Here is a 56,756-nt window from a genome sequence, read left to right on the forward strand (position 1 = left end):
GAACGCACGTGAGATGGCTCTGCTTCCATACGCTACGAACGGTCGCTAAAGAAAGAGGAATATCACATGGCTAAGAACACTAAGGTTATCCTCCGCGACTCCGTAAACGGCCTCGGCCAGTCTGGCGACGTCGTCGAAGTAGCAGCTGGTTACGCACGTAACTTCCTGCTCCCACAGGGCCTCGCTTTCGCATGGTCGAAGGGTGCAGAAGCACAGATCGAGCAGATGCAGCGCGCACGCCGTGCACTGGCTCTCGCTTCTCGTGAGGATGCAGTAGCTGCTAAGGCTACCATCGAGGGCTCCACCGTAGAGATCTCCGCGAAGGTCTCCGAGTCCGGTAAGCTCTTCGGTGCTATCGCAGCTCCAGAAGTAGCGAAGGCACTGTCCGCTCAGGGCACTGCAGTCGCTGCTAAGGCTGTGACCGTAGAGAACATCAAGACCACGGGTGAGTTCGCTGCTACCGTGCAGCTGCACCCAGAGATCTCCGCTCAGTTCACCGTGAAGGTCGTGGCTGAGTAAGACTAGTCTGGTCTTTTTATCTGGTGTAAGGCGCCGGATGGGATGTATCGTGTGATGCGATGCGTTCTGTCCGGCGCCTTGTGCGTGTGTGTGGGGGCTGGGTGTGGGGGGGGGTTGTGGGGTGTGGGGTGCTGGAGCTGATTTTGCGAGTTATTCCACTTTTGGGCTCTGGCTAGCCTCAAAAGTGGAATAACTCGCAAAATATCTGAAAAGTATAGCTGTGGACGGTGTACGCGATGCGTTAGATGCTACTTTTTGCTAATCGGCGCATTCTGACCCTCAGGAGATTCTTAAAATGCGCCGATTAGCAAAAAGTAGCTTTCTCACACCTTCCCACCCCCATCCTCGCCCCGCATGCGGAACTCCTGTGCAGATATCCCCCCACACCCACCCGCACCCCGCCCCCTTCTGCTTAAATGGACAGAATGAAGAATCTTATCGCACAAATAGCGAAGTTCGGCGTCGTGGGTGTGCTCGCAGCCGTCATGGACTTCGGCATCCTGAACATCCTCGTGGCGGCCTTCCACATGAATGCTACCGTGGCAGGAACCATATCCTTCGCCATCTCCCTCGTTTTTAACTACCTGGCCAGCATGAAGTATGTCTTCGTGCACCGTGAAGACATGGCGCGCTGGATGGAGATGCTTATCTTCATTCTTTCGGCGGTCATCGGCCTGCTCATAAACATTCTCATCCTGTGGCTCGCCACGGATGTGCTGCTTCCAGCGGGAACAGCGCTGGGTAGCTCGCTGTACGTCATTTACACGAATGGCGGAAAGATCGTGGCCACGGTGGTCGTGGCTGTCTGGAACTTCGTCATCCGCAAATGGCTGCTCGACGCGCCGAAGGATGGCCAGATCGATGAGAATTCCTTCTCACATAAGCTCGGTCAGTGGTCGCTGACCGTCGGACAGTAAACTCGGCACTAAAGGAGAATCCTATGCCAGTTATTCACACGCACGTTTCTGTAAAAACCACGAAGGAGCAGCGCGACGAGCTCAAGCAGGTGTACGGTCAGGCCATCACCGCGCTTCCGGGAAAGTCCGAGGGCTGGCTCATGTGCCCGTTCGAGGATGACATGCCTATTTACCGCTCGGGTACGGACGACACACCGGCTGCGTACATCGAGGTGAACGCGTACGGCACGTCTCCCGCTCCTCGCCGCGCGTGGGAGGAGATGACTGCACAGATTATGCCTGCCCTCGAACGCGTCCTCGGCATTCCTCAGGACCGCGTTTACATCCGCTACACCGCGACCCCGGACTGGGGCTGGAACGGTATGAATTTCTAAGGACACGCTCATGGCCGCACAGCATACGACCGTCCACCTCGTCCGCCACGGCGAGGTCTTTAACCCCGACCGCGTCCTCTACGAGCGCATCCCGGGCTTCCACCTGTCCGAACGCGGCTTCCGCATGGCGCACGCCACCGGGCAGTTTCTCGCGCGACACGCCGAGACTGCCCGCCCTGCTGCCGTCTTCTCCTCGCCGCTGGACCGCACGCTCGATACCGCCGGCGCCATCTGTGAGGAGATGGGCTGGGATGTCAATTCTCTCATTACCGACCCTCGTCTCATCGAAGCTCGAAATGAGTTTCGGGGAAAGCGCATCGGCCATGGTGAGGGCGCGCTCTGGAAGCATGGAAACTGGAAACTCGTGCTGAATCTGTGGCGTCCGAGCTGGGGAGAATCCTATAAAGAGATAGCTGCGCGTGTGCAGGACTTCGTCTACGAGAAGGTAGATGAGTATCCTGGCCAGCATGTTCTGGCAGTCTCGCATGAGTCTCCTATCTGGTCGTTCCGTCATCTGCTGGAGACAGGACATCCGGAACATAACATGCTGCTGAGGAAGACAGCACTGGCTTCTGTGACATCCTTCACGTTTGAGGTAGGAACGCATGACTTCGTGAGCATTCAGTACGCTGACCCCGCTGCAGATGTCTTATAATAGGGGATAACAGACGTATAACTCAGCGAGGAGATAATCATGAGTATTCTCGAGAATGTTCCAGAAGATGTGGTCGAGCGTGCGCGCTCTGCGGCCAGAGAGCTGGAAAGCCTTTATCCGCTGACCGATGCTCACCACCTCGATAATGACGTGCACTACGGAGATAACCTCCAGGTGCGCCAGACCTTCGAGATAGCGCGCCTCCTACTCGGCCTCGGCACCCCAGAAGAAAAGTCTATGACCATCGCCGATGCAGAGTACGTCTTCGAGGGGGCAGAGGACATTCCTGGACGTGATCAGGTTCTCGTGGATGCACTCCTCGCGGCGAATGATGCGTATGAGCAGGCGCATGAGCTCCAGGATGGCTTCGAAGCTATGACTCTCGTCCAGGTAGCAGCCTGCGTGGCTGGTGAGGGAGCAGTCTCAGCAGACCTGAATGTCCTGGATGCCCTTCTGGACTCGTATGAAGAGTCTGAGGATGACGCACAGAATGCAGCGAATGCATTCCTGCTCGGCTTCTCTGTGTCCCGAGCCGTAGCGGATGCATCGGAAGACCCAGTAAACGTCTCAGCGCTCGCCATTCTCGTAGTAAACGAATTCCTCGACTTCGTGGCTTCACCGCGAGTACTTATGAAAGCTGAGCAGCTCGACGTGGTGGCGAATAACGGAGTGGAGGCAGAATTGGCGGATATTCTGCAGACTGCAGCCGAGCAATGGACGTATCATCACGACGAAATTCTGTGGGATAAGGACGAGGCGAAGCGTAAGGCGAAGGAGGACGACGAGCGTAAAAGCCGCGAGGCGCTCGCGGCGAAGTTCGCGCACATTCAGGACGATCCGACGAAAGAAGAAGTCGAGCTTTAAACCAGGCGCACCTCGCGGTCGAAACGCACGCCGGCGTCCACGCTCTCCTGCGTCATGAAGATGACGAAAAGAATCCAGCAGATGACGCTGAACGTGGCGACGCACGCGGCTGCGAAGAGGACGACGATACTCAGCGGAGATAGAGCGTCGATGGCGGGTAGCGGGACAGGGCCGTTCGTGCGGCTCGCGAACATAATGTCCGAGATGAGCGACGGGCCCGCGCTCAGCAGGATGCCCACGACCGCCACGATGATGGCGAGGTAAAACGCCATCACGCTGCCGAGCAGGAGGATAAGCAGCCATTTGCCTGAGCGATTCGTGTCATGCATGCGGCGGCACGCGGCCGAAAGCCACGGAATAAACGTGGCGAGGCTGAGGATCGAGCTCAGGGCCAGCGGGATGGTGGCCGTGTCGAGCAGCCAGCCGATGAGGATAAGGGCGGCATTCAGCACTGCGATGACCACCTGCGGCCACCAGAACTCACTGCGCGATGCGCGGCCGCGGAACGTGGCATAATGCGCGAAGTAGCGGCGCGTGGCCTGCAGTGGGCCGGCGCCGTAGAAAGGCTGATTCAGAGGCGGTTCGCCGAAGTGTGGCGAGTAGGGTGTGGTAGCCATGAAAAGTCCTTTCTTTCGGGCGCGTGCGTGTGCGTGCGGGGGCAGCCGCGAGGCGCGTGCTTCTAGTCTATACTATCCTCAGCGGGATCGCCCAGAAGAAGACGTTCGATGATGACGATAACGGCCATAAGCGCTCCCGTCATGCAGACGATGGACAGCGTGGCAGACCAGACGAGAGGTGCCTGGAAGGTGTTATACGCAGACTGCAGGAAGATGCCGATGCCGCGACGGCTGCCCATGTATTCCGCGGTGGCAGCGGTGGCGCAGACATAGGTGCCGGCTATGCGGATGCCGCTGAAGATTTGGCGTGCAGCCACGCGAAGAAGCACGTGCCAGAGTGTCCACGTGGGGGTGGCTCCGCAGGTGAGGGCTACGTCGGCGAAGTAACGCGGTACTGCTGCGAGGCCTCGTGAAGTCTGAATGGCTATGGGGAAGAGGGAGAAGACTGTCACGAGCGCTATCTTTCCTGCTTCGTCGAAGCCGAAGAACCATAGGAAAAATGGTGCTATGGAGATGAGCGGGAGAGTCTGTGCCGCCGTGAGCAGGGGCATGAAGGTGGCGTTTGCGAGCTTCGAGATGTACAGCAGGACACCAAAGGTAATGCCGAGGATAATGGCCAGGGCGAAGCCCCAGAGCGCTTCATACGCGGTGACGGAGAGATTTCTCAGGAGCGCGTCTGCATTCAGGCGTGTGGCATTCCACACGAGGCTCGGCGATGCCCAGACGCGAGATACTTCTGAATTTGCGCGCGCGGCGAGCTCCCACGCTGCTACGGCGAGGATAAGGAGAATGGCTGGGGGGAGAATGCGAGCGATTCCTGTGTAAGCCCAGTTCTTCTCTCGGCGTGTCGCCTCGGGCGTGATATCGCGGTTCATACGTGCTTCTCGTGTTTCCTTCATACAGCCTCCTACCTATTATAGTGTATATGACACAAGACACTGGTATAGATACTAAAGAAGCAGGCGCCGAAAAGCCTGAGCTTCCTGAGAACGTTCGCGTGCGTTTCTGCCCATCTCCTACGGGTACTCCACACGTCGGCATGGTACGTACGGCCCTTTTTAACTGGGCTGAGGCACGTCACACGAAGGGCACCTTCGTCTTCCGTATCGAGGATACGGATGCGCAGCGTGACTCGCAGGAGTCCTATGAGCAGATTCTCGAGGCTCTGCGCTGGCTGGGGCTGAATTGGGATGAGGGCATCGACGTAGGCGGACCGCACGGTCCATACCGTCAGAGCGAGCGCACGGCCATCTATAAGGACGTCGCCGCGAAGCTTCTCGAGGCAGGATACGCGTACGAGTCCTTCTCCACTCCAGAAGAGATAGAAGCGCGGAACGTCGCTGCAGGACGTCCGAAGGCCTTCGGCTATGACGAGTATGACCGTACGCTGAGCGAGGAGCAGAAGGAAGCCTTCCGTGCGGAAGGACGCCAGCCTGCCATCCGCATTAAGATGCCGGATGAGAACATCAGCTTTAACGACCTCATTCGCGGGCAGATAGAATTTAAGGCCGGCAGCGTGCCAGATTACGTCATCGTGCGTCCGAACGGGGATCCGCTCTACACGCTGACGAATCCTGTGGATGATGCCATGATGGATATAAACGTGGTGCTGCGCGGTGAAGACCTTCTGAGCTCCACTCCACGTCAGATAGTCCTGTACCGTTACCTCATGGAGCTGGGCATCGCAAAGCAGGTTCCGCTCTTCGGTCACATGCCATACGTGATGGGCGAGGGGAAGAAGAAGCTCTCGAAGCGTGACCCAGAGTCGAACCTGTTCCTCCACCGCGAGAATGGCTTCATTCGTGAAGGTCTGCTGAACTACCTCGCAGGTCTGGGCTGGTCTATCTCTGCAGATCGCGATGTCTTCTCTATGGACGAGATGGTGGAGCACTTCGACGTGCGCGACGTGAAGGCGAACCCTGCACACTTCGACCTCGATAAGGCCATAGCCATTAACGCTGAACACATTCGCATGCTCGAGCCGTCTGACTTCCTCGAGCGTTCCGTGCCATACCTGTATAAGGATGGCGTGGTGAGTGCGTCGAGCTGGGATGAGCTGAGCGAGCGTGAGCGTCAGATTCTGAACGATTCTGTCGCTTTGGTTCAGCCTCGCGTGCGCCTGCTTGGTGAAGTATCCGGTATGGTGGGAAGCCTGCTGTCTGAGGAGGCGTACATCGAGCCAGAAGCAGATGCACGTAAGCAGCTGAAGGAGTCCGCTGGTCAGGTGCTGGATATGGCTGTAGCTGCTCTCGAGGGGATTCCTGCAGAAGAGTTCCAGGCTGAACATGTTCATGAAGTGCTCACGCAGGTGCTCGTAGAGGAGGGTGGCATTAAGCCACGTCTCGCCTTCGGGCCAGTGCGCTTAGCAGTGTCCGGGCGCCGCGTATCTCCGCCACTTTTCGAGTCGATGGAGATTCTCGGAAAAGAGCTCAGCGTGGCGCGACTCGCCGAGTTGCGTAAGCATCTGGACTAGTGTATGCTTAGTATTCGTTGCTCCGGTGAGCTAGTCTTCTAGATCTCCAGAGTAACGGATAACTAAAGCCCCCATCGTCTAGCGGTCTAGGACGTCGCCCTCTCACGGCGGTAACATGGGTTCAAATCCCATTGGGGGTACGAAGTGCCTTTCTCATCTGAGCTTCGTGCTCGAGAAGACACGCCATATTGGGATATGGTGTAATTGGCAACACAGCTGATTCTGGTTCAGCCGTTCTTGGTTCGAGTCCAGGTATCCCAGCGATTAGGCCTCTTGAGGATTTCCTCGAGAGGTTTTTTGTTATGTTCGCTTGCATCTCGCATAAGAATAGAAAGCGCCGGCCACACTGTGTGAAGTGTAGCCGGCGCTTAACTCACAGAAGAGAAAACGCGTTAGTTTGTCTCATCCGTGGTCGTATCCGTATTCCCATCTTCAGTAGTACTCGTGGCTGGATTCGAACGGTCCTGGCTACGAGATGTTTCTGCATTCGAAGAGTCTGAATTATCCGTAGAACGCGAGCTTGAAGCACGTCCAGAACCATTCATGAGAGTATTATCTGGCTGACCGTAGCTCGGATCATCCGGGATATTCGCCTGGGTGACGTAGGAGCTGAGGAAGTTACGAATCATAGGACCAGCGATGCTCTCACCATACCATGTACGGCGAGTAACTCCATTAATGGTCTTACCAGACAGGTCCACCTGAGTCTCCATATTACCCACAGTAGCGAAGGCAGAGACGCCATTCGTAAAGGCTGCAGTATCCAGGAAGAAGGACTCAGCAGTACCGGTCTTCGAGTAGACAGTACGATTCGGGAAGTTCGCAGACTTACCCTCACCAGACACAGCAGACTGATGGAGTACGTATGCTACAGTCTGAGCCACGTTTGACGGGATGGCCTGCGTGCAGTTCGCAGATGGAACATCATAGCTCTTACCATCCTTCTCCACCTTCGAGATGGCTATAGGGTCGCACTTCACGCCATTCGCAGCGATGGTGGCATACACATTCGCCATGGTCAGTGGAGCTACGTTCAGCGAACCGATGATCATAGGAGCGAACATAGTGTCATGGATGTCCGACTGATTTGTGATGGCATTATGATAGCCGAGCTGCGTAGCAGTATCTGCTATGGCGCACAGACCGATGCGCTGAGCCATAGACGCCTGCACAGTATTATGCGAACGAAGAATACCCTGGTACGGGCTTTCTGGGTTCACTGTACCGCCACCCGAGTTCTGAACGCGCCACACGCCAGTAGTGGTCGAGTTACATGGGAAGCTCGAGTTCGCATACTGAGTGGAGGTAGGCAGAGCCTCATTCGCATAGTGACCATTCTGGAGCCAGGAGACCAGATTTATAGGCTTAAACGTAGAACCAGGCAGGACGCCTTGTGCTCCACCATCAGCCTGATCGACAGCGTAATTGATAGACGTACTCGTGCCGCCGGCATCTGCAGACGCATCATAAGTACGGTTCTGTGCGAGTGCGAGAACCTCACCCGTGCCCGGACGGATAGCAGCGATAACGGACTCGACGCCGGACGGGTCATTCTCAGGAACAGCCTGACGAACCGCATCCGAAGCGGTATTCTGTGCGGTCACGTCCATGGTGGTCGTAATGTTCAGGCCGCCCTGGTACAGGAGGTTACGGCGGTCTGCACGCGTCTCACCGAACTGAGCAGAGGAAAGAATCTTATTCACGACATAATCGCAGAAGTATGCGGCATTACCAGCAGTCTGGCAGCCCACCGGCACTTCCTGAACGTTCAGCATGTCCTTCACGCTCACGGACTTCGCTTCCTGAACCTGCTCTGCAGTGGCATATCCCTGAGACTGCATAAGGTCGAGGACGATGTCGCGCTGCTCCTGGGACGCTTCCGGATGAAGAGTAGGGTCGAATGCCTGAGGATTCTTCGTAATAGCGGCGATGGTAGCAGCCTGGCCGAGATTCAGCTGGCTAGCGCTCACATTAAAGTAGCGGCGGGCGGCCGTCTCCACGCCATAAACGCCAGAGCCGAACTGGGCGATGTTCAGATACCCCTGAAGAATCTCCGCCTTCGAGTACGACTTTTCGAGCTGGACGGCCAGGAGCATCTCACGCAGCTTACGCGCGATGGTGTCTTCCTGCGCGTGGTAAGCGGCGATAGGGTCATTCGACGAATTCGCCTGATCGATAAGAATGTTCTTTACATACTGCTGAGTAAGGGTGGAACCACCCTGGGTATCCCCGCGGTGGACATACGTCTGCACGAATGCGCGCAGAACGCCCGTAGGGTCCACGCCAGCATGCTGGAAGAAGCGACGGTCCTCACGCGCCACTACAGCCTGCTGCATAACCTGAGATATATCCTTAAGCGGAACGATAATGCGGTTCTGCGTGTAGAAGGTAGCGATGAGGGTGGTGCCATCCGAGGCATACATGCGCGACTGCTGAGGCAGGTCCTGCAAGTCGAACTTTACATCATCCAGACCCGCGCTCATCTGAGGCTCGATGGCCTTCGTAATAGCGCTCGCGCCCACCACAGCAGGCATGACCACGCCCGAGGCGACTACGCCGCCCATAACGCAGAAAAGCAAATACGACAGAATAAGCGTGAAAATGCGCTTTCCTGTCAAGTGTTTTTTCTTCCCATTTTCTTCAGACATAGGGTCCATTCTACCCTGAGACCCCGTCTGTACAAGGGGCGTGAGCGGGGTTAGGGGAAACGGGCACAAAACCCCTACGAAATGAGAGTCGTGGGGGAGGATGCTGAAAGAAACGGAAGAATTGACCTCAGAAAAGCTTAATGCCGTGCGCGCAGAATCAAGTTCCCTGGCTGGTAGATGATGATGGTCCGTCCTTCACGCGTAATCCAGCCGCGATTCGTAAAGTCCATAAGTGCTTTATTTACGGTCTCTCGCGATGTCCCCACGAGCTGAGCGAGCTCTTCCTGTGTGAGGTCATGCGGAACCACGAGGCCTTGTACGCTTGGCTCACCGAAGCGCTTGGCGAGGTCGAGGAGAGTCTTCGCGAGGCGCGCTGGCACGTCCATAAAGACGAGCTCGCTGATGCGCTCATTATTTTTTCGCAGACGGTTCGCTAGGACCTGCAGCATATTTACAGCTACGCGCGGGTGCTCTCCGAGCCAGGAGAAAAGTACTTCAGAGGTGAGAGAGAGTGTAGTGGTGTTATGGACCATGCTGACTGCGGATGCAGTGCGAGGTCCGCCATGAGGATCGAAGACAGGAATCTCCCCTGCTATTTCGCCGGCTCCCCAGATGCTCAGGAGCTGAACACGCTGGTCGTACGACTCGCGAGTGAGCTTAATGCGTCCGTGCTCGATGATGTACATGTTCGTATCTTCATCGCCCTCATGGAAGATGTATTCTCCCTTCGCGAAGGTCTTACGCTGGAGATAAGGAAGAAGCTGGCGAGCATCCTCGGCGCTCACATGCTCGAAGAGCGCAGTGTGAAGCAGGATCTGCTCGAAGGATGTAGGGGCGGCTTCGCTGCTGCGTGCGGGGGTGGAGGTGGTGCTGCGAGGCGTGGAGCCGTGCGCTGAAACGCTGTGTGGTGCCGAGCTGTGCGCTACAGCGCCGTGAGACGACGAATGAGCGACCATGCTTCCTCGTTCCTTTCAGTGGGATACCTTTTCTCTATGCCCCTATCATAATGCGCGGGGTGGGCGCGTGGGGCGGCGCGCGTGTTAAGGAGAGCGTGGAGGCGAGCTGGGGGAGAAGTGTGAGCGGAGGTGTCTGGGCCGCGTGCGTGCACAGCATCTCATGACAGCTCGGCGGTTTTGGCGAGGGATGGCGTAAACGCGGGTGAGCCTTGCGGGGAGCGTTGTTTGCAGATTGTCTCATTTTCTCCACGAAACCATGGCCTTCACGGGCTGAGGGCGGTAAGAATGAGATAATCTGCAAACAACTGACTGCAGAGGACGCGTGGGAATGTGCTTTGCCTCCGCCCGCGCTTCCGCGTCCGCGCTTCCGCCTCCGCCCTCCCACGCCCCACGCCCGCGCGAACCGCACGTCCACCATGAGCTCTTCTGTTTGCTTTTCCTGCTATCCATGTACGATAATGTTCATATGATTTCTTCACAACGGCAGCAGCTCATCCTCGGGCGCCTGCGTACGCGCGGCGCTGTGCGCATCGCGGGGCTTGCGGATGAATTCGGTGTATCGGCCATGACCATACGCCGTGACATTTCGGAGCTGGCAGATAAAGGTTTAGTTAAGCGCGTGCATGGTGGCGCGGTGTCGAGTTCCACTCTTCTGGCCGAGCCGCTTTTTGCGGTGAAGTCGCAGATGGACGTGGGGCTGAAGGATTCCATAGCCATGAAGGCTGTGGAGCTCGTGCAGCCGGGAGACGTGATAGCCATCGGCGGTGGCTCTACCACGTACGTCTTCGCGCAGCATCTGCTGGAGAGTGAGAATTCCACGGGCATTACCATCCTCACGAATTCGCTTCCTGTGGCTGAGCTCGTGCAGACTGCGGAGAATAAGGATGTCGAGGTCATCGTCACGGGTGGCGTGACCACGCGGTCGAATTCGCTCGTGGGGCCGCTCGCGGACCGCGTCATTTCTTCGCTGCGTGTGAATCTGCTCTTCCTCGGTACGCATTCAGTGTCCGTGCCGCGCGGCTTCCTCACGCCGAATTCGCTTGAGTCGTCCACGGCTGCGGCGCTCATGTCCATCGCAAATCAGACCATCGTGCTCACCGATCATACGAAGTGGCAGCTCACCTCACTGTCTCTTTTCGCTGGTTTCGACGACGTGGATACCATTATCACGGACGCAGGCATTAGCCCGGAGGATGCGGCGGCCACGCGGGAAGTGGCGCGCTCGCTCATCATCGCGGATTAGACGAGTTTTCTGTGCATACGAACGTGCGTGGGCTTCGGTCTGCGCACGTTTTCTCAATTTTCCCACCTCCTCCGCGAGTTCTAGAACAAAAAGAAACAAAAGTGCACACATAAGGACATGATTTCTGCTATACTGAAACCATGACTACATACACAAAGTACGTGCCGGGCGAATATGCACAAAAAAATATTCGCATATCCCAGACGACGCTGTCTGACGGGCGAGATTTCTTCTACCTGGATGACGACGCCGCTTATGTATCTGGCGAGAAAACGCGTGAGCTAAAAGACCCACGTGTGCTCGCGAACCGCTACGAGCCAGGAATCGACGGCGAGGGGAACCCTATGCCAGTCCAGGCTCCTGAGATGCGCCAGGATCCGCTGACAGGAGACTGGATTCCTATGGCCACAGCGCGCATGAACCGCCCTATCACGGCAGGTCCAGGTGCCACTGCTTCGGGAAATCCTCTGGCGGCACGAAAGCCAGGGGACCCATACCAGGATGGAGAAGTGCCAGACACGGATTATAACGTGGTGGTCTTCGAGAATCGCTTCCCATCCATGACGCGCGTGCCAGGAGTGCCAGACGTCGTGTCGAACGTCGATGGAAATCCTCTGTGGAAAACGAAGCCAGCGGTGGGACGCTGCGAAGTAGTGTGCTTCGACCCGAATGAGACGGGCCTTCCTGCAGACTTAACTTTAAAGCGTATGCGCACTGTGGTCGAGGCATGGGCTTTCCGCACCGCGGAAATCAGCGCTATAGAAGGAATTGAACAAATCTTCCCGTTCGAAAATCACGGACAGGAGATAGGCGTCTCTCTGGCGCATCCGCACGGCCAGATCTACTCGTATCCGTTCATCGCGCCGCGCCTCGAAACGGAACTGCAGCACACGCAGGCGTACTTCGAAAAGAACGGAACGGATCTTCTCACAGATCTGAAGAAGGCGGAATTGGCAGCAGATGAACGCGTGGTCCTCAGGAACGATACGTGGGTCGGGTACGTGCCGGCTGCCGCGCGCTGGCCGCTCGAGGTACACGTCCAGCCGCTACGCGACGACGTGCGTACGCTCGACGAGCTGAACGATAACGAACGCTGGGGTCTCGCGCAGATGTACTCGCAGCTGCTTAAGCGCGGAAACGCTTTCTTCGACACGGGCGACGGCCTCGGCATGGATCTGCCATACATCTCGGCATGGCATCAGGCGCCGGTGAAGGACGCGCGCCGCGAGAACTACCGTCTGAACCTACAGTTCTTCTCCTTCCGCCGCTCGCCGAATAAGATCAAGTATCTCGCAGGCTCTGAGTCCGGCATGGCTGCGTGGATTTCGGATACGACGCCGGAGAAGATAGCCGCGCGCTTCCATGAGCTGGGTGCTGTGGATATTTCGGACGTGACGGAGTAAGCGCTGAACGAAAGGAGAGCCTGCGATGGCTCAGATAGAATTTATCGATGCACTCAGCCTCGAGGAGGGCGCGCGCGAAGCTGCAGAGCTGTTCGAGGCCACCTTCGGCAGTAAACCTGCAGGTGTGTGGGATGCGCCGGGACGTGTGAATGTCATCGGCGAGCACACGGATTATAACGAAGGCTTGTGCTTGCCTATAGCACTGCCGCACCGCACATTCATCGCGCTCAGCCCGCGCGAGGATACGAAGGTGCGCGTTATCTCCACGCTGTCGGGTGGGGTAGTGGCTGAAGCAGATCTCGATGGGCTTGAGCCAGGCGGCGTCGAAGGCTGGGCTGCGTATCCTGTGGGCGTGGCGTGGGCCATGCGGGAGCGCGGCGGTTTTGGCGAGTCGGCAGATGCGGACGGCGCGGACGGCGCGAACGCAGACGGCGCGGACAGCGCGGAAGGCGCGGAAAAGAAGGTCGTGCGCGGCTTTGACGCTGCCTTCTCCTCCTGCGTTCCGCTCGGCGGAGGCCTGAGCTCTTCGGCTGCTATGACCTGCTCGACTGCGCTCGCGCTGGATGACGTGTATGGCCTCGGTCTTGGGGATACGGATGAAGGGCGCGTAACGCTCGTGCGCATGGCTGTGGCCTCGGAGAACGAGATGGCGGGAGCGGCTACGGGCGGTCTCGACCAGTCGGCATCGCTGCGCTGCCAGGCGGGTAAGGCGCTGCTTCTGGACTGTAATCCAGATCTGTCCGCGCTCGACAGCGTCTCGCAGCAGGACTTCGACCTCGATTCGCTCGGGCTCGAGCTGCTCGTGCTGGACACGCAGGCTCCGCATTCGCTGAATGACGGTCAGTATGCTGCGCGCCGTCGCGTGTGCGAAGAGTCTGCTGAAGCGCTCGGCGTGCGCTCGCTGCGCGTGCTGGCGGATCGCGTGAACGCGCTTCCTGTGACGGAGCGCGCGGTAGCCGTAGATGCGCTCATCGCTCGCCTCGAGAGTGAGGAAGCGCAGATGCGCGTGCGCCACGTCATTACGGAGATAGGCCGCGTGACGGAGTTTGTCGAGGCGTTTAAGGCTCGAGATGTGAAGCGCGCGGGCGAGCTCATGAACAGCTCGCATAATTCGCTGCGCGACGACTACGAAGTGACCGTTCCGCAGCTGGACGTCGCGGTGGACGTGGCGCGTGCAGGCGGTGCGTACGGCGCGCGCATGACTGGCGGCGGTTTCGGCGGCTCCATTATCGCTCTGGTAGATAAAGGTCAGGCGGCAATTCTTGCTCAGAAGATAGCTGATGAATTCGAGAGCCGTGGGTGGAATGCTCCGCGTGCTCTGGCAGTCGTGGCCTCTGCGCCTGCGGAGCGCGTGCGCTAGCAGCTGAGCTGTAGGATACGAAAATCCCCCGTCTCGTGCGGGGGATTTTTCTGTCTCAGCGGGGCTGCATGGCATGATATGTAACTTAGGAGGTAACATCGAACCTAGGAAAATAACCTAGGAACTTAGGAAGTTTACTTAGGAACCTAGGAAAAATACCTAGGAACCTAGGAAGTTACCTAGGAAGTTTACTTCCTAGGTTCCTAAGTAAAGCTCTAGTTCTTAAAGCTATGCACCGGTGCTGGGATATGCCCGCCGCGGTAGACGAACTCCGAGCAGTCGGATGTGTTCACTGGCATGATAGGCGCGCGACCGAGCAAGCCGCCGAATTCCGCCATATCTCCTACCTTTTTGCCGATGACAGGGATAACGCGCACGGCAGTGGTCTTCTGATTAATCATGCCGATGGCTGCCTCGTCTGCGATGATTCCGGAGATGGTGGCCGCGCTCGTATCTCCTGGAATGGCTATCATGTCGAGGCCTACGGAGCATACGCACGTCATCGCTTCGAGCTTTTCGATGGTGAGGTTTCCGCTGACGGCCGCGTCGATCATGTTCTTATCCTCGGATACCGGGATAAACGCGCCGGACAGGCCGCCCACATAGCTGGATGCCATGATTCCGCCCTTCTTCACCTGGTCGTTCAGCATGGCGAGAGCTGCGGTCGTTCCTGGTCCGCCTACCTGGGATAGGCCAATTTTTTCGAGAATTTCCCCTACAGAATCTCCGACGGCCGGGGTCGGTGCGAGGGACAGGTCGATGATGCCGAATGGGATACCCAAGCGCGCGGAGGCTTCCTGCGCGACGAGCTGGCCGACGCGTGTAATCTTAAACGCTGTGCGCTTGATGGTTTCGCACAGGAACTCGAAATCCTTCCCCTTTGCTTCATCCAGTGCTCGGGAGACTACTCCTGGGCCAGAAACACCCACATTAATCACAGCGTCGCCCTCGGTGACACCATGGAAAGCGCCAGCCATGAAAGGATTATCATCCGGAGCATTACAGAAGACCACGAGCTTCGCATTACCCAGCGAATCGGTATCTGCGGTCGCCTCAGAGACTTCGCGGATCACAGACCCCATGAGTGCGATGGCATCCATGTCGAGGCCAGTGCGCGTCGAGCCGACATTGACAGAAGCGCAGACGAAATCTGTACTGGACAGCGCTTTCGGAAGCGAGCGGATAAGCAGCTCTTCCGACGGCGTCATGCCCTTCGATACGAGCGCGGAAAAGCCGCCGAGGAAGTTCACGCCCACCGTTTTTGCGGCGCTGTCGAGCGTCTGGCAGATCTTCACGTAATCGTCCGTCGTGCGGCACGCGCTCGCGCCGATGAGGGAAATAGGTGTGACGGAAATGCGTTTATTCACTATAGGAATGCCGTAGTCGCGCTCGATCTCTTCGCCGACCTTAATGAGGTCCTTCGCGTACGTGGTAATCTTCGTGTAAATCTTCTCGCAGACGGTGTCTACATCATCGCTGATGCAGTCGAGAAGCGAGATGCCCATGGTGATGGTGCGGACGTCGAGCTTCTCCTGCTCGATCATCTGATTCGTCTCGTGGACTTCCATGATATTCAGCATGGGAAAGTCTCCTCTTTATAGTCGTAGGGTCTATGCTGGGGTGCAGTGGCAGTGCTAAATGCGATGCATCTTCGTGAAGATTTCTTCGCGCTGGCAGCGCACATTCACGCCTATCTCATCACCGAGAGTGGCGAGCTGTTCGGCGAGGTCAGCGAAAGGCACAGTGGAATCCGAGTAATCCACGATCATCATCATGTTAAAGAAGCCGTCGATGATGGTCTGGGATATGTCCAGAACGTTTACATGAGAGTTAGACAGGTGGGTGCACACGCGTGCGATGATGCCCACAGTATCCTGGCCTACGACGGTGATAATGGCTTTATTCATGGCGAATCCTTCATGTCTGTACGAGCGAAAACCGTAGTATCTAGTATAAAGGTGCGCGCGGAAGTGTGGGGGATGGGGTGGGGTGGTGAGGTGGGACGGTGTGGTGCGAGGTGCGGGGTGGTGGGGGTGCGTTGTGTGTAAATCGTCTCATGTGCAGTCTGCAGGACTGGAAAAATCCAAAAAAGTGGGTGCAGAAGTGAGACGATTTACACACAACGCACGGTGCGGGAGGAGAATCAGGCGGTTTCGGGCTAATGCCGACGCTGGGGCGCGAAGTTGTTCTGCACTTTCGGGCTAAACCCGACACAAGGTTCCGCCGGCACCCGAGCTATAACACAAAAGTCTTACTATTTCAGCCAAACCATGCGAGATCGAATCGGCAGCCGAAGAGGCGCGTGTCGGGATTAGCCCAAAAGTGCAGGAGGCCAGAACTGCCAGTGTCGGGATTAGCCCAAAAGTCGAGAAAATACACAGAAAATACACAAAAGCACACACGCTGAGCGAAAAGAAAAGTGGTGACGGAAGAGCGAACCCTTCCAGTCACCACGACGCGACATATAAATGTCATCTATAAGTATACTCGCGCGCCCCTACAGAAGCCCCTACAGCTCCTCGCTCTCGCCCGCTCCTGCGAAGTCGAGCTGGCGCCATGCCTCATACAGGGCGATGGACGCCGTATTCGTGAGGTTCAGGGAGCGCAGGCTCGGACGCATAGGGAGTTTCACCTGCTCAGCCACGTGCGGTCCGAAGAACACATCCATCGGGTCAGGAATGCCACCAGGCTCCGGGCCGAAGAGCAGAATGTCATTCGGCTGGTACTGCACTTCGGTATAAGTCTTCGTCGCATGCGCGGTAAAGGCGATGATGCGAGAATCTGGCATGGCTTCCACCATGGCTTCGAAGCTCGGATGGATAACGACGTGTGCCATGTCGTGGTAGTCGAGCCCTGCACGGCGCAGCTTCGTATCCTTGAGGTCGAAGCCGAGTGGCTCGATGAGGTGCAGAATGGATCCAGTCACAGCGCACAGGCGGATGGCGGAACCCGTATTTCCCGGAATGCGTGGCTCGTAGAAGCACAGGTGTGGTACTGCGGTGACGCGCTTGCTCGCTTCTATGGCGGTGAGCATGGTATCTGAGACAGTAATGGGGTTTCCGTGGGCGTCCGTAATGAGTTCATCGGGAGCATAGGACTTCTTCCGGTAGCCGTACTCGAACATGGCTTCTGGGGCCTGGGGAGGAGCCTGTGTAGGCTGGTTTCCAGACACAGGGGTGCTGCTGGCTTGCATTTCATTAGTCATATGCATGAGAATAGTAAGGATGACAGACCAGACAGCCGTAGAATCCGTAGAAGAGACCGTAGAAGAATCCGTAGAAGAGACCTCTCGCATGCTCTACCCACTCCTCGCTCAGTGGTGGCAGGAAAATGCCCGGGACTTTCCGTGGCGCTTCGGGAAGACGGATGCGTGGGGTGTCCTGCTTTCTGAAGTGATGAGCCAGCAGACTCCTATGACGCGAGTGCTGCCCTACTGGATGAGCTGGATGGACGTGTGGCCTACACCGCGTGCGCTCAGCGAGGCGACGCCGGCGGAGGTGATTACCGCCTGGGGGACTCTTGGATATCCGAGGCGCGCGCTGAGGCTACGCGAGTGTGCGCAGGCTATAGTAGAGCGGCATGCGGGACACGTGCCCGATGCGTATGAGGACCTCGTCGCGCTTCCGGGAATTGGAGACTATACAGCCAGCGCGGTCCTCGCTTTTCACTACCAGCAGCGCATCCCCGTTCTGGATACGAACGTGCGGCGCGTGCTGACGCGGGCGCTCGACGGGCAGGAGTCGCGCGGCAGGTCGGCGACGGCGCGCGAAAAGCAGCTCGCCGGGCGCGCGCTGCCGGCTGATCGGGCGCGTTCCGTGCTGTGGAATCAGGCGACGATGGAGCTCGGCGCGACCGTCTGCACGGCGAAAAATCCGAACTGTGATGCGTGCCCGCTGCGTGCACGCTGTGCGTTCGCGGCGGCGGGCTGGCCGGGGCTCGGGCAGAAGCGTACGCGCGCGAAGCAGAGTTTCGCGGGAACGAACAGGCAGGTGCGCGGGCTTATTCTGAAAGCTCTGCGCGCTGAGCCCACGCATGAGCTGAGCTACGAGAGGGTGCGCGGCGTGTGGGCGGATGCCGTCCAGCTCGATGCCTGCATAGCGAGCCTCGACGAGGACGGACTCGTGGTCATTCGCGCGGACCATAGCGTCGCGCTGCCGTAAATTGGCAGAACCGGCGAGTACACTAGAGCGCATGAACGCACAGAACCGCCGCACACCGAGCCGCCGCACGTATGCCGTCCGCCGAGCCGTCGCGCTCGTCATCCTGCTCGCCGTCCTGGCCGCGCTCGGCTGGGGCGTGGCCGCGCTCGCCTCGCGTGGACGGACCGCGCCGAGCGCTGCGTCCACCGCGAGCACGAGCCAGAAGAAGGTCAATTCTTCCTCCAGCACATCCGGCACATTCCGCTCGCAGAAGGCGAAGGACTCGGGAATCCCGGACTGCAGTGCGAACGACATGTCCGTCACGCTCAGTGCGGACCAAAGCCAGATATATGGCGGTGGGACGCTAAATCTCACGAAAAAATTCGAGCATAAAGGCTCCATGGACTGCCTCGTGGATACGAGCGACGCGTCCATGGTCGTGGTCATCTCGAACTCTCAGGGTGTGCAGGTCTGGCGTAGCGATGCCTGCCCGGCAGAAGCATCCAGCATCCTGCTCGGCCAGAATGATACGTATGAGAAGACGACCGCATGGAATGGCGTCATCTCGAATACCGCGGTGGATGATTCCATATCCTCGCGCGCTACAGTAAACACCGGCGGACATGGCTGCATGAATGCGGGCGAGCAGGCTCCTTACGCGCAGTCGGGGGACTATACTGCGCAGCTGGTGGATGTGAATGACGATTCAGTGAAGTCCGACCTTGTGCACTTTAGCATAGGATAGCTGTGCGTCCTACGAAATCCTCTTACGAAAGCTTCAGCTCGCGTACGACGTCGGCGAGACTGCTCACTTCTACGATGCTCACCTCACCTGGGCGTTCATAGCGCAGGCCGCCGCGTGCGCGCGGTACGAGAATGCGGGTAAAGCCGAGGCGTGCAGCTTCTCGAATCCTATGCTGAATGCGAGGAACTGGGCGCACCTGGCCGGTGAGGGATATCTCACCTATAGCCGCCGTCGTCCGGGGTATGGGCTTCTGCGCGGCTGCGCTCGCCAGCGCTGCGACGATGGCGAGGTCACACGCCGGCTCTTTCGCCTGTCCGCCGGCGATGGTGGAGACGTAGAGGTCTTTTCCCAGCAGATTCACGTGTGCATGACGGTACAGGACTGCCACGAGCATGGCAAGCCGGTTCGTATCCACACCATTGGTCGCGCGTCTCGGTGCTGGCAGAACAGAGTCTGTGACGAGAGTCTGCACTTCTATGGGAAGGCTGCGGTGGCCGTCTATGGTGAAGCTCACACAGGTGCCGGCAGGAGCAGCGTTTTCTGCATCGGTGCCATCGCTCATGAACAGGCCACTCGGGTCTTTCACTTCCTCGATGCCCTCGCCGCTCATGTCGAAGCAGCCCACTTCATCCGTAGGTCCGAAGCGGTTTTTCACTGCGCGCAGGAGGCGCAGTGCGGTCTGGGGGTCTCCCTCGAACTGGCAGACCACATCCACGAGATGCTCGAGCGTGCGCGGTCCCGCTATGGACCCATCCTTCGTGACATGGCCCACGAGTAAGAGTGGGATATCCTGCGCTTTCGCCACGTCGATGAGTGCAGTGGCCACTTCGCGCACCTGAGTGGAGCCGCCTGGAATGCCGTCCACTCGGGAGGAGTGAATGGTCTGTGCGGAGTCCACGATGGCCAGAGCTGGCTTTTCCTGGGCTATGAGGGTGACCACTGTGTCGAGGTCTGTGGTGGAGGCGAGCAGAAGATTCTCCTGCATGGCTCCTATGCGCATGGCGCGCATGCGTATCTGGGCGAGAGACTCTTCGCCGGAGATGTAGAGGACGGAAGCGGGCTTTTCGTCCTCGCCACTCTCGCCACTCTTACCACTCTCGCCGCTCTCACCACTCGCCGCGCCCACGGTGGCTACCCCCACGGTGGCTGCCACATGTCCTGCGGTCTCGAGTAGAAGAGTGGACTTTCCTACCCCCGGCTCACCAGCCATAAGAATGACTGCTCCAGGCACGATGCCGCCGCCGAGCACGCGGTCATACTCGCTAAAGCCGGTAGGAATGCGCTCGGCAGGCTGAAGCGTGGTATCCGTGGCGGCACGCATGAGGTCCTTCATGGATACGGCGCCTAATCCTGCGCTGGTGCCGACTCCTCTGCCAGTAACGCCAGCCCCCGCGGCCGTCGTCCTGCTCGCGCCGCCGCGTGCAGTAGGAGTTACGCGTGCTTCATGGAATTCTTCTATAGTTCCCCACTCGCCGCAGTTCGGGCAGCGGCCGAACCACTTCGAGCCGCTCCACCCGCACTCGGAGCAGAGGAACTGAGAAGAAGATTTCGCCATGGGATACTGCCTGCCTGTGTGTCGTGTGTGTCGGGGTGGTGGGGGGGGGAGTCTGTGTGTCCGTTCTAGGCCTGAGGCTGGGCGCTCGGACCGGCCTGATCGGCGCCCTGACCGGCACCCTGAGCACCCTGAGCCGCGGCCTGAGCAACCGCCGCCTGCTGATCCGCCTCCAGCGCCACGATGCCGCGGTAGAATGCCGCGCGCGTGGCCAGGTGGTATGGCGTGACGTAGAAGGATGCGAGGCCGAACGTGATGGCTACGAGCAGATACCAGCCGAGGAAGGACAGGTCGAGCACGAAAAGCTCCCACTTATGGCCGCGCATCATCTGCTTCGAGGCGGTGACTGCCTCGGCTCCGGTCACCTTATACCCCTGGCTCGCCCAGTCGTCCGTGAGGTAGTAACTCAGTGCATACGAGTACCGTGCGATGATGCCCGGGATAATGAGCAGCAGCGTCCACAGGAAGGTGAAGACCACCGTCATCAGCCAGTTAATAAGCGTAGGAGCGGCCTTCCCATTCGTGAACGGCGAGGCGAGCTCCTGCCCGAAGCTACGATCCGTGCCGTCGAAGACGTGCAGGAAGATGAGCGTGAGAACGACGCCGGCCAGTGATATGGCCACGTCTCCGGTGAACGGCAGTCCGCGCCCACTATCCGAGGCGACGAGGGCGAGGATACTCGGCACCATCACTACGCCTGTGACGAGCATGTACAGGAGCGTCAGGAGTACGGCGGACCCCCACTTTCCTTCGAGCGAGGCTTTTGCTTCGGCCTTCAGCAGGCTGCGGTCGAGGTGCTGCATACGTTCTCCTTTTGTTCGTTTTCAGTGCGCTCTATTCTAGTATGCGGTACGTACGGTGTCCGCCGTCGTAATGCCGTGGGACAATTTACCTATGACTAATGAATCTCTTCAGCAGAAGGATGCTCCAGCGCCGGATGAGAAGGCGTCTGATACGGTAGAAGAAGCCGTCGAGCAACATGATAAGGCGCATCGGTACAGGACTTTCGCCGTCGGGGGTATCCTCGTGGTGGTCGTGCTCGCCCTCGTCTCCGCATTCCTGTGGCCGGGCTGGGCTCTGCAGCCAGCGTCGAACAGCTCTGCCACTGCTTCGGGTAAAGATACTGTGGTAGCGGTCAGTCCTGTGGCCCTTCCGAATGATGCCACCACTTTGGCGAAAATTCTCCCAGACTCTGTGGGAACGTATGCGCGTGGAGAGCTGAAGACTACCACGACATGGGATTCCAGCTCGCCTATCGAGCAGTATGAGGTGACGTATACCTCGGGAGACAGTCAGGCAGACATCACTCTCACCTTCGCGCAGTGGTCCACTGCTGCACAGGCTACCGCGCAGTATGATGCGTTGCGTGGAGCACTTACCGCGGGCACACTGGCCTCGGGGAAGGTTCATGTGAGCGGTCAGGAGACGGGAGATTACGAGATTCATGCAGATGAAGCAGATTCGACGAAGTCTGTGGTCGTCTGGAGGAATGATACGGTGGTCTTTGAAGCTAAGGGGCCGAAGAGTGCGGTGAATAGCTTCTACGCGGGTTTCCCGTACTAAATTTTCGGGATTTTTTCATGATTTTGCGCTCGAAAGGTGCATCAGTCGCTAAGCCGTAGTATCATAGGGAAAGTTGTCAATTAACTAGAGGAGGCTCTGATGGGTTCGGTCATCAAGAAGCGTCGCAAGCGGATGAGCAAGAAGAAGCACCGCAAACTGCTGCGTAAGACTCGCCACCAGCGTAAGTAGTCTTAAATACATGCGTGAAAGGAGCAGATTCCATTCGGAACCTGCTCCTTTTTCGTATCCTCACACGAAGAGCGAAGTCTATCTCTCCTCAAGTCCTTCCCAGCCTTGATATCCCGAAGCAGTGATGCCGAAAGGGGACAGAAGTCGAGCGGCGATGGAATAGGTCATCTCCTCGATGGACGTATAGTGCCCGTAGAAGTTCATAACGGGTGGCATGATACGCACTCCCGGAATGCTCGAAAGCTCCTGCATATTTCTCAGGTGGATGGGGCTGAGCGGACTTTCTCGAGTGCACAGGACGAGTGGACGCTGTTCCTTGATGGTCACATCGGCAGCACGCAGGAGAAGATTCTCTGCATAGCCACTGTGTATGCCGGCCAGAGTTTTCATCGAGCAGGGAACGACCACCATTCCTGCGGTAGGGTAAGAGCCGCTTGCAGGACGTGCGCCTATCTCTGTAGGCTCATACCAGTCATCCGCGAGCTCGCGAACGTCGGAGACACTGAGCCCCGTCTCCCACTGAAGAGTGGTCTGGGAGCTGTCGCTCAGAATGAGTGTAGAGCGCCAGCCATCATCCGCATTTTCTCGAATAATGCGCAGTACATCGATGAGCAGCGGGAGTCCGCTAGCTCCGGTAGCTCCTACGATAATGCGTTTCATGATTCTGTCCTTTCTTCTCGCGTCGAAGGAACCCAGTGCTCAGGATCGACATCCATAAAACGTGATCTCCTAAAACGGTCCTTCTGGTCGAAAGGCACGGTACAGTCGAAGATGGTCTTACGCGCCATACCATGCGCGCTCAGGTGTGAGCTGTACTGAGGGTCATTCGACGGGTCGAGCGGATGGCAGCGCACATCGGGGATGGAGATGACATCCACATCAGACTGGAAGCGTGTGGTCATAGCCCACATGACGTCACTAATGTCGAAGCAGTCCACGTCTGGGTCCACGAGAAAGACGTGCTTGAGCTCGCTAAAGGCGCTAAAAGCGAGGAGAGCAGCCTGCCTCTGACGTCCCTCATCGGACGCCGTCTTCTTCTCAAACTGGAGGATAGCGGCGAATTTTCCTCCTCCGAAAGAAGGACAGTATACATTACGCAGCCGCCCTGGCATGGCTTTGTCTATCATGCCCCAGATGCTGGCTTCTGTAGGTATTCCTGCCATGGACACGTGCTCTTCACTCGGACCTATACAGGTCTGCATGATGGGGTGCCGTCGCGTGGTCACGGCTGTCACTTTGATCTTCCAGCACTGGTCGCTCGCTGGCCCCGTATATCCCGGAAATTCTGGCATAGCATACCCAGTATGCGAGTTCTGATCTTCCTGAACGCGGACATGAGGAATGACTTCGCCTTCGATGACATATTCCGCATTCGCGATGGCACGCTGGTCGACCGTAAGGCAGGAGACGAGCTCCACAGGTTTCCCGCGCAGGGCTCCTGCCACACTCAGCTCATCATATCCGAGGGGTGTCGTAGGCGCTTCGAAGCAGGCTCCTATCTCGATGGCAGGGTCTACGCCGATACTCACGGAGATGGGAAGAGTCTGCCCGAGTTCTTCAGCGCGCTCCGCCATGGCACCGATGTGGCGCGCTCCCGGAGTGAAGAAGATGGAGAGCTCATCTTTTCCCTGAATACATAGACGATGAATAGTCACATCATGCACTCCAGTGTCGGGATGTGTAGCGTAACACATGCCGAGTGTGATGTACGGACCGGCATCATCGGGAGTGTTCGTCGGTGCAGGCAGAAGTGTATGGAGGTCGAAGTCGGGGTCGCTTGCGCGGTGAACGACCTCCTGGCAGGCAGCGGGGCCATCCACAAGGACAGGTGGAATAGGATTATCCACACTCGAGAAGAGCTTTTTTCCGAGCTCCGACGGAGCACATCCGAGCAGAAGCCCCACGCGCTCGCGGCTGGCGAGGAGTCCTATGAGGACAGACGAGTCAGGATGCCCTTCCACACTGTGGAAGAGGAGAGCCGGCCCCTCTGTCGTCGGCCGCGCTACAGTTCCTCCTGCGCCTATGTGCCGATACACTCCGGCGAGCTCGGCATGGGGGTGCACTGGCACATCTGTCTCTGCGAGCTGTCCCGGATGCTGGCGGAGGAGTGCGAGCGCTGAACGGAGGCTGTCTACCTGATTTTCTGATGTCATTCTCTATCCTTTCTTTCGTGTGGCGTTACGCGCACAGAGAGTCGATCCATGCGAAGAGCTCGTCGAGATCATAATCTCCTGCATGAGGCAGACCCCATGGATACTCGAGGTTAACGTCCACTCCTGCCTTCTGGAAGCTTAGATAGAGTAAGGCAGAGATAGCGAGAGACGTGTCGCGGTCCATGGATCCATGACGCAGACGTACGTGCGAAGCAAGCGTGGCGTGAGTATCTGAATGATAGGTCATCGGGTTCATCATGCGGATAATGTGTGCATCTGCCCGAGATTCGTCGCCGTATACCGCAGTAAAATGCTGAGACGGGATGTGAGCGGTTCCGAAGAGCTCATTTTCGGGAGACTGTCCGTTCAGTGCATCAAATGCAGGAGTCTCCTTCATGCGCGTGCGGAAGCGGATGTACCCGTCCCAGTCCATGCGTGTGGCCTGTCCGCCGTCCACCGTTAGCCATGCTGTGACTGCTGGATCATCTGCGAGCGGAGCGCCTGCGTCGAGCGCTTTTTGCGCTGACGCCAGAACGGTATTCTCGATGAGCTCGCGCAGCTCGGCTTCTGGTTCGCCCGTCCAGAATGGCAGAGACTGCAGATACGGCTGGAAGGCGTCGTGTAGTTGAGCGGAGAGCGTCTGCTGGTGAGCTGTGAGAAGACCGTCTTTGTTCAATTTTCTCGGTTCTTTCTCCCCGTCTCGAGGAGGAAGGAACGTGACCATATGGTACTCGAGGAGAGTATGGAACTCCCACTCGTAGGCCATATCTGCATGATCGAGGTTCGTGATAGGGCAGTAGCAGGATGCTGCGAAGATGTCATCGCGCTCATCGGCTGCACCCATCGCAGCAAGGTAGGGAGCATAGTCAGGGTGGTTTCCTGTGCTCGCGAGAAGCGAGGAAAGAGCGCCGCCTGCACTCGTACCATTCGAGATGATTTTCTCGGTGTCGCCGGGAACAGTGGTAGCGTTATGGCGCAGAAAGCGTACAGCGGCTTTGAGATCACAGAGAGCAGCTGGAGCTACGCCTATATTCTGTCCATCCGCATTCGTCATGCCACGCCCGCGCACTCCGGGTGAAACCACCACGTAGCCATGGAGAAGGGCGTAAAAAGTGGCGTTTGTCTCTCCGAGGAAGTTCACTCCAGGAGCCTCCTGAGGGCCTGGCATGTACCCTCCCACAGTATTCGGGAGGAAGATAGGTGCTGTGCTCAGGGTGTATCCATGAACGGACTGACCGGCATAGAATGCTTCGGGGACATAGATACTCAGACGCTGAAAAGCAGCATCGTCGGGGTGGAGTGCGTAGGGTATATTCTCGAAGGCACGGTAGGTCAGTGTCTGACCATCTCTGGTCAGAGTGTGGACCGTGTACTGGTCGGGGGCGAAAGTGAGGTCAGTCATGAGAAATCCTTTCGATGATAGAGGGAAAATTGACCACAGAAATGCTTAACGGTAGCCGAGCGAGGCGTGGATCTCCGGAAGATACTTCTCGACGGTCATGAGCAGAACGCCCACGAGCAGAACGATGCTGAAGAAGAAGCCCATCCAGCCGAAGTCGAATTGGATAGCGGAAACGACGGCGTCAGACTGTACAGGAGCAGCCGGGTCGTATCCTACAGCAGCCAGAATCCATGCCGTAGCAGCAGACCCGAAACCGATGCCTATCTGCGAACCGATGGACTGTGCGGAAGCAGTCAGACCTTCCGAACGAATGCCGTACTTCCACTCGCCATAATCCGCGCTATCCGCGGAAAACGCATACAGTCCGGCGAACATCGGTCCTAGGCCGATGGAACGCAGAACGGTGCCGACGATGATGAGAAGAGTATTCGTCTCAGCGATGCCGGTCAGCGCGAATCCAGCTATCATGAGCACGGCACCTGCGGCCATGAATGCGCGCTTGGAGAAGCGACGGGCACAGTATGGCATGAGGAAGAGGACGAGAATTCCTGGAATCTGTCCGGCCATGAGCAGAACAGTCATGAAGCCTGGATCATGGAGAATAACCGTGCAGTAGAAGATCTGCGCGCCGATGGCATTCGCATTCACGAAAAGAATAAGAGTCCCCAGCAGCAGGCTCAGCCAGAAGTAGCGATTCTTCAAAACAGCAGGAAGCTGTTCCTTCAGAGATGGTTGTGGCGTCTTCTGGAGTGTCTCATCTGCTGAATTCGGGCCAGACATGCCCACTTTCTCCTGCAGAGTTACAGACGGGATGAGAATGAGGACTGCGGTCAGAATACCCAGAACGATACTCGTGAAGAACCATCCCATGCTCAGCTGGAGCCACGTGATGAGGATGCCGGCGGCGAGACCGATGACGTTATTCAGCACGCTGGACACCATGGATGCATCATTACGGCTGTCCACGTCACGCGTGAGGCGAGCGAGCAGAGCGTTATGGGAGATACCGAACATCGTGGCTACGATGCCATTGAGGAAGAGATAGGATACGTAGGCGTAGATGAGCTTCGCTGTCTCACTCCAGCCCATCGGAACATTCATGATGGCCACGATGCCCACGAGCATGAGCGGAGCGCTGGCAAACAGCCACGGGCGTGCTTTACCGAATCGCGAGTGTGTGTTATCGATGAGACTGCCCATGACGAAGTTCGTGATGCCATCGAGGAAGCGGCAGACTACGAACATGGTGCCTATGGATGCGGCTGCTATGCCTGCTGTATCCGTGTAGTAGGCGAGAAGGAAGGTGGCCAGGAGCGTATTCATGACGTTACCGCCACCAGCTCCGAGACCATAGCTGATTTTCTGAAGCCAGCTGAGACGAATCATCTCACTGGAGCCACCGGAGGCGGTCGTATCGAGGACTGGAGAAGACATGTATCGTACCCCTTTGTAAGAGACTTTCTTTTTCTACGAGAAGCGTTCTCGTACTGAAAAAGTCTAGGCGTGTCAGGGATACGACGAAAGGGAGCAGATTAACGAAAAAATGACGAAAAATTATACTTTTCAGTCTGTGTGCTGCGTCTGCTGCTTTCTGTACTGATGGGGAGTGATGTGGTATTCCTTTTTAAAATGCAGAATAAGTCCCCGGGCATCAGAAAAGCCACAGTTCTGCGCTATCGATGTGAGAGACTCATCGGTACTTGTGAGAAGCTGCGCGGCGAGGGAACAGCGCTTTTTCGAGAGATAATCCATGTATGTCAGTCCCGTGCTGTCTTTAAAAAAGCGGGCGAAATACTCTTTCGAAAAGTGGAACTTCTGGGCGACCATTTGCTGAGAGAGGCGCTCGGTATAGTGTTCATCCGTGTACTCGATAATCTGCTGGAGGCGCGCGATGTGCTTATGTCTCGAGGTGGAGATGGCGGCTCGCTCGGGCTGGAGGTGTGTGCTGCAGAGCAGATAGAGCAGCTCGTTCGTCAGACTCCCCTCGAGAATGTGCGTGTAGACCGTACGGACAGAAGGATTCTGAAGGTGGAGAAGCTCACGGAGGATGGCTGCTTCGCGCTCGCGGAGAGACGGGTCGTCGGTACGTACCTGGAAAACGGAGGATGCGAGATTCGGGATAAGGTAGTCCATGTACTGGTAGCCGATGTGGAGTACGATGGCCACTGGAGTGTCATCAGGATACGCCACATACGTGGTGATGTCAGGAATCACGCTATGGAAGCTGTAGGGGCTGATGACGAAGACATCTCCAGGCTGAGCGATGTACTCGCGGCCATCGATGTAGTGGTGAGAATGTCCCACGAGGGTCGCGACCACTTCGAGTGCGGCATGCCAGTGATTCTCCACGATATGCGAGGCGGAGTATGCCGAGTGCGAGTGCGCTGTGATGGAGACGATGCGAAAAGGACCGCGAGATTCGTCGAGAATCTGCATGGGAGCGGCATGGTCGTCCGGAGCGCCGAGGCGGACGGACCCCTTCGACTGCAGTGCGGACGGAGAAGTAGATGGATGGTAAGCGCGGAAAGACTCTGTCATACGGAACTAGTCTAGCGTAGAATGACAGAAAATTATACTTTTTCGGGAAAGGAGAGTGGAAGCGATGAATCCAAGTGAAGGAGAGCTGCATCGCACGCGAGGATGCGTGACTGTCCAGGCACGTATCCGACGTGTGAATGCAGATGTACGAGTAGAGCTCACAGGAGGTGATGTGCCTCATCTCGGAGTGGTCACCATGGTGGATGCGCACGGCGAGATGACCACGCACGCATTCGCGAGTAGACCGGGGCGAGTACATCAGGAAGGAGTACTGACGGAAAAGATGGCGGCGGTTCTGGCTGCGCACGTCTCGGGAAATCTCATCATCCTGGCGGGTGTGCATGTGCAGAATATCACTGCGGAGCAGATGGAGGATGTCTTCCGTGCTACGGACGAGCTGACTGCAGACGTGGCATTATGGCTCGACGAGCATCCCGCACAGGTACTTACGGAACGCTTCTCTCCCGCGCATCCGCGGACCTGAGCATGCCGTAGAATCGTAACCACGACGTGACGGAAGGAAGTATCTATGCGTAAGGAATACACGCGCGCGGTCACCACGCCTATCGATGCGGATGCGAATGTCTTCTCCATCCTCCAGAACCGCGTGCAGCGCGCTGCGCATGAGCCGCTCATCGAGTATAAAGCGGCAGACGGCTCCTGGACAGGGTATACTGCTGAGGAATTCCAGACTGTGGTCATAGGTCTGGCGAAGGGTCTGATGGCGCGCGGTGTGAAGCAGGGAGATGCCGTCGCTGTCATGTCGCGTACGCGCTGGGAGTGGACGGCGCTCGACCTCGCCATCATGAGCATCGGCGCGGTGACGGTGCCTATCTATGAGACGAATTCTGCGCTGCAGGTGAAGACCATAGCGAACGACTCCCAGGTGCGTATCATCGTGGCGGAGAACGATGCGCAGCGCGAGAAAATTGACGCTGTGAGGAACGACATGCCTACGGTTACGGACGTCTTCATCCTCGATAACGACAGTACGGACGTCACCATCATGCAGACGCTGACGGAATACGGAAAGGCCGTGGCGGACGCGGACTTCTGGGCGCGCGAGCAGGCGGTACGCGGCGCGGATCTCGCGACCATCGTCTATACGTCCGGCTCGACGGGCACGCCGAAAGGCATCGAGCTGTCGCACGCGAACTTCGTCTACGCGGCGTACAGCGGCATTCAGTCCATGACGGATATCTGCTACCGTCCGGGCGGCGCGCGGCTGCTGCTGTTCTTACCGCTCGCTCACGTGTTCGCGCGGTATATGCAATTCTTCTGCATCGGATCGGACACAGTCCTCGGCCTGTCGAATAACCTGAAGACTATCATCCCGGACTTCCAGTCGTTTAAGCCGACGTTTATCCTCGCCGTTCCGCGCATCTTCGAAAAAGTGTATAACGCGGCCTCGCAGAAGGCAGGACGCGGATATGTGGGACGGCTGTTTAACCGCGCGGCGAACCTCGCGCGCGAATGGTCGCACGCACAGCAGGAAGGACGCACCCTAAGCTTCGCCAAACGCCTCCAGTATGCGCTCTACCAGCGCGTTATTTATAAGACCATTCTCGGCGTCTTCGGTGGACACGTGGAGTATGCGGTTTCGGGTGGAGCGCCACTCGACTCGTCTATCGCGCATTTCTTTAATGGTGTGGGATTGCCACTGCTCGAGGGCTATGGCATGACCGAGACGTGTGCTCCGGTGTGCGTGAACCCGACGAAGGGGTATAAGATAGGCACCATAGGTGTGCCACTGGAAGGCATGACTTTCGGCGTGGCTGACGATGGTGAGCTGTGTGTGAAGAGTGAGAGTGTGTGCCTCGGGTATCATAATCATCCGGAGATCGACGCCACGCAGCTCGTGGATGGCTGGCTGCATACGGGCGATCTCGGAGATATCGACTCTGATGGGTTTATCCGCATTACAGGGAGGAAGAAGGATCTCATCATTACCGCGGGCGGAAAGAACGTCTCGCCGAGCATGCTGGAGTCCAGCGTAGCCACGTCTCCAGTGGTCAGCCAGTGCGTGGTCATAGGGGATAAGAAGCCGTTCATCGCGGCTCTCATCACGCTGGACCTCGCGGATACGAATGCCTGGCTGGCCTCTCAGGGGGCTGCTGAGGTAGAGTCTTTGGAAGCGGCGGCGGTGAATCCTATCGTGGCTGCAGAAGTGGAGCGTGCCGTGGATAAGGCAAATCTGCAGGTCTCGCGCGCAGAATCCATCCGCAAGTATAAGATTCTCGCCGACACGTTTACTGAGGAAAATGGTATGCTCACGGCGAGCCTGAAGACGAAGCGTTCTGTGATTATCCAGCACTATCAGGATGTGGTAGAGAAGGAGATTTATACGCCGCGGAAGTAGGGTGTGGGAGCGCGGTGTGTGCGCGGGGCTCGATGAGGCTCGAATGAGGCTCGATGGGGCTCGATGGGGCTCGGGCTGACGGCGCACTAAGGTGCTAAGGCACTAAAGCGCTAAGGCTCTAAGGCGCGGAAGCTCTCTGGGCACTCTCCTCTGGGCACTTTCACTTTTCTCGTCAAAACAGCCCGTTTGTAGTCACGAATGACCGTCTGTACAGCGCCTCGGAAAAGCAGAAACCGCAGAAATAAGCCATTCTGATTCTCGAACGCGTTCGGCGAAAACGGTCAAACGTGACTACAAACTCGCCATCTTCACATAAAAAAGTAGAGCGCTCGACATGGTACGTGGTTCAGGCGTACCATGTCGAGCGCTCTACTGAGTCTTGAGCAGCTGCCCTTACTTATGCCCTTACTTATTCGGATTCGTCAGCACACGTGGACCATTTTCGTCACCCACGATAACGGTATCCACCATGTTCAGGAACAAGCCGTGCTCTACCACGCCCACAGTGTGGATGAGGTCCTCAGCCAGTCCCTGAGGATCATCGATGCGCTCGAGGTGCAGATCCACGACGAAATTCTTCTCATCTGTGCGTACAGGCTCGCCCTCAGCATCCAGACGCAGCACCGGCTTATACCCCTTCTTTTCGAAGAGCTTCACCACCTGGCCGGCACCGAATGGAATGACCTCCACTGGCAGTGGGAACTTACCGATGGTGCTGACCACCTTCGACTCATCCACGATCCACACGATCTTATCCGAGTTCGTCGCCACGATCTTCTCCCACAGCAGGGCAGCGCCGCCACCCTTAATGCCGTCGAAGCGGTCGTCCACTTCATCCGCACCATCCACGGTCACATCGATGCGGTCCACATCATCCACATCCACGATGGTGATGCCATAGCCTTCCGCCTGCTCCTTCGTGCGCACCGAGGTGGTCACGCCAGTAAACTTCAGGCCTTCTTCCTGCACACGGCGTCCCAGCTCGTCCACGAAGAAACGCACGGTCGAGCCCGTGCCCAGGCCCACGGTCATTCCGTCCTGGACCAGCTTCGCAGCTTCGATACCTGCTGCCTTCTTCAGTTCATCCTGAGTAGCCATACGGCCTCCTTTATCTGTAGACAAATCCTACACTCTAAAATAGCGTATCCTGATGATTACTCTTCCAGCTTCCGTCGTCAAAGCGGCGGATAGCTTCGTCGAGCTTCGCCACGGCCTGATCCATGTGCTCACTGGCTAGCTGCAGGCGCTGTGCTGCAGCGTCAAAACGTTCGGTGGCCTGGTTCAGACGCGTGATGAGTTCTTCGGTGATGATGCCGTTATCTTCGTGAAAGAGCGGCTGATCGACGAGAGTGGACTCGTGCGGTTCCGGCTCTTCCACTTCTGCGAGCAGCTGCTCTTCCCACAGTCCGAGCTTCGGCTCAGGCTCTGGCAGAGGCTGCGTGATGCGCGTTTCGCGGTTTTCTGGGACTTTCAGCCCGCGCGCATACGGACCGTTTATCAGGACTGACCATCCTTCTTCCGGCATTTTTCCGTCAATTTCCCCTCGACCTGCGCGTTCGGCGAACCCGCGGGCGAGATCATCGACTTTTTCATTATAGAAGTTCCCCGCGTGGCCTTTTACCCAGACGAAGTCCACGGAGCCAGTGCGGGCAGTGAGCTCAGCATCGATAGCTTTAATGAGCTCTGCATTCTTCACTGGCTCTTTCTTCGAGTTCTTCCAGCCATTTCTCTTCCAGCCTTTAATCCACGTGGTGGAGCAGTTAATGGCATACTGAGAATCCGTCTCGATAACGAGAGGATAGTCTCCAGGATGCTCGCGCAAGCACTGGAGGACTGCGGTCAGCTCGCCTATCTGGTTCGTTCCATTCGAGGCGCCACCGCAGTCTTCCGAGCGCCCCGAGATGGCAGTAGATACGCCGCCCGGGTTCTCTCGCGTATGCTCGACCCAACCCCAGCCCATAGGACCGTTCGGGTTATTCAGAGCACTGCCATCAGTGGATACGGTTACTGTGAAGTTAATGGTCATATATATTCCGTTTAGTCTGCTAATGCGTCGTTTACCACGTCCATGGCCTCAGACACGACAGTGTCCAGGGTCTCAGGCGACGTGAAGGACTCGGCGTAGACCTTATAGATGTTCTCCGTTCCGGATGGACGTGCAGCGAACCACGAGTTCGACGTCGTCACCTTCAGACCGCCTATGGCTGCGCCATTTCCTGGAGCAGTGGTCATCTTCGCAGTGATGTCCTCGCCAGCCACGCTCGTCGCGCTTACGGAGTCTGCCGTCAGTCCAGCAAACTTCTGCTTCATCTCCAGAGTGGTAGGGGTGTCCACACGCGTGTACCAGCTTTCGCCGAAGCGAGCTACCTGGTCGGCGTGCAGTTCAGCAGGATTCTTTCCAGTCTTCGCCGTAATCTCAGCGGCGAGCAGGTCTGGGATAAGGCCATCCTTATCTGTGGTCCACACGCGGCCATTCCTGCGCAGGAAGCTCATGCCAGAGGATTCCTCGCCGCCGAAAGCCACATCCCCGCTAAAGAGTGGGGCCACGAACCACTTAAAGCCTACTGGCACTTCTACGAGCTTCGCACCGATGGAAGCCACCACTCGGTCGATAAGGCTGGAGGAGACGAGAGTCTTACCCACGCCTGCCGTAGCTGGCCAGTCTGGACGGTTCCCACCGAAGAGGTACTCCACGCAGACAGCGATGTAGTGGTTCGGGTTCATAACGCCCGTGCCTGGGCAGACGATGCCGTGGCGGTCTGCATCGGGATCTGTACCGCCCACGAGGTCATACTGGTCCCATGCGCCAGCGTTCAGGCGGTCCAGCAGCCCCTTCATGGCATACGGTGAGCTCGGGTCCATGCGGATCTTTCCGTCATGGTCCAGAGTCATGAAGGACCACTGTGGGTCCACAGTGGCGTTCAGCACGCCGATGTTCGTGCCGTATACCTCGTTAATCAGCGGCCAGTAGTTCACGGATGCGCCGCCAAGTGGGTCTATGCCGAGGCGCACACCCGAAGACTTCATAGCCTCGAAGTCGATGACGTTCCTCAGGTCCTCTACATAGTGCTGGCGGAAGTCGAAGCGCTCGATGAGGTCGGACTTCATGGCCTGTTCGAATGGAACGCGCTGAATGCTCGTCCAGTTCTGGAGCAGCTCGTTCGCGCGGTCTGCTATAGCTGCAGTAATCTCAGCGGAGGCTGGACCGCCCGTAGTCGGGTCATACTTAAAGCCACCATCCGTCGGAGGATTATGCGACGGAGTGACCACGATACCGTCTGCGATGTCGTCGCCCGAGAAGCGCTGCGTGCCATCAGCTGCGCGGTTATGCGTGAGGATGGCCTGCGAAACCACAGGGGTAGGGGTGTAATCATCTCGCGCATCGATGCGCACTCGCACACCATTCGCTACGAGGACCTCGATGGAGGTCTTCCAGGCTGGAAGGCTCAGTGCGTGTGTGTCACGACCGATGTACAGAGGCCCTGTGATGCCGGCCTTTTTACGGTACTCGGCGATGGCCTGGGAGATGGAGACGATGTGTGCTTCATTAAACGTGCGCTTCAGAGCGGAACCGCGGTGTCCGGAGGTACCGAAAATCACGCGTTCCGATGGCGTCGCTGGATCTGGAACATCGTCATAGTAGGCGCCGATGAGAGCGTCTACGTCTACTAAATCGTTTTCAGTGGCTACAAAGCCTGCGTTATGTGCTACCATGCTTCCATTGTGCCATAAGAGGTACTCTAGAAGCATGTGAACATGGCGCGTGTGCGCCTTGTGTGTGTACCTATGCTACAGGAGGTAGCGTTCCGGTCTCGGAACCCAGCTCACTGAGCTTCGGAGCACGTACGAGGAGAGCCTTTCGGTCTATGGAGAACATAAAGTGATCCGACTTACCGAGGATATCTCCGTCCACTTCGGCCAGCACTGGCTTTTCGAGGATGACCTCGGCACTCGTGCCCTGATACTGGCGGACCGTGGCATGCGTGGCGAACGGCGACTGCCGTGAGCTTCGCGTGAGGGTCTTATGGACCACGTCACCGAACAAGCTCGCCCAGCCGAGTAATCCGCCCCGTGTGTCAATTGTCTCTATATCCAGCAGACCGTCATCAAAAAGCGCGTCCGGCATCAAGCTAAACCCAGGAATATTCCCGCAGTTTCCCGCCATAATAGTGCGGAACTGCACGTTCGAGAGCGCGTGGTCCACGCCTGCAGCCGTCCGAATCAAAATCGTTCCGCGGCTCTTCTGTCCGAACAGATGCTTAAACGCGGCCACGAAATACGCGAACCAGCTGATATTCTTCTTCAGCGCCGGATCCGTGTCGTTAATCATATACGCGTCGAATCCCGCGCCCGCGATGACGAGGAAGCCGTGCTCGTGGTCCGGTTCAGCCGAATCGAGGATATTCATACGGCCCATGTCCACGCGACGGCTGCCGTGCGATGTCGCGATGGCGAGCGCCGCCTCGATGTTATTCACCGGAATGCCCATGTTCCGCGCGAACAGATTCCCCGTACCGATGGGTATGACGCCGAACGCGTGCGTCGAGTACGCCATCGCGCTCGCGACGGTGCGCACCGTACCGTCCCCGCCCACGGCTATGACCACGTCCGCGCCGCGTTCGAGCGCCTCTTCAGCGCACGCGCGACCGTCCTTATCCAGCTGCGTGTCGAGGAAGAGAGGATGGACAATTCCATGTTCAGCACAGTACGTCTCGATGGTAGCGCGAGCCTCTTCGGACTCGGGCTTCGAGGGATTAATAATGAAGGCATACGTGATGGTCTGGTCGCTCAGACGCTCATCCGCAGCAGCCATCTCCCGCTGGCGTTTGCTCGAACGCATACTCGAGATAATGGCGAACACGAGGAAAACAGCGGCCACGATGATGGCCACCGTCCAAGCCACTGTAGAAGATGTAGCGTCCCAGCTCATAAACATACTTTCATTTGTAGAGGAAATGAGGCAGAAGTGGTGAGAATCTGGCAGAATTACACAACTGTTTCATAACTGGGACGGGTGCGCGTGTCGCGACACAACGTCAGGGGTGCACCACCGTGAACGGTAGCACACCCCTGACACTCTATTCGAAGAAATCTAGTCGTCTCAGCTCAGGTCGTTTTCGATGATGACCTTCAGCGTGTGATTCTCTTCAGCTGCCTTAAAGACCTTATAGGCTTCGGTAATCTCCGAGAGCTTGAAGTGATGCGTGACGAGCTTCGTCGCATCGATCTTTCCACTCTTCAGCACTTCGAGCAGCATCTCCGTAGTGTTCGCGTTCACCAGACCGGTGGACAGCGTAATGTTCTTAATCCACAGATCCTGCAGGTCGAAGGATACTGGCTTACCATGAACGCCCACATTCGAGACGTGTCCGCCGATGGCCACGACCTTCTGGCAGATGTCGAAGGTGGCAGGGTATCCCACGCACTCGAAGACGATGTCTACGCCGCGACCGCCCGTCATCTCGTCTATCTTCGCCTTCACTTCTTCCGTCGTGGTGGAGACGATGACGTCCGTAGCACCAAATTCCTTCGATGCTTCGAGGCGCGACTCCGAGAGGTCCACCATGATGATGCGGCTCGGCGAGTAGAACTGAACAGTGAGCAGCGCTGCCAGACCGATAGGTCCTGCGCCTACGATGCAGACGGTGTCGCCTGGCTTTACGTGCGATGGCTGGACGCCTATCTCATACGAGGTAGGAAGAATATCCGAGAGCATGACGAGCGCTTCGTCGCTCACCGATTCTGGAGCGTGGTACAGGCTACCATCTGCATGAGGGATATGGATATACTCTGCCTGAGTTCCCTCGATGAGGTGGCCGAGAATCCAGCCGCCATCCTCGCAGTGGCTCGGAAGCTGCTGCTTGCAGTAGTAGCACGTGTTACATGCGGTCACGCACGAGACGATGACCTTATCTCCCACCTTAAAGTTATTTACTGCATCGCCCACTTCTTCCACGATGCCGATGGCTTCGTGGCCGAGCGTGGTCCCTGGCTTGCAGGCAGGCACATCTCCACCCAGAATGTGCAGGTCGGTGCCGCAGATGGTGGACTTCACCATGCGCACGACCGCATCAGTAGGCTTGATAACGTGTGGCTTTTCCTTCTCGGTCAGTTCGAGAACGCCTGCGGAAACGTATGTTGCTGCCTTCATATAGAGCTCCTTTGCTACGACCTTGTGGGTGCAACGTGCGGCGGGTCATCCCGCTGCACGTCTTATTTTAGGTAGTTCAGACAAAAAAGGGAATGTCATGGCGCACACGGGGGAGTGTGTATATGAACATCCAAGTGCACACGTGTGGCTGGGTGAGTAGGAAAAAGGCTGGATATGAGGTGTGAAAATGCCACGTTCTGCACGCAGAAAAAAGTGCGTGGCGCGCGCAGAACGTGGCATAGGCCGTGGGCTAATGCCGACGCATCCGTGAACGTACGTGCACACGCACGCGCAGCGCCACTGCGGACAGCACAAGCACGCAGCTGAGCAGGATGAGCGCTGTTACCGATGATCCTGTACGAGCGAGACGCTTCTGTGTGCTCTTCGCTGCTGGAACCTTTTCTGGCTCTGGAGCCGGTGCCGCAGCTGGTACCTGGCTGAGTGGGAACTCAGAAAGCGCTGGCTGCACGAGTGGCTCACCACGGCTCGTATACACAGGAACGTCGCTGAGAGATATCTCAGGAAGAGCTTCGACTGTCAGTGGTGCGCCGACCTCGCTGTGGGGAGGAACCTCATCGAGAGGGAACTCCTCGCGCTCGCTCGTGAGATGCTCTGACGGGACGTAAGTGACAGGGACGACGCGTACGGGGACAGTCACTCCTACAGGAATCCCTTGGCGAAGAGTCACGAGGACACTGACGCCCGTTTTATCTCCTGGCGTGCTCGTATCTGGGTACGCTCCTGTGATGGCTGTGCTCGCTCCTTCTGGAGCGTGCACGTGCTCGCGGACGAGGTCTGCTGTGATAGTGCTGTACTGCGGCACGGTCAGCAGGGTGGTGGTGGGGAGTGCCCCGTTTTCTATCTCGGGAAGAGCCTCTTCGGTTAGCGCATCGCCATGTTCGGAATATGTCGGTACATCGTCAGGAGAGATCTCTGGAAGTTCCTCTGCTGGTATGGTCTCACCGTTTTCCGAATACGGAGGAACCTGGTCGAGGGGTATGTCAGGAAGAGCCTCTTCTTGCGCAGGCTCACCCTTTTCTGTATAGACAGGCACATCGTTCGTATCTATCTCGGGGAGTGCTTCTTCCTTACTCGCTTCCGGCGTGCTGAAGGCATCGGGAGTGAGGCTACCGGCGCTCTGGTCGCGCACAGTGCCCGTGAGACGCACAGTGCCGGTACTTGCCATACTCGCGGTGAGGTTCACAGGCTGGGGCAGAGGCGCTGTATCGAGAGATACTCGTCGCGCTGGGATAGTGTGGGTGACGCGTACATCGACGACGAGGGCTGTGTGAGCTGGGAGAGTGACTGCTGTGCTGAGAAGAGACTCTGCTGCTGGGTGCTCGTCCTCGGCGCCGAGTGGGCATGGCGCGGTCGATGAGGTGGTACAGGTTACGCTCGTGCTGAGTGTATCGCTCTGACTCGGACTGGCGGAAGCGTACTGCGCGTTTAGCGTGACGGGAGCGTCGGCATCGCCGTCGTTCGCATACGTGACGGTATAGTGGCGCTCTGCTCCTGAATGGAGGTCTGGTGTATCCTGCTCAATTTTTACGGATACGGGCACGGTGACTGGCTGAAGGTGGATGATTTCCGCTGTCTCGTTATCATACGGATTCGTATCTATCGCTTCTGCTGCAGGGGCTACGGAAAGAGTAGGCGTGACCTGGTCGCGGAATGGGTAGCGGCCTGTGACCTGAATGGTTACGGATTCTCGAGACATACTGAACTGTGTGCCGAGTATGTAAGGAATGGTGCCGGTGAGATGTCCATCTTCTGTGAGCGTGGCAGGTGCTACCTTCAGCTGGTCATCCGTAGGGCAGTCCGCATTAAACGTCTTCCTCGCGCAGGTCGCGTGAACCTCGGTGGTGCCAGCAGGAATGGCGAGGTCGAAGGTGACATCACGTGCGACGGCACGGCCGGCATTCTCCACGACCACGTGCCACGTAAATTCCGCTCCCTGTACTCCATAATTCGTCAGTACTCCACCCTCACCGACTTCGCGGACGAGATGGGGCACGAGGTCTACAGGGAATGGCGCAGCATGTGCGGGAGTGAGCGATGCTGGCGGGCAAAGCAAAGAAAGGCAGGTGACGAGCGCTGCGAGAAGAGTGAGCACTGTGCGGCACCGCCAGGAAGAAAATTTCCTCGTCGAAATATTCATGGTGTTCCTCGTTCTTTCTTTAGTTTTGGGTTTTACTATTTTACTCGGCAGGGTAGGACGAGGAAGAATTGACCTCAGAAAACGACACGCCGAACGACGACGCGCTGAAAAACCGTCCGCGTGTTTAACCGTAATGTCATACTTTGCGGATAATTTTAGAACTATGCTTGATATTCAATTTATGCGCGAACATGCCGATATCGTGAAGGAATCGCAGCGTAAGCGCGGTGAATCTGTGGAACTCGTGGATGATACTCTCCGCGCAGACCAGCAGCGCCGCGACGCTCTGAAAGCCTTCGAAGATGCGCGTGCGCAGCAGAAGGACATGGGTAAGAAGGTCGCTTCGGCGCCGGCAGATCAGAAGGCTGCGCTCATCGCGCAGACGAAGGAGCTCGCCGCTCAGGTGGCGTCTCTGAAGGACGCCGCGGATAAAGCGAATGAAGACTACACGAACCTCATGTGGAAGTTCTCGAACGTGGTCGAAGATGCTGCTCCAGAAGGTGGCGAGGATGACTACGTGGTGGTGAAGGAGATAGGCACTCCACGTGACTTCGCAGCTGAGGGCTTCGAGCCGAAGAACCACCTCGAGCTGGGTGAGGGCGTAGCGGGCATCGACATGCGCCGCGGTGCGAAGGTCTCGGGTTCTCGCTTCTACTTCCTGCGCGGAGCCATAGCACGCCTCGAGCTGGCCATGCTCACCATGGCGGTAGACCAGGCAGAAGCGAACGGCTTCATCATGACCACCACACCTACGCTCGTGCGCCCAGAGATTATGGCAGGAACGGGCTTCCTGAACTCGCATGCAGATGAGATTTACCGTCTGCGTGAGCCAGATGATTCCTACCTCGTGGGTACATCGGAGGTAGCTCTCGCAGGTATGCATGCAGATGAAATCCTAGACCTGTCGAACGGTCCACTGCGTTACGCAGGCTGGTCCAGCTGCTACCGCCGTGAAGCGGGCTCTGCGGGTAAGGACACCATGGGCATCATTCGTGTGCATCAGTTTAATAAGGTGGAGATGTTCACCTACGTGAAGCAGGAAGACTCTCAGGCTGAGCACCAGCGTCTGCTCGCTATGGAGCAGGAGATGCTTGGTAAGGTGGAAGTGCCATACCGCATCATCGACACGGCTGCTGGTGACCTCGGTTCGTCTGCAGCGCGAAAGTTTGACTGCGAAGCATGGGTACCTACTCAGGGTCGCTACCGTGAGCTCACGTCTACCTCGAACTGCACGGAGTACCAGGCTCGTCGCCTGAACATTCGTGAACGCCTGGAGGAAGGCGGCACTCGCCCAGTCGCTACGCTGAACGGTACTTTGGCTACGACGCGCTGGCTGGTGGCCATTCTCGAAAACCACCAGACTGCAGATGGCGCTATAGAGATTCCTGCAGCTATGCGTCCATACATGGGTGGTAAGGAAGTTATCGAGCCGACCACGTGGGAAGCGTAAAGAGCCGGAAGCGCTGGATTTGCACTTTTGCGGAAAATAGCATATAGTGCATAAGGTTGTGGTGATTCGGGAATGGACGTACGAGCCTCCCGGATCACTCGAGGATAGTTGGCCGAGCGGTCGAAGGCACTTGTCTTGAAAACAAGCGTACGAGAGTACCGGGGGTTCAAATCCCTCACTATCCGCCATTGTGATGTCTCGCATCCCGCATGAATAGAGGGCTGCGAGACATTTTATATCTTCTGAAGCAGTTTCTGCAGTGATGCTTTTTCGGGCATGTACGGGTGCTCTTTATGAGATAATAATAACCACTACTATGTGTCGCTGGCGGGGTGCTTCTATCGGCGATGCAGGATACGAAATGAGGTGTGATATGCCTGCCACGAGTGCATCTGTGTCATATCCTGTGCGCCGCGTGATGTGGACGCGAAAGCAGCTTGTAGATAAGCAGAGTGCTTTGACGAAGAAGTATGGGTCGTTCGAGGATTTATATGCGCGTTCGAACGCATATGGCTTATCGCTGGATGAATCGGAAGCTATGTCTGAACTTCAGCACATCAAGTTCCTCATGAAAGATTTCGATTAAGAACCACGATGTATATGATGAAGTAGGTGCGGTATGGGTGGTGAGGATACGGCCGTGTTCTTTGCGGAGCGCATAGAGTCCTTGTTACGGGGTGTCCTCGGCCAGCCGGATATGCATGGTTCTTATGCGCAGCTGTATGAGACGGAAGGTGCGCGGAAAACAGTTATCTCCCATGTGGGATCAGGAATAACTCTTACGGGAGAAGGGAAAGGCGTTCTTCGTCTCCAGTTTTCTTATGAATATGAGATAAATGCTCATGGGTATCTCACTATAGAAAAATCATCCATACGTATTTTGCCTCAGAATGAGGGGTATCTCGGAGCTCCTTTCTTTCATTATGATTATCTCCGTGATCATCATGGTGATGTTCCAGCAGCTCACATAAATATCCATGCGTCGAACGATGAGATGACGAAGACTATGCTTCAGTGTGGACTCAAAAAGCGTGGACGGCGTCGTCGTGAGAAGTTCGTAAAAAATTACGAGCGAGAGGAGGGCCTGTAACAGCGGAATATGTTTCGCCGATACAGGCCCTCCTCGTCGCTGATGACGTCGCAGGAGGTTAGTTCGAAAATGTAGGCTTCCACTCGCGCTCGAGTGGGAAGATCTTGAGAGTAGTGCTGTCGAGGTCTTCGTGGAAGAGGTTTACTGCTGTGATGTGAGAGTTCTCATGCGTCTTATAGTAGTAAATCCCCTTATCCACGTTACAGCAGGAACTATAAAGCGTGTACTCGTACTGAGGGTGGCCGTCCGCATCGTCTCCGAGGTAGCAGCAGCCTTTCGCCTGCGCGACGCTGTCGAGAATGGAGAAGAACTGCTGGACGCTGCTTGCCTCATCTGCATCACTCAGAGAGTTCAGCTTCGTATATGCTGCACGCACGAAACGAGAAGCGCTGGAAAGGTCTCCAGGAAGCCCCATCGCGCCCATTCCACGACTATATGGTTCCACGGATGTCCCCGAGAGGAGGTTATTCATGAGCGGACCGTGAGACACGTGGAGGAAATCCTGAAGATGTGTCATGTGGTAGTCGAACGACGGGTTATTCGTCATAACGCCTACGGGATTCTCGTATATCTTTCCGCCATCCTTCGTGTATTCGTAGACGATGCATTCGTCTCTGTCCGCTATCATCCAGTGGAGTGGGGATGCAGGAAGAGACTCTACGAAGCTTTCATCCGTGATGGTAAGACCTTCGAGAGCTGCCCTCGCTGTGCGAACATCCTTACACGTGCCGAGCAGCCAAGGGATGAGCTCGAATGATGTAACCTTCGCATTCGTTCTGTCTGCAGATGACGCAGTAGTAGTGCTGGAATACTGTGCATACCCGGAGAAGTTCAGTCCAGCTATACTCAGGCCGCATTCATTCGTAGCATCATAATACAGTGGGAAGTTAGAAATCACCGTGGCCATTCCTATGATGGCATAGTGGTGAGAAAGCTCGCCTTCGTGACGCAGAGAGAAGACAAAGTCGCGAGGTGTGATGGTTATCTTTTCTCCGTAGGAGCGCTCATAGTCGAGGTTCCTGCCGAAGTAATGGTCCTGCGTATGGTACGTAATGCTTGTACACATGAGGAACTCCTTTCGTCATATCTATTATACCGACAAATCGCGCGATATAGCCCGCCCTAGAGTATGCTGGAAGATATGACTGAACAGAACGCAAGTGGCACGGTAGATAGCGGAAGAATTGACAGCAGGGAAGCAAGCGCGCCGGCGTCTACGTCCGTGTCCGCGCGGCTCGGGCAGCTGCAGTTTCACGCGTCCGGGAAGTTTCGCGTGCTGCAGGTGAGCGATAATCAGGACGGTCCGAAAGTCTCGAAAGATACGGTCCGGCTCATCGCGGCGGCGTGCGATGCTGCGCGGCCGGACATCGTCATTTTTACGGGAAATCAGATAGCCGGGTATGATACGGCGTACGCGCCTACGTTCGTGAAGCGCACGTGGCTCGACCGGCAGCTCGAGCCGTCCGCTGAGGAGAAGGAGCGCACGCGCCAGATAGTGCGCTCTACTTTAGCCGCCTTCCTCGAACCGGTAGTCAGCCGGCATATTCCGTTCGCGGTTACTTTCGGAAATCATGATTTTCAGTGCGGTCTGAGCCTCGACGAGCTGACTGAGCTGTACCGTGAGTTTCCGGGGTGCGTGAATCCGCGTCGCGACACGCCGAACGCTTCAGGCGACACGCCGTCTGAGCAAGGCGACACGCCGAACGTTCTTCTGCCACATCAGCGTGTGTATGACTCGGGCGAGGCGGGCACGTTCGCACTGCCTGTGCGCGACCAGTATAACGAGGCGAATCTGCTGGGACTGACCATAGTAAATTCGGGAGACTACGCGCAGGAGGGTGGGTATGCCGCGCCGAGCAGCCGCGCGCTACAGTTCGTCAAGCACGTCCCGCGTGAGATGAACGTGCGTGCTATGGCCTTCCAGCACATGCCGGTGCAGAAGTATTACGACCTGCTCAGGCCCGTTCCGGTGACTACGGCGAACGCTATTCAGGGATATCGCGCGTTCGAATCGTACAGCTATGTGCTGGACGAGAACCGCACGCTTCCGGGCAGTTATCTCGGCGAGGGCATCAGCTGCCCGGACCGCGATACGAATGAGTTCCGCTTTTTGCAGGAGCACAATTATTTCGCTCTGGCAGCAGCGCACGACCACCGAAATGCCATCGCTGGCGTGGTGGACGGGATTCTGCTGGCGAGCACGCCGACGGCCGGATTTAGCACTTACGGGCCGAGCCCAGAAAACCGCGGCGTGCGGCTCTTCGAGTTCGACGTGCGCCATCCCTTCGAGCCGCGCACGCAGCTGCTCGAGTTCGGTGATCTCGTGGGAAAGCCGTCGGGGAATAAAGCGTATGCCCTCGCGAGCACGTACATGCCGAATAACACGGGCGAAGCTATAAACCTGCTCAGAAAGCCGAAAGTGCTCGCCAGTGTGGCAGCCGTAGTGGCGGGGATTATTTCTGTGCTGACCTTCGGGCGTGGCGGATCGCGCGGCGGGCGTAAGTAACGGCTCACGCGGCGGCGGGCGCGCGTAAGCCTTACAGCCGTACGGCCTTACGGCCTTACGGCTTACATCCTTACACGCGCGCCATGGCGTCGCTGAGGTACTTTCCTGCTTTCATGACCAGCGGCGCATAGTGACGCCCTGGGGATATGCCCATGCGGTCCACAGGGCCGGAGATGGAGATGGCGGCGATGACGTGACCAGACGCGTTACGGATAGGAGCCGAGACGGAGCATACGCCCTTCTCTCGCTCATTAATGGACTCGCTCCAGCCGCGGCGGCGTACGGTGTTCAGAGTCTGAGCGGTGAACTGTGCTCGGCGCAGTCCCTGGTGCATGTGCTCACTGTCTTCCCAAGCGAGAAGGATGTGCGCTGCGGATCCTGCTTCCATGGACAGCATGGCGCCCACAGGAATGGAATCGCGCAGACCGCTGGCACGCTCTACTGCTGCTATGCACACGCGCTGGTCTCCCTGGCGGCGGTATATCTGGGCGGATTCGCCAGTACGTTCGAGGAGAGTCTGAAGAATAGGTTCGGCAGATGTGAGCAGGCGGTCTTCGCCTGCTACGGTAGCGAGTTCAGCGAAGCGAGCACCCACGGTGAAGCGGCCCTGCTGGTCTCTGGCGATGAAGCGGTGTCGCTCCAAAGCGATGGCCAGGCGGTGCGTGGTCGGGCGAGCGAGACCTGTGTCATTCACGAGCTGAGACAGGGAGCACGGCCCCTTTTCGAGGGTGTCCAGAATGAGAGCAGCCTTATCCAGGACGCCGACGCCAGACTTCACGAGGTCGGGGGTCTTTTCGCCTGATTTTTCACTGCTTTTCGCGGATGTGTTCGCATCGTGGATGCCGATTTGCTTATCTACCATGTATGTATTATGCCATCTCAGTATGTGACATGCAAACCCTCTGGGCGCGTCTTCATCAGTAAAAATGTACTCATGGGAAAAACGATGGCAGAAAAGGTATGGGCAGATCACCTCGTGCGTAAGGGCGAGGATGGCGCTCCTGACCTCATTTATATAGATTTGCAGCTCATGCACGAAGTGACCAGCCCTCAGGCATTCGAGGGCCTGCGTCTCGCTGGCCGTCAGCTTCGCCATACGGAGCTGACTCTGGCCACCGAAGACCATAACACTCCGACGTTTAACATCGATCAGGTCTCGCCAGATGAGACGAGTGCGAAGCAGATATCCACTCTGGAAGCGAACTGTAAGGAGTTCGGAGTGCGTCTGCACCCACTGGGCGATGCAGACCAGGGCATCGTGCATGCCATGGGGCCGCAGCTGGGTGTGACTCAGCCGGGTATGACTATCGTGTGTGGAGACTCGCACACCTCTACACATGGTGCATTCGGGGCGCTCGCCTTCGGTATCGGCACCTCGGAAGTGGAGCATGTCATGGCCACGCAGACGCTGAGTTTGAAGCCGTTTAAGACCATGGCCATTAATGTGGAAGGTGAGCTGCCGGAGGATGTGACCTCGAAGGACATCATCCTGGCCATCATCGCGAAGATAGGCATCGGCGGAGGTCAGGGCTATGTCTTTGAGTACCGTGGCGAAGCCATTCGTAAGCTGTCCATGGAAGCGCGCATGACCATCTGTAACATGTCCATAGAAGGCGGAGCGCGCGCCGGCATGATAGCTCCGGATGAGACCACCTTCGAGTATCTCAAGGGGCGACCACATGCTCCGAAGGGTGAGATGTGGGATCGCGCTGTGGAGTACTGGAAGTCTCTGGTCACCGATGAGGATGCCGTCTTTGATAAGGAGATCACCCTGCGCGCAGATGAGCTGTCCCCATTCGTTACCTGGGGCACGAATCCAGGCCAGGGCATACCGCTGAATGATGCTGTTCCATCTCCAGAAGACTTCGCTGACCCTACGGATAAAGCTGCTGCGGAATCTGCGCTGAAGTACATGGGCCTCGAAGCAGGCACACCGATGCGTGACATCGCTGTGGACACCGTGTTCATAGGCTCCTGCACGAACGGCCGCATCGAAGACTTGCGTGCCGCAGCAGCCATTATGAAGGGCCGTCATAAGGCAGAGAATCTGCATCGTGTTCTCGTGGTTCCTGCCTCTTCGCGCGCTCGTCTGCAAGCGGAGAAGGAAGGCCTGGATAAGATCTTCCTCGACTTCGGCGCAGAATGGCGTAATGCGGGCTGCTCCATGTGCTTGGGTATGAATCAGGACCAGATGGTGGCACACGAGCGTGCTGTATCCACCTCGAACCGTAACTTCGAAGGCCGCCAGGGTAAGGGCAGCCGTACACATCTGGCGTCTCCACTCGTGGCTGCAGCGACGGCTGTGCGCGGAACGCTCAGCTCGCCGCGTGACCTCGAGCCGCTGTCTGCATCCGTGGTCAGTGCCGTACAGGCCGTGCAGTAGGGGAGAGGAGAAGCGAGAATTATGGAAAAACTCACTGTTTTTACTGGTACGGGCGTGCCTCTGCGCCGCTCGAGCGTGGACACGGATCAGATTATCCCTGCTGTCTTCCTCAAGCGCGTGACGCGTTCGGGCTTTGAAGATGCGCTGTTTTATGCATGGCGCCGTGACCCGAACTTCATCCTGAACCAGGATGCGTACCGCGCGGGCAGCGTGCTCGTGGCGGGGCCGGACTTCGGCATCGGTTCGTCGCGTGAGCATGCGGTCTGGGCGCTGCATGATTACGGTTTCCGCGTGGTCATAGCGCCACGTTTTGCAGATATTTTCTATGGTAATACTGCGAAGAACGGCGTTCTGGCAGCCCTCATGCCGATGGAATCCATCGAGCTGCTGTGGAAGCTGCTGGAAGAAGAGCCGGGCCTTCAGGTGACGGTGAGCCTCGTGGACCGCACGGTGACGTGTGGGGACGTCACGCTGCCGTTTGAGGTGGATGACTACGTGCGCTGGCGTCTGATGAATGGTTATGATGACATCGACCTCACGCTCCAGCATGAGGATGCCATCGATGCGTATGAGAAGATGCGCGCAGAAAAGTTCCCGTTTAAGCCGAAGACTATCCCGGCTCTGACCACTCCGGTCGAGTATGTCAGCTCCGCGCCTGAGGTGAAAGAGCCATGGGACGGCCCTCTCGCAGACCGCGAGACGGCCGGCGAGACGGTGACAGCTGGAGCTGCAGAATAAGATTTCTCGCCACAAGCGAGACTACAAGTACGGCTGAGCGAGCCTGTCCTACGAAAGACAGTGTATGCTCAGCCGTTTTTTGCATGGAAGGTATTTTTTACAAAGCACTCAGGTCCACAGTGTGAATCAAGGGGCCGTCTGCACGCTGTGGCTCGAGGAACATACTCATATAGAGGGGCAGATAAACCACGCGCTCGCTTGTCTCGTTCTTCGGCGCCGCTACGTTCCCGCGACACAGTACGTAACTCACAGGTATGTTCCACTCGGACACAGCCATGATGTTATCGAGGGCCTTATGACGGGTCCAGTCTCGCCCAGACTTTACTTCGAGCGGCAGCACGTCAGCACCCGACTCGACCATGAAGTCCACCTCGCCATAGCGTTTCGCGTTCATATAATACAAGTCAAAACCGTGCGCGCGCAGCTCCTGAGCGATGACATTCTCCATAACAGCGCCGAGATTCGCATCGACTCGCCCCTGCAGAATGTCATACTGCAGAGTCCCATGACCTACCTGTCCCATCAGAGCTGTACACAGCAAACCAGTATCGTTCAGGAACAGCTTAAAGAGACTGTGATTTCCGCTCCCTTCAAGAGGACGTACGGGATCTTTCACGGTATAGCAGGGAAGAGCTACGCCTGCATCAGCGAGCCAGAGGAAACTACTCGCATAGCGGTTTTGGCGTGCAGTTTTCGAGAGATCTGCGAGGATGAATCGGCGGTTTTTATCGTCGAGCTGGGAAGGGATGGCGTCGAAGATGGCACGAATCTTCGTTTCGTCGTTTTTCTCGGCATATTTCGCTATATCGAGACGGTAGAGTGCGAGGAGGTCACGATGTATCTGTGTAACGCGTGCTATGTCATGTGTGGTGACGTATTCCTGAACGGCATCTGGCATGCCTCCCACGATGAGATATGTCTGCCACAGCTGCATCATCGTCGTGTGCACAGCATCGGGGACGGGTGTGCGCTGGGTAAAGTGCTCGCGCAGAATGTCCAGAGTGCGCTGCTGCACGCCGTTTGCGCGACAGAATTCGTCGAAATCGAGCGGATACATGTGGAGCTGCTGCTCGAAGCCTACCGGATAGGATGTCACCTGCCGTGTACGCACGCCGAGGAGAGATCCTGTTTCCACGTAGTCGAACCTGCCGTCTTCTACGAGAAACTTGATGGCTGTACGTGCAGAGGGGCATTCCTGAATCTCGTCGAGGAGAATGAGCGTGCTGCCTGCCTCGAGAGGGGTGCGCAGGTACGCAGTGAGATTTGTGATAATCGTGTCTGCATCGAGACTGCCCTCGAAAATGCGTGCAGCTTCAGGGTCTTCGAGGAAGTTCAGCTCGGCGAAGTGGGTATACCGTTCACGAGCGAAAGCGCGCACGAGTGTAGTTTTTCCTATCTGGCGAGCGCCAGTAATCATGAGCGCTTTTTTTGACCTGCCTGACTTCTGGTCAGCTGACCATGCGTCGAGAGCTTTCCATGCTGTGCGTTCGAGCATGCTACACCTCCTCAGATAGAGCAAGAAAAGGCTGCCACGTTTTTCGTAGTTTCTAGTCTATCATCTGCCACGTTTTTCGTAACGTTTTTGGAGGTAAAACTGCTCTATTCTGCCACGTTTTTCGCGTTTGCGCCGCCGGATGGATGCGTGGCGGGATGGAGCTGCTCCGGTTTCGGCTTGAGAATCTGCGTGGAGACGAGGTCTTGCGTACTTTCGACGCGCAGATGGTCGAGTGGGATGGTCTTCGCGGTCGGCGCATGCAGGCTGTGTGCGCTGGCTGCGTCTTCCGCGAGTGCCATGTACGGCTTTCCCACGAGTGCGCGCGCCGCGAGATCATGCACGACGGCGAAAGATGCGCGCTCTTTCGCGTAGAGTACCACGTCCGCTTCGATGCCGTAGGCGGTAAAACTGACGAGGCGTACGGTAGGCGTAGTGCCGCGCATGGCATAGTTCGCGGTGGCTGTGCGGACCGTTTTTACGATGTCCCCTACGGTTTCGCGGATGTCTATGTCCGAGCGAAGCAGGATGCGTAGCTTCGTGAGAGCTTCATTCGTTCGTGGCAATTTCTCCAGTGTCGCGGTATTCAGTACCGAGTTCGGAACCCATAGCTCATTACCCCCACGCTCCATAACCACCGTGTGGCGCCATGTGACGTCCTTCACAGTGCCTTTCACGCCATTAATGGCTATCTTGTCTCCAGGCTTCACCACGTTTCCCGCCATAAGTCCGAATCCTGAGACTATGTTCGATATCGTGGCCTGTAAACCGAGGGAGATGGCCACACCACCTACTCCCAGAGCAGTGACGAGGGAATTTGCCTCGATGCCGAACACGGGCTTGAGCACGATAATCACTGCCAGTACCCAGATGCTCACGCGTGTAATGTTTATATACAGCGATGCGCTCGGAATGGGGGATCGGTCGAGTAAGGCATGGAGTCCGCGTGCCACATAGCGCTGGATAAGCCACGTGACTACGAGTGCGACCACGAAAAACACGATGCGGTCTGTGCGGTTAGACACCCATGAGGTGAGAGGTGCGACGAAAGAAGTAAACGAATCCATGGCATACTTTCTTCATGAACTGATATCTGGACTTCTACTCTATAGGGTCGTGCGTGCGTGTGCTAGAGTGGAGACGAGTTTCATGCGAGAAATTCACAGCATTTTCAGCGCTCTTTCAGAGTGTGGGATGTTTTCGCATGCTACTCGTGTACGGTTTTCCTTACGTTCGCTCTGAGGAATGCCCGAACTTGCAAAGGTCTGTGGCCTCATATATCATTAATAAGTTGTGTGCTCTAGGTGGACCTTACGCTTGTTTATCTAGAAGCACAGAAAGATGTGAGTTTAAACAAGCAGAGGAGTCCATCATGGCAGCTCGTTGCGCAGTATGCGGTAAGGGTCCACAGACCGGTTATAGCGTATCGCATTCGCATATTCGTAATAAGCGTCGCTTCCTGCCTAACCTCCAGGCTGTGCGTACCACTGTAGATGGCGAAAACGTTCGCCTTCGCGTATGCACCTCGTGCCTCAAGGCTGGTAAGGTACAGCGTCGCGTGGCATAGTAGGCCACACATGAGTACACTTCACGCTTCGGCGTGAAGGTCGTGCTTTAGCGAAGACCTCCGGGAGTCATTCCGGGGGTCTTCGTGTATGTGGAGCTGCCTGCGTTGTGTGTAAATCGTCTCACGTAGCTCACGAAAGTCTAGATAATTCATTCCATCTGATGTCTCTCGTGAGACGATTTACACACAACTCGACAGATGAAGCTGCCTTTCAGTAAAAGCGACTCCTGTGAGTATGCTAGAGAGAAGACCCACACCCATGCAAAGAGGACAGGAGACCAGCATGACGGAGACCACCCCAGCAGTCACACTCCAGACAGCCCTGGCGAGCATCCTCACGAATAAGCGGCGCATCAGCGCGCTGAAAAAGCTGGGTGTGATCACGGTAGAGGACGCGCTCCATTACTTTCCTTTCCGCGTGACTGAGCGTATGCCGGTGAAAAACATCGCTGACGTGAAGCTCGGCGAGCCGGTCGTGATCAGTGGCGTCGTGGCCTATACGCGTGAGAGCTCCATCTCCCGCGGCGGCACACGCCTCGAAGTCACCATAGTACCGAATGACGCGGAAGATGGAGACGGTGCGAAGAGCGCGGTGAAATTGACCTACTTCAGCTATAAAAGCTACTACATCAGCTATCTGAAAAGCAGGTTCTACCGCGGCGTGCGGCTCGCGGTGCAGGGCGCGCCGAGCGAGTTCGCGGGGCAGGTGCAGTTCACGCATCCGAAGACGAGCATCGTGCGCGACGAGCAGACGGCCGACCGTACGAGCGGCTACAGCGACACGCTCGAGGAAGCGCTCGACCTGCTGAGCCGTCCGCAGCCGCGCTATCATGCCAATTCTTCCATCTCCTCCGAGCATATCCACGAGACGATAGTAGACCTCCTGCGCGCGCTGACGGGAGCGCATGCACAGAGCGGATCGGACGAGGATGCAGCGTCGGAGACTATTATCGACCGCGACGCGCTCGCCGCCGCTATACCGGACGTCATCCCAGAAAGCGTGCGTGAAGACCGCAAGCTGCTTCATAAAGCGGACGCTCTCCTCGCTATGCACGTGCCGCGCTCCGAAGCGGACTTCGGGAAGGCGCTCGAGACGCTGCGCTATGAGGAAGCGCTCGTCTCCCAGGTGGCCATGGTGCAGATGCGCGAGGATAATGCCTCCGCAGACGCGTACGTCTGCGTGGACGAGGAGGCGATGGTGGAGCGGCTCGTCAGCTCGCTGCCATTCGAGCTGACGGGTGGCCAGCAGGACGTGATTCGCGAGATTACGCGGGATATGACTTCGGGAAAGCCGATGAGCCGGCTGCTACAGGGCGAAGTGGGCTCGGGAAAGACGCTCGTGGCTCTGTGTGCTCTGCTTCAGGCTGTGGGAGCAGGAAAGCAGGCGGTCATCGTAGCGCCGACGCAGGTGCTCGCACAGCAGCATGTGTCCAGTATCACGCATCTGCTCGCAGACGCGGGTCTGGCCAGCGTGCCTGTGGTGCTCCTACAGAGTGGGATGAAGCTCGCCGAGCGTCGCCGAGCTCTGGCCATTCCAGCCTCCGGTGTGCCGTGCATCGTCGTGGCCACGCACGCTGCCTTCTCGCGCTCCTTCCAGGCGCCACATCTCGCGGTGGCTGTCATCGATGAGCAGCATCGCTTCGGCGTGGAGCAGCGTGAAGTGCTGCGTTCCGAGGTAAATGAGGAAGGAAAAGTACCGCACATGCTCGTCATGACGGCTACACCTATCCCGCGCTCAGCTGCCATGACGTGGTTCGGAAACCTCGATATATCGTGGCTTACGGAGCTTCCTGGAGGCCGTCAACCCATCCGGACTGTCCTCGTGCAGGAGGATGATGGTGCGACTATGCGCAAGGTCTTCCTTCATGCGCGCCAGCGCATAGACGCGGGGGAGCGCGTGTACATCGTGTGCGCACGCATCGATGAAGACGAGCAGCCGGACGAGGGAATGGATGCGTTCACCGGAGCGCTTTTCGACCCGCAGACAGGCGAGCCAGTGGAAGCTACTCAGAAGCGTCCACTGCATGCCGTGACTGAGATGGCTCAGCGTCTGCGTGCTCTTCCTCAATTCGACGGGATAGAGATTCAGACGCTGACTGGACGCGATGATGACGAGACGAAGAATGCTGTGATGGAGCGCTTCTCCTCGGGAGATGCGCCTGTACTCGTGTCCACGACGGTCATCGAGGTAGGTGTGGATGTGCCAGAGGCGAGCTGCATGATTATCTTTGATGCGGATCATTACGGACTTTCGCAGCTACATCAGCTGCGTGGGCGCGTGGGGCGTGGCGGGACGAAGTCCTGGGCTTTCCTCGTGCATCATGCCGAGCCAGGAAGTGTGGCTGAGGAACGTCTGAAGGTGATAGAAAGCTCGCTGGATGGAGCCGTCATCGCGCAGGCGGATCTCGAGCTGCGCGGTGCTGGTGATGTGCTGGGTGACTCGCAGTCGGGTCTGGCCACATCCTTTAGGCTGCTGCGCGTGGTACAGGATGCAGACGTGATTATGAAAGCTCGCGATGACGCTGAGGAACTCATGAAGACGGATGCACAGCTGGGCATCTATCCGCAGCTGAGCGGCGCGGCTCTCGACTTTATGCGCGAGACGGCAGAGTATCTGAAGAGCTCCTGAGTGGCGTGGTGCGTTAAAAACGACTAGAATGTATGTCAATTATTTCCCTAGAGCGGATGATAAGGAGACGATACGATAAAACTGAACTGAATGCGTATCTGATTCGTCTAGGTATGTCTACGGTCTTTTTCCTCTGTCTTATGGCTGCTGTGCTGAGCACGTGCGCTACAGAGGCGAGGAGAACGCAGAAAATCTGGTTCATAGCTCTTCTGTGTGCACACTACTGTGGATACCTCAGCCTGGTACTCCTTGGTTCGGGGACGAATATCCCTCTCGCTCAGGTGGGTGTATTTCTTCTTAGTGGAGTGGCTCTTTGTATTCTCAGCGTGGTGAGTATCTGTACTGCGCTACGGAAATGATAGTACAGATATGCTACGTTAGACATATGCGCATTATAGCCGGTAGATTTAAGAATCAGGAGATTAAAACTCCGAAGAATGCATCGACCACGAGGCCGACGACGGATAGGACGAAGGAAGCTATCTTCTCCCATCTCGACGCTACTGGCATGCTCGATGGCGCACGTGTGGTGGATATCTATGCCGGTACGGGAGCACTAGGCTTCGAAGCTCTGAGCCGCGGTGCTCAGTCGGTGACCTTCGTGGAAGCGGATGCGACGATAGCGGCACTCATCGCACAGACTGCCCGAGGTCTCAAGGGGCCAGACGTGCGGCAGGTGGCGGTGAAAATTGTCCGGACAAAAGCAGAAAAATATACCGCGAAGCTGGCGGAAAATGCGGACTCAGCGCCGCGCGCCGACGTAGTCTTTATGGATCCGCCGTACGCTGTGCCGACGGACGCAGTGAACGCGCAGATTCGCGATATGACGGCTGTACTGGCGGATGACGGTGTCATGATGGTGGAGCGGTCTGTGCGCACCGAGGATATCAGCGTGCCGGACGGGTATGAGATCTACCTGCAGAAGGATTACGGCGAAACGGCCGTCTTCTATATCCAGAAAAAGCAGGAGTCCTAGCGGCGGACAGGATGCTCGCCGCTGACCTCCCAGCCGAGCTCCATGAGGAATTTACGGTCCTTCTTATCCAGCGCGCGGCAGTCTAAACGCGCGATGATATCCGGACGGATGGCGCTCGTACGGCGTAGTTCTTCGTCACGGCGGAAACGGTCGATATTCGCATGATGGCCGCTCAGCAAAATCTCCGGCACATCCATACCACGCCACGACGCCGGCTTCGTGTACTGACGGTGCTCGAGTAGGCCTTCTGAGCCCGTGTAGGACTCTTCGACGATGGAGTCATGGTTTCCCATGAAACCATCGAGCAGACGCGTGGTAGCCTCGACCATGACAGAGACCGCCACTTCGCCGCCATTTAAGACATAATCTCCTATGGAATACTCGCGCACGTCAAAGCCCTGAGCCGCGTAGTAGGCTGGCAGACGGCCATCATAGCCTTCATAACGGCCACAGCCGAAGACGAGGTGGTCTGCATGGCTGAGCTCCGTGGCGTCCTTCTGGGTGAAGGTGGGAGCAGAAGGATTCGGGAAGACGAGGATGGCATTCGAGCCACGCTTTTCTGACGTCTGCTCATCTGCCTGTGCGATATCCTCGAGAGGAGGAATGTCCAGCAAGTCGTCCAGGCACTGAGCCCAGACTTCCGGCTTCATGACCATGCCCGCGCCACCGCCCACCGGAGTGTCGTCCACGCTGTGGTGGACGTCGTGCGTCCAGTCGCGCAGATTATGCACGCGAAACTCGAGAAGCCCCTTCTCCTGAGCCTTTCCGAGCAGGCTGAGGTTCAGAACGTCGAAGTATTCAGGAAAGACAGACACGATGTCTATGAGCACGGGGGAGTACCTCTGTATGGTGTGGTGTGTGTGGGCGTCGCGGGGCTTACAGGAAGGGGGGGAAAAAAATTACAGGTCGAGAAGGCCGGCAGGTGGGTCCGTGAGAATGTAGCCTTCGTCCACGTCCACGATAGGCACGATGGCCTCGACGAAAGGAAGAAGAGCAGTCTTACCTGTAGGATGGCCTTCCTCATCGGTGAGCTTCAGCTCGAGGAGGTCCTGCGCGGTATTATTCAGCACTGCAGACACAGTAGCGATGAGATGCGCTTCGACACCGTCATAATCTGCAGCGCGAGCAGCGTCAGGATCATCCACGGCGAGGACTTCGAGGCCCACGAGGTCACTGAGATACCAGCCTTCGTCGTCCCCATCTGCGTCCATATCCTCGTCTGGAGCGTCTTCAGGCGCGTCCTTCGGGATGAATAAGTCTATACCATTTAACTCTTCTGAGGCGTTCCTATCAGTGATGCCTTCGAAGAGGATAATCCAGCGGCTCTTATAATTACGCGACTTCAGGACGACGAACTCGCGGCCGTCGCGCGTGAGAAGAGTGGAGCCGGGAGCGAAACGACGCACAGGGTCATCCGTGAAGAGGCGTACATTCACCTCCCCCTTCAGTCCCTGTGCTCGTCCTATACGACAGACCCTCAGGAGCGTGAGCTGCTGAGGGTCTGCCTGCGTAGAATCAGCGGCGCGCATCGATGATATCCACTCGTACATTATGGTCAGAGATGGCCTGCACCACGGTGCGGATGGCGGATGCCGTCCGGCCCTGGCGGCCGATGACACGACCGATGTCTTCAGGATTCACGCGTACACGAATGTGCTCGCCACGAGCGCTGTCATGAGACTTTACAGAAACATCATCAGGAAAATCCACGATGTTCTTAATCAAATGCTCTACCGCTTCAGTCAGCATGATTACTCAGCCTCTGCTTCTGTCTCTGCTGGAGCTTCAGCAGCTGCTTCTTCTTCAGCCTTAGCCTTCGCAGCAGCTTCGGACTTTGCAGCCTTCAGCTTCTGAGCTTCATTCTCTGCAGCCTCAATGCGAGCAGCTGCATCTGGACCGTCTTCTGCGGTACGCAGAGTACCTTCAGCGCCTGGCAGGCCCTTAAACTTCTGCCAGTCACCGGTAATCTTCAGCAGGTTCAGAACAGGCTCGGATGGCTGTGCGCCGACGCCAAGCCAGTACTGAGCGCGCTCAGAGTCAATCTGAATGAGGGAAGGCTGCTTGTTAGGATCGTAAATACCGATCTCTTCGATAGCCTTACCGTCGCGCTTTACGCGAGAATCTGCGACGACTACGCGGTAGAATGCGTAGAACTTCTTACCGAAACGCTTCAAACGAATCTTAGTTGCCAAGATGGCTCTCCTTGTATCATAAGGGTGTTCATCACGTCATCCGTGTGGGGCACGAATTCAGTGATAAACGTGTACCCCGCGCATAGTGGATGTGAGGGCGCCACCATACGCAGATAACGCTTTCCATCATATACGAATGGCTCGATAACACGCGGCATTAGTTATGGTTTAGCCATATCTCTTTTGTCGTCATCTTAGCATGGCGTTGAATAAGGTTTGTTACTCGGCATGGTGAAACTATTCTATAACGTTTATAATCAAATTCGTAACCTCGGAATCCAATTTCCGCCCACTTCGTTTCATTTGAATTATTGATCCATTCGAAGGTTTCGCTAGCATTAAAAGTGTAGCTAGTGGAGAGAGTGACACCTAGTTGAGCTTTAGCAAAGCTTAAAAATTGGACATCTGCAGAACCATTAACAGTACCACTTGCTGTAATAGTAGTACCTAATGTAGCAGAGTATTTTTGGCCTGGGGATACCCAGCGCCTTCCTAAAGATCCTGAGATAAATATAGGTTTAACAGGCTCTTCTCATTTTTGTGTGTATGGGGTGTGGAGTGTGGTGTGGATGTGTGCTCGGATGGTTTGTGTGAATCCTCCAGAGTGGAGAAGGCTTCTGAGTCGATAGTTTTCTGGCTGTCTAAAGCCTAACGCGATTCCTCGCAGGGTTTCGAGTCTACCGTTAATGGCTTCGGTGGGACCGTTACTGGATTTCGCAAACGTGAAATACGCTAAAACATCGTCACGGCGTTTA

At 56.9% G+C, this 56,756-nt stretch carries 54 protein-coding genes and 3 tRNA genes (2 of these 57 cut by a window edge); 28 read left to right on the forward strand and 29 right to left on the reverse strand.

The genetic code is table 11. The features are described from left to right. The 6 genes from rpsR to ALMA_RS01220 all read left to right on the forward strand — a co-directional run. Positions 1-49, forward strand: the final stretch of a protein-coding gene (gene rpsR, locus ALMA_RS01195) for a 30S ribosomal protein S18 (protein WP_018142554.1). Its footprint begins 200 nt before the window's first position; 49 of the gene's 249 nt are visible here — the last part of the coding sequence; its start codon lies beyond the left edge, outside the window; the stop codon is at positions 47-49. A gap of 17 nt (positions 50-66) precedes the next feature. Continuing rightward, positions 67-519, forward strand: coding sequence for a 50S ribosomal protein L9 (gene rplI / locus ALMA_RS01200; RefSeq protein WP_086106370.1), 453 nt, complete (start codon positions 67-69; stop codon positions 517-519). A 425-nt stretch (positions 520-944) separates the two neighbouring features. Further along, positions 945-1,436, forward strand: coding sequence for a GtrA family protein (locus ALMA_RS01205; RefSeq protein ID WP_094726031.1), 492 nt, complete (start codon positions 945-947; stop codon positions 1,434-1,436). Between the two features lie 23 nt (positions 1,437-1,459). Beyond that, positions 1,460-1,810, forward strand: coding sequence for a tautomerase family protein (locus ALMA_RS01210; RefSeq protein ID WP_094726032.1), 351 nt, complete (start codon positions 1,460-1,462; stop codon positions 1,808-1,810). A gap of 10 nt (positions 1,811-1,820) precedes the next feature. Continuing rightward, positions 1,821-2,465, forward strand: coding sequence for a histidine phosphatase family protein (locus tag ALMA_RS01215; protein WP_094726033.1), 645 nt, complete (start codon positions 1,821-1,823; stop codon positions 2,463-2,465). 39 nt (positions 2,466-2,504) lie between these two features. Continuing rightward, positions 2,505-3,329, forward strand: a complete 825-nt coding sequence (locus tag ALMA_RS01220; RefSeq protein WP_094726034.1) for a hypothetical protein — start codon at positions 2,505-2,507, stop codon at positions 3,327-3,329. Here ALMA_RS01220 and ALMA_RS01225 read toward each other — a convergent pair. After that, positions 3,326-3,946, reverse strand: a complete 621-nt coding sequence (locus ALMA_RS01225; protein WP_094726035.1) for a DUF805 domain-containing protein — start codon at positions 3,944-3,946, stop codon at positions 3,326-3,328. The two genes, ALMA_RS01220 and ALMA_RS01225, sit on opposite strands and share 4 nt — an antisense overlap. Before the next feature lie 62 nt (positions 3,947-4,008). Continuing rightward, positions 4,009-4,845 carry an ABC transporter permease gene (locus ALMA_RS01230; RefSeq protein WP_244568814.1) on the reverse strand — a complete coding sequence of 279 codons (837 nt, stop codon included), beginning with the start codon at positions 4,843-4,845 and terminating at the stop codon, positions 4,009-4,011. Between the two features lie 26 nt (positions 4,846-4,871). Here ALMA_RS01230 and gltX point away from each other — a divergent pair, with 26 nt between their 5' ends. From gltX to ALMA_RS01245, 3 genes are all read left to right on the forward strand, one after another. Continuing rightward, the gene (gene gltX, locus ALMA_RS01235; RefSeq protein WP_094726036.1) at positions 4,872-6,419 is read left to right on the forward strand and encodes a glutamate--tRNA ligase; all 1,548 of its coding nucleotides are present in this window, start codon (positions 4,872-4,874) and stop codon (positions 6,417-6,419) included. Between the two features lie 67 nt (positions 6,420-6,486). After that, positions 6,487-6,559 (forward strand) — tRNA-Glu (locus ALMA_RS01240). Positions 6,560-6,608: 49 nt separating this feature from the next. Continuing rightward, positions 6,609-6,680 (forward strand) — tRNA-Gln (locus ALMA_RS01245). A 131-nt stretch (positions 6,681-6,811) separates the two neighbouring features. On the opposite strand, the gene ALMA_RS01250 is transcribed toward ALMA_RS01245, so the two are convergent. Further along, complete coding sequence (locus ALMA_RS01250) at positions 6,812-9,067, reverse strand: transglycosylase domain-containing protein (protein WP_094726037.1); 2,256 nt, start codon at positions 9,065-9,067, stop codon at positions 6,812-6,814. A gap of 137 nt (positions 9,068-9,204) precedes the next feature. Beyond that, positions 9,205-10,023 (reverse strand): Crp/Fnr family transcriptional regulator, encoded by an 819-nt coding sequence (locus tag ALMA_RS01255; RefSeq protein WP_094726038.1) that lies wholly within the window; start codon positions 10,021-10,023, stop codon positions 9,205-9,207. A 466-nt stretch (positions 10,024-10,489) separates the two neighbouring features. Between ALMA_RS01255 and ALMA_RS01260 the strand changes: the two genes are divergently transcribed. From ALMA_RS01260 to galK, 3 genes are all read left to right on the forward strand, one after another. After that, a complete protein-coding gene (locus tag ALMA_RS01260; RefSeq protein WP_169712292.1) occupies positions 10,490-11,266 on the forward strand; it encodes a DeoR/GlpR family DNA-binding transcription regulator in 777 nt (258 codons plus the stop codon). Positions 11,267-11,406: 140 nt separating this feature from the next. Continuing rightward, entirely contained in the window at positions 11,407-12,669 is a 1,263-nt protein-coding gene (gene galT / locus ALMA_RS01265) for a galactose-1-phosphate uridylyltransferase (RefSeq protein WP_086106380.1), read from the forward strand. Between the two features lie 25 nt (positions 12,670-12,694). After that, entirely contained in the window at positions 12,695-14,029 is a 1,335-nt protein-coding gene (gene galK, locus ALMA_RS01270; RefSeq protein ID WP_094726040.1) for a galactokinase, read from the forward strand. Positions 14,030-14,244: 215 nt separating this feature from the next. Here the strand turns inward: galK and ALMA_RS01275 are convergent, their stop codons facing one another. From ALMA_RS01275 to ALMA_RS01285, 3 genes are all read right to left on the reverse strand, one after another. Continuing rightward, positions 14,245-15,609: a PFL family protein gene (locus ALMA_RS01275; RefSeq protein ID WP_094726041.1), complete on the reverse strand. Its 1,365-nt coding sequence runs from the start codon at positions 15,607-15,609 to the stop codon at positions 14,245-14,247. 54 nt (positions 15,610-15,663) lie between these two features. Further along, the gene (locus ALMA_RS01280) at positions 15,664-15,936 is read right to left on the reverse strand and encodes an ACT domain-containing protein (RefSeq protein WP_086106383.1); all 273 of its coding nucleotides are present in this window, start codon (positions 15,934-15,936) and stop codon (positions 15,664-15,666) included. 602 nt (positions 15,937-16,538) lie between these two features. Beyond that, positions 16,539-17,234 (reverse strand): tRNA (cytidine(34)-2'-O)-methyltransferase, encoded by a 696-nt coding sequence (locus ALMA_RS01285; protein ID WP_094726181.1) that lies wholly within the window; start codon positions 17,232-17,234, stop codon positions 16,539-16,541. A gap of 19 nt (positions 17,235-17,253) precedes the next feature. On the opposite strand from ALMA_RS01285, the gene ALMA_RS01290 reads away from it, so the two are divergent. After that, positions 17,254-18,189, forward strand: coding sequence for an HhH-GPD family protein (locus ALMA_RS01290; protein WP_094726042.1), 936 nt, complete (start codon positions 17,254-17,256; stop codon positions 18,187-18,189). A gap of 31 nt (positions 18,190-18,220) precedes the next feature. Beyond that, entirely contained in the window at positions 18,221-18,913 is a 693-nt protein-coding gene (locus tag ALMA_RS01295; protein ID WP_094726043.1) for a hypothetical protein, read from the forward strand. A gap of 22 nt (positions 18,914-18,935) precedes the next feature. Here ALMA_RS01295 and ALMA_RS01300 read toward each other — a convergent pair whose 3' ends face one another. Both ALMA_RS01300 and ALMA_RS01305 read right to left on the reverse strand, forming a co-directional pair. Then, complete coding sequence (locus tag ALMA_RS01300) at positions 18,936-20,468, reverse strand: DNA repair protein RadA (RefSeq protein WP_094726044.1); 1,533 nt, start codon at positions 20,466-20,468, stop codon at positions 18,936-18,938. 65 nt (positions 20,469-20,533) lie between these two features. Continuing rightward, a complete protein-coding gene (locus ALMA_RS01305) occupies positions 20,534-21,268 on the reverse strand; it encodes a DUF975 family protein (RefSeq protein ID WP_094726045.1) in 735 nt (244 codons plus the stop codon). A 91-nt stretch (positions 21,269-21,359) separates the two neighbouring features. Here ALMA_RS01305 and ALMA_RS01310 point away from each other — a divergent pair, with 91 nt between their 5' ends. Together ALMA_RS01310 and ALMA_RS01315 are read left to right on the forward strand one after the other, a co-directional pair. Further along, a complete protein-coding gene (locus ALMA_RS01310) occupies positions 21,360-22,028 on the forward strand; it encodes a hypothetical protein (protein WP_244568815.1) in 669 nt (222 codons plus the stop codon). Between the two features lie 99 nt (positions 22,029-22,127). Next, on the forward strand, positions 22,128-22,217 hold the full coding sequence (locus tag ALMA_RS01315) for a 30S ribosomal protein bS22 (RefSeq protein WP_004268639.1): 90 nt from the start codon (positions 22,128-22,130) through the stop codon (positions 22,215-22,217). A 78-nt stretch (positions 22,218-22,295) separates the two neighbouring features. Here the strand turns inward: ALMA_RS01315 and ALMA_RS01320 are convergent, their stop codons facing one another. The 5 genes from ALMA_RS01320 to ALMA_RS01340 form a co-directional block, all read right to left on the reverse strand. Further along, on the reverse strand, positions 22,296-22,877 hold the full coding sequence (locus tag ALMA_RS01320; protein WP_094726046.1) for a UbiX family flavin prenyltransferase: 582 nt from the start codon (positions 22,875-22,877) through the stop codon (positions 22,296-22,298). After that, positions 22,874-24,370 carry a UbiD family decarboxylase gene (locus tag ALMA_RS01325; protein ID WP_094726047.1) on the reverse strand — a complete coding sequence of 499 codons (1,497 nt, stop codon included), beginning with the start codon at positions 24,368-24,370 and terminating at the stop codon, positions 22,874-22,876. The genes ALMA_RS01320 and ALMA_RS01325 overlap by 4 nt, the downstream gene beginning before the upstream one ends. A gap of 25 nt (positions 24,371-24,395) precedes the next feature. Then, positions 24,396-25,772, reverse strand: a complete 1,377-nt coding sequence (locus ALMA_RS01330) for a subtype B tannase (protein ID WP_094726048.1) — start codon at positions 25,770-25,772, stop codon at positions 24,396-24,398. A gap of 45 nt (positions 25,773-25,817) precedes the next feature. Then, positions 25,818-27,206 (reverse strand): MFS transporter, encoded by a 1,389-nt coding sequence (locus tag ALMA_RS01335; protein ID WP_094726049.1) that lies wholly within the window; start codon positions 27,204-27,206, stop codon positions 25,818-25,820. Between the two features lie 129 nt (positions 27,207-27,335). After that, a complete protein-coding gene (locus ALMA_RS01340) occupies positions 27,336-28,310 on the reverse strand; it encodes an AraC family transcriptional regulator (RefSeq protein ID WP_094726050.1) in 975 nt (324 codons plus the stop codon). A 64-nt stretch (positions 28,311-28,374) separates the two neighbouring features. Here ALMA_RS01340 and lpdD point away from each other — a divergent pair, with 64 nt between their 5' ends. Further along, positions 28,375-28,794, forward strand: a complete 420-nt coding sequence (gene lpdD, locus ALMA_RS01345) for a prenylated flavin chaperone LpdD (protein ID WP_094726051.1) — start codon at positions 28,375-28,377, stop codon at positions 28,792-28,794. A 45-nt stretch (positions 28,795-28,839) separates the two neighbouring features. Then, a complete protein-coding gene (locus ALMA_RS01350; protein WP_094726052.1) occupies positions 28,840-30,669 on the forward strand; it encodes an AMP-dependent synthetase/ligase in 1,830 nt (609 codons plus the stop codon). Positions 30,670-31,074: 405 nt separating this feature from the next. Here ALMA_RS01350 and rpiA read toward each other — a convergent pair whose 3' ends face one another. From rpiA to ALMA_RS01380, 6 genes are all read right to left on the reverse strand, one after another. After that, positions 31,075-31,767 (reverse strand): ribose-5-phosphate isomerase RpiA, encoded by a 693-nt coding sequence (gene rpiA / locus ALMA_RS01355; protein ID WP_094726053.1) that lies wholly within the window; start codon positions 31,765-31,767, stop codon positions 31,075-31,077. Between the two features lie 34 nt (positions 31,768-31,801). Then, positions 31,802-32,695, reverse strand: a complete 894-nt coding sequence (locus ALMA_RS01360) for an RNase H family protein (protein ID WP_094726054.1) — start codon at positions 32,693-32,695, stop codon at positions 31,802-31,804. Between the two features lie 11 nt (positions 32,696-32,706). Next, complete coding sequence (pgm, locus tag ALMA_RS01365) at positions 32,707-34,383, reverse strand: phosphoglucomutase (alpha-D-glucose-1,6-bisphosphate-dependent) (RefSeq protein ID WP_094726055.1); 1,677 nt, start codon at positions 34,381-34,383, stop codon at positions 32,707-32,709. 70 nt (positions 34,384-34,453) lie between these two features. After that, positions 34,454-35,599 (reverse strand): diacylglycerol/lipid kinase family protein, encoded by a 1,146-nt coding sequence (locus ALMA_RS01370; RefSeq protein WP_094726183.1) that lies wholly within the window; start codon positions 35,597-35,599, stop codon positions 34,454-34,456. A 171-nt stretch (positions 35,600-35,770) separates the two neighbouring features. Further along, the gene (locus ALMA_RS01375; RefSeq protein WP_094726056.1) at positions 35,771-36,820 is read right to left on the reverse strand and encodes a zinc-dependent alcohol dehydrogenase family protein; all 1,050 of its coding nucleotides are present in this window, start codon (positions 36,818-36,820) and stop codon (positions 35,771-35,773) included. Between the two features lie 250 nt (positions 36,821-37,070). After that, the gene (locus ALMA_RS01380; protein WP_148140229.1) at positions 37,071-38,978 is read right to left on the reverse strand and encodes a hypothetical protein; all 1,908 of its coding nucleotides are present in this window, start codon (positions 38,976-38,978) and stop codon (positions 37,071-37,073) included. A 163-nt stretch (positions 38,979-39,141) separates the two neighbouring features. Here ALMA_RS01380 and serS point away from each other — a divergent pair, with 163 nt between their 5' ends. The 4 genes from serS to ALMA_RS01400 all read left to right on the forward strand — a co-directional run bounded on the left by serS (position 39,142) and on the right by ALMA_RS01400 (position 41,518). Beyond that, positions 39,142-40,428, forward strand: coding sequence for a serine--tRNA ligase (gene serS / locus ALMA_RS01385; RefSeq protein WP_094726058.1), 1,287 nt, complete (start codon positions 39,142-39,144; stop codon positions 40,426-40,428). A gap of 102 nt (positions 40,429-40,530) precedes the next feature. Continuing rightward, a tRNA-Ser gene (locus ALMA_RS01390) sits at positions 40,531-40,616 on the forward strand. A 185-nt stretch (positions 40,617-40,801) separates the two neighbouring features. After that, positions 40,802-41,014: a hypothetical protein gene (locus tag ALMA_RS01395; RefSeq protein ID WP_086106687.1), complete on the forward strand. Its 213-nt coding sequence runs from the start codon at positions 40,802-40,804 to the stop codon at positions 41,012-41,014. A 33-nt stretch (positions 41,015-41,047) separates the two neighbouring features. Then, positions 41,048-41,518 (forward strand): hypothetical protein, encoded by a 471-nt coding sequence (locus ALMA_RS01400; RefSeq protein ID WP_094726059.1) that lies wholly within the window; start codon positions 41,048-41,050, stop codon positions 41,516-41,518. 58 nt (positions 41,519-41,576) lie between these two features. Here ALMA_RS01400 and bsh read toward each other — a convergent pair whose 3' ends face one another. Further along, positions 41,577-42,584 carry a choloylglycine hydrolase gene (gene bsh, locus ALMA_RS01405; RefSeq protein WP_094726060.1) on the reverse strand — a complete coding sequence of 336 codons (1,008 nt, stop codon included), beginning with the start codon at positions 42,582-42,584 and terminating at the stop codon, positions 41,577-41,579. A 75-nt stretch (positions 42,585-42,659) separates the two neighbouring features. Here bsh and ALMA_RS01410 point away from each other — a divergent pair, with 75 nt between their 5' ends. Beyond that, positions 42,660-44,024, forward strand: a complete 1,365-nt coding sequence (locus ALMA_RS01410; RefSeq protein WP_169712293.1) for a metallophosphoesterase — start codon at positions 42,660-42,662, stop codon at positions 44,022-44,024. 70 nt (positions 44,025-44,094) lie between these two features. On the opposite strand, the gene ALMA_RS01415 is transcribed toward ALMA_RS01410, so the two are convergent. After that, a complete protein-coding gene (locus tag ALMA_RS01415) occupies positions 44,095-44,886 on the reverse strand; it encodes an IclR family transcriptional regulator (protein ID WP_094726062.1) in 792 nt (263 codons plus the stop codon). 72 nt (positions 44,887-44,958) lie between these two features. On the opposite strand from ALMA_RS01415, the gene leuC reads away from it, so the two are divergent. Next, on the forward strand, positions 44,959-46,407 hold the full coding sequence (gene leuC, locus ALMA_RS01420) for a 3-isopropylmalate dehydratase large subunit (RefSeq protein ID WP_086106692.1): 1,449 nt from the start codon (positions 44,959-44,961) through the stop codon (positions 46,405-46,407). A gap of 21 nt (positions 46,408-46,428) precedes the next feature. Beyond that, positions 46,429-47,145: a 3-isopropylmalate dehydratase small subunit gene (gene leuD / locus ALMA_RS01425; RefSeq protein ID WP_094726063.1), complete on the forward strand. Its 717-nt coding sequence runs from the start codon at positions 46,429-46,431 to the stop codon at positions 47,143-47,145. A gap of 97 nt (positions 47,146-47,242) precedes the next feature. Here the strand turns inward: leuD and ALMA_RS01430 are convergent, their stop codons facing one another. Both ALMA_RS01430 and ALMA_RS01435 read right to left on the reverse strand, forming a co-directional pair. Further along, positions 47,243-48,640 carry an ATP-binding protein gene (locus tag ALMA_RS01430; protein ID WP_094726064.1) on the reverse strand — a complete coding sequence of 466 codons (1,398 nt, stop codon included), beginning with the start codon at positions 48,638-48,640 and terminating at the stop codon, positions 47,243-47,245. Between the two features lie 104 nt (positions 48,641-48,744). Then, positions 48,745-49,704 carry a mechanosensitive ion channel family protein gene (locus tag ALMA_RS01435; protein ID WP_094726065.1) on the reverse strand — a complete coding sequence of 320 codons (960 nt, stop codon included), beginning with the start codon at positions 49,702-49,704 and terminating at the stop codon, positions 48,745-48,747. Positions 49,705-50,009: 305 nt separating this feature from the next. On the opposite strand from ALMA_RS01435, the gene rpmB reads away from it, so the two are divergent. From rpmB to rsmD, 3 genes are all read left to right on the forward strand, one after another. Beyond that, entirely contained in the window at positions 50,010-50,204 is a 195-nt protein-coding gene (gene rpmB / locus ALMA_RS01440; protein ID WP_018142574.1) for a 50S ribosomal protein L28, read from the forward strand. A 283-nt stretch (positions 50,205-50,487) separates the two neighbouring features. Then, a complete protein-coding gene (locus tag ALMA_RS01445; protein WP_094726066.1) occupies positions 50,488-52,833 on the forward strand; it encodes an ATP-dependent DNA helicase RecG in 2,346 nt (781 codons plus the stop codon). Positions 52,834-53,218: 385 nt separating this feature from the next. Next, on the forward strand, positions 53,219-53,809 hold the full coding sequence (rsmD, locus tag ALMA_RS01455; protein WP_094726068.1) for a 16S rRNA (guanine(966)-N(2))-methyltransferase RsmD: 591 nt from the start codon (positions 53,219-53,221) through the stop codon (positions 53,807-53,809). Here rsmD and trmD read toward each other — a convergent pair. The 5 genes from trmD to ALMA_RS01480 form a co-directional block, all read right to left on the reverse strand. Beyond that, the gene (gene trmD / locus ALMA_RS01460; protein ID WP_094726069.1) at positions 53,806-54,639 is read right to left on the reverse strand and encodes a tRNA (guanosine(37)-N1)-methyltransferase TrmD; all 834 of its coding nucleotides are present in this window, start codon (positions 54,637-54,639) and stop codon (positions 53,806-53,808) included. The two genes, rsmD and trmD, sit on opposite strands and share 4 nt — an antisense overlap. Before the next feature lie 69 nt (positions 54,640-54,708). Continuing rightward, entirely contained in the window at positions 54,709-55,338 is a 630-nt protein-coding gene (rimM, locus tag ALMA_RS01465; protein WP_094726070.1) for a ribosome maturation factor RimM, read from the reverse strand. Further along, a complete protein-coding gene (locus ALMA_RS01470; RefSeq protein WP_094726071.1) occupies positions 55,325-55,558 on the reverse strand; it encodes an RNA-binding protein in 234 nt (77 codons plus the stop codon). The genes rimM and ALMA_RS01470 overlap by 14 nt, the downstream gene beginning before the upstream one ends. Before the next feature lie 2 nt (positions 55,559-55,560). Further along, complete coding sequence (gene rpsP / locus ALMA_RS01475) at positions 55,561-56,001, reverse strand: 30S ribosomal protein S16 (protein ID WP_086106701.1); 441 nt, start codon at positions 55,999-56,001, stop codon at positions 55,561-55,563. A gap of 532 nt (positions 56,002-56,533) precedes the next feature. Beyond that, positions 56,534-56,756, reverse strand: the 3' portion of a protein-coding gene (locus ALMA_RS01480; RefSeq protein WP_094726072.1) for an ISL3 family transposase. It continues 1,031 nt past the right edge of the window; 223 of the gene's 1,254 nt are visible here — the last part of the coding sequence; its start codon lies off the right edge, out of view; it ends in the stop codon at positions 56,534-56,536.

Source organism: Alloscardovia macacae (assembly GCF_002259705.1).
GTDB classification, from domain to species: domain Bacteria; phylum Actinomycetota; class Actinomycetes; order Actinomycetales; family Bifidobacteriaceae; genus Alloscardovia; species Alloscardovia macacae.

Excerpts from the sequence above, each read along its gene's own strand:
- ALMA_RS01375 (WP_094726056.1), bottom strand. The coding sequence starts at position 36,820 with ATGAAGGCAGCAACATACGTTTCCGCAGGCGTTCTCGAACTGACCGAG.
- leuD (WP_094726063.1), top strand. The coding sequence starts at position 46,429 with ATGGAAAAACTCACTGTTTTTACTGGTACGGGCGTGCCTCTGCGCCGC.
- ALMA_RS01275 (WP_094726041.1), bottom strand. The coding sequence starts at position 15,609 with ATGCTGAATATCATGGAAGTCCACGAGACGAATCAGATGATCGAGCAG.
- ALMA_RS01470 (WP_094726071.1), bottom strand. The coding sequence starts at position 55,558 with ATGCTGACTGAAGCGGTAGAGCATTTGATTAAGAACATCGTGGATTTT.
- ALMA_RS01285 (WP_094726181.1), bottom strand. The coding sequence starts at position 17,234 with ATGACTAATGAAATGCAAGCCAGCAGCACCCCTGTGTCTGGAAACCAG.
- ALMA_RS01315 (WP_004268639.1), top strand. The coding sequence starts at position 22,128 with ATGGGTTCGGTCATCAAGAAGCGTCGCAAGCGGATGAGCAAGAAGAAG.
- ALMA_RS01220 (WP_094726034.1), top strand. The coding sequence starts at position 2,505 with ATGAGTATTCTCGAGAATGTTCCAGAAGATGTGGTCGAGCGTGCGCGC.
- leuC (WP_086106692.1), top strand. The coding sequence starts at position 44,959 with ATGGGAAAAACGATGGCAGAAAAGGTATGGGCAGATCACCTCGTGCGT.
- ALMA_RS01410 (WP_169712293.1), top strand. The coding sequence starts at position 42,660 with ATGACTGAACAGAACGCAAGTGGCACGGTAGATAGCGGAAGAATTGAC.
- lpdD (WP_094726051.1), top strand. The coding sequence starts at position 28,375 with ATGAATCCAAGTGAAGGAGAGCTGCATCGCACGCGAGGATGCGTGACT.
- ALMA_RS01225 (WP_094726035.1), bottom strand. The coding sequence starts at position 3,946 with ATGGCTACCACACCCTACTCGCCACACTTCGGCGAACCGCCTCTGAAT.
- ALMA_RS01430 (WP_094726064.1), bottom strand. The coding sequence starts at position 48,640 with ATGCTCGAACGCACAGCATGGAAAGCTCTCGACGCATGGTCAGCTGAC.
- ALMA_RS01435 (WP_094726065.1), bottom strand. The coding sequence starts at position 49,704 with ATGGATTCGTTTACTTCTTTCGTCGCACCTCTCACCTCATGGGTGTCT.
- ALMA_RS01335 (WP_094726049.1), bottom strand. The coding sequence starts at position 27,206 with ATGTCTTCTCCAGTCCTCGATACGACCGCCTCCGGTGGCTCCAGTGAG.
- ALMA_RS01415 (WP_094726062.1), bottom strand. The coding sequence starts at position 44,886 with ATGGTAGATAAGCAAATCGGCATCCACGATGCGAACACATCCGCGAAA.
- ALMA_RS01380 (WP_148140229.1), bottom strand. The coding sequence starts at position 38,978 with ATGAATATTTCGACGAGGAAATTTTCTTCCTGGCGGTGCCGCACAGTG.
- ALMA_RS01205 (WP_094726031.1), top strand. The coding sequence starts at position 945 with ATGAAGAATCTTATCGCACAAATAGCGAAGTTCGGCGTCGTGGGTGTG.
- ALMA_RS01290 (WP_094726042.1), top strand. The coding sequence starts at position 17,254 with ATGACAGACCAGACAGCCGTAGAATCCGTAGAAGAGACCGTAGAAGAA.
- pgm (WP_094726055.1), bottom strand. The coding sequence starts at position 34,383 with ATGGTAGCACATAACGCAGGCTTTGTAGCCACTGAAAACGATTTAGTA.
- ALMA_RS01300 (WP_094726044.1), bottom strand. The coding sequence starts at position 20,468 with ATGGCGAAATCTTCTTCTCAGTTCCTCTGCTCCGAGTGCGGGTGGAGC.
- rimM (WP_094726070.1), bottom strand. The coding sequence starts at position 55,338 with ATGCGCGCCGCTGATTCTACGCAGGCAGACCCTCAGCAGCTCACGCTC.
- ALMA_RS01210 (WP_094726032.1), top strand. The coding sequence starts at position 1,460 with ATGCCAGTTATTCACACGCACGTTTCTGTAAAAACCACGAAGGAGCAG.
- galT (WP_086106380.1), top strand. The coding sequence starts at position 11,407 with ATGACTACATACACAAAGTACGTGCCGGGCGAATATGCACAAAAAAAT.
- ALMA_RS01445 (WP_094726066.1), top strand. The coding sequence starts at position 50,488 with ATGACGGAGACCACCCCAGCAGTCACACTCCAGACAGCCCTGGCGAGC.
- ALMA_RS01370 (WP_094726183.1), bottom strand. The coding sequence starts at position 35,599 with ATGAGCTGGGACGCTACATCTTCTACAGTGGCTTGGACGGTGGCCATC.
- ALMA_RS01360 (WP_094726054.1), bottom strand. The coding sequence starts at position 32,695 with ATGACCATTAACTTCACAGTAACCGTATCCACTGATGGCAGTGCTCTG.
- galK (WP_094726040.1), top strand. The coding sequence starts at position 12,695 with ATGGCTCAGATAGAATTTATCGATGCACTCAGCCTCGAGGAGGGCGCG.
- ALMA_RS01295 (WP_094726043.1), top strand. The coding sequence starts at position 18,221 with ATGAACGCACAGAACCGCCGCACACCGAGCCGCCGCACGTATGCCGTC.
- ALMA_RS01395 (WP_086106687.1), top strand. The coding sequence starts at position 40,802 with ATGCCTGCCACGAGTGCATCTGTGTCATATCCTGTGCGCCGCGTGATG.
- bsh (WP_094726060.1), bottom strand. The coding sequence starts at position 42,584 with ATGTGTACAAGCATTACGTACCATACGCAGGACCATTACTTCGGCAGG.
- ALMA_RS01215 (WP_094726033.1), top strand. The coding sequence starts at position 1,821 with ATGGCCGCACAGCATACGACCGTCCACCTCGTCCGCCACGGCGAGGTC.
- ALMA_RS01260 (WP_169712292.1), top strand. The coding sequence starts at position 10,490 with ATGATTTCTTCACAACGGCAGCAGCTCATCCTCGGGCGCCTGCGTACG.
- ALMA_RS01250 (WP_094726037.1), bottom strand. The coding sequence starts at position 9,067 with ATGTCTGAAGAAAATGGGAAGAAAAAACACTTGACAGGAAAGCGCATT.
- ALMA_RS01400 (WP_094726059.1), top strand. The coding sequence starts at position 41,048 with ATGGGTGGTGAGGATACGGCCGTGTTCTTTGCGGAGCGCATAGAGTCC.
- ALMA_RS01330 (WP_094726048.1), bottom strand. The coding sequence starts at position 25,772 with ATGACTGACCTCACTTTCGCCCCCGACCAGTACACGGTCCACACTCTG.
- ALMA_RS01350 (WP_094726052.1), top strand. The coding sequence starts at position 28,840 with ATGCGTAAGGAATACACGCGCGCGGTCACCACGCCTATCGATGCGGAT.
- rplI (WP_086106370.1), top strand. The coding sequence starts at position 67 with ATGGCTAAGAACACTAAGGTTATCCTCCGCGACTCCGTAAACGGCCTC.
- ALMA_RS01280 (WP_086106383.1), bottom strand. The coding sequence starts at position 15,936 with ATGAATAAAGCCATTATCACCGTCGTAGGCCAGGATACTGTGGGCATC.
- ALMA_RS01310 (WP_244568815.1), top strand. The coding sequence starts at position 21,360 with ATGACTAATGAATCTCTTCAGCAGAAGGATGCTCCAGCGCCGGATGAG.
- ALMA_RS01340 (WP_094726050.1), bottom strand. The coding sequence starts at position 28,310 with ATGACAGAGTCTTTCCGCGCTTACCATCCATCTACTTCTCCGTCCGCA.
- ALMA_RS01325 (WP_094726047.1), bottom strand. The coding sequence starts at position 24,370 with ATGACATCAGAAAATCAGGTAGACAGCCTCCGTTCAGCGCTCGCACTC.
- ALMA_RS01320 (WP_094726046.1), bottom strand. The coding sequence starts at position 22,877 with ATGAAACGCATTATCGTAGGAGCTACCGGAGCTAGCGGACTCCCGCTG.
- rpmB (WP_018142574.1), top strand. The coding sequence starts at position 50,010 with ATGGCAGCTCGTTGCGCAGTATGCGGTAAGGGTCCACAGACCGGTTAT.
- ALMA_RS01305 (WP_094726045.1), bottom strand. The coding sequence starts at position 21,268 with ATGCAGCACCTCGACCGCAGCCTGCTGAAGGCCGAAGCAAAAGCCTCG.
- gltX (WP_094726036.1), top strand. The coding sequence starts at position 4,872 with ATGACACAAGACACTGGTATAGATACTAAAGAAGCAGGCGCCGAAAAG.
- ALMA_RS01230 (WP_244568814.1), bottom strand. The coding sequence starts at position 4,845 with ATGAAGGAAACACGAGAAGCACGTATGAACCGCGATATCACGCCCGAG.
- ALMA_RS01255 (WP_094726038.1), bottom strand. The coding sequence starts at position 10,023 with ATGGTCGCTCATTCGTCGTCTCACGGCGCTGTAGCGCACAGCTCGGCA.
- rpiA (WP_094726053.1), bottom strand. The coding sequence starts at position 31,767 with ATGGCTACTCAGGATGAACTGAAGAAGGCAGCAGGTATCGAAGCTGCG.
- serS (WP_094726058.1), top strand. The coding sequence starts at position 39,142 with ATGCTTGATATTCAATTTATGCGCGAACATGCCGATATCGTGAAGGAA.
- rsmD (WP_094726068.1), top strand. The coding sequence starts at position 53,219 with ATGCGCATTATAGCCGGTAGATTTAAGAATCAGGAGATTAAAACTCCG.